This window comes from Sandaracinobacteroides hominis (assembly GCF_016464365.1).
Lineage (GTDB): Bacteria > Pseudomonadota > Alphaproteobacteria > Sphingomonadales > Sphingomonadaceae > Sandaracinobacteroides > Sandaracinobacteroides hominis.
Map to the genome: position 1 here is coordinate 1 of NZ_JADCUC010000007.1, position 55,943 is coordinate 55,943.

A 55,943-nucleotide genomic window follows, 5' to 3' on the forward strand; every position below is an offset into this window, starting at 1 on the left:
AGGGCCAGCAAGCGGATGCCATCCTCGCCGATAAAGCCTATGACAGTAATGGCTTACGCGAGACGATCGCTCAGATGGAGGCGCAGGCGGTGATACCGTCCAAGCGCAATCGCAAAGTCTTCATCCCGCATGACATCGAACTCTACAAGCAGCGCAATCGAATCGAGCGATGCCTCGGCCGCCTCAAGCATTTCCGCCGTTTCGCTACCCGCTACGATCGACGAACCATCCACTTCACCGGCTTCATTCACCTCGCCGCAGCAATGATCTGGTTACGATGAATGTCGATCCGGCCTAGCTTCGACACTACCAGCACCGCCCCCGTCACCTTCGCCCTTTGCAGCGCCGCGGTGAGCTGCTGCCTGTCATTCCGCTTCCCGCTCTCCACCTCCACAAACTCCCCGAGGATGGTGAAGTCTCTCGACTGGCAGAGGGAGCGGACAGCCGCCTGCTGCGCCTCCAGCCCCAAGCCGGACTTTCCTTGGGCGGCTGTCGAGACGCGATAGTAGGCAATGACACGACACATGGGTGAGCTCCTACAAGATGTCGTAACGTTCGTTTGGACATTTTGTAGGGGCTGCGGGAAGTCTCTGAGAAGCCCCTCAGGACTCGGCTGGACTCAGCCGGGACTCGGTTCATCGCATTGGCACGATGGACCAATTGAAGGTTCCGTTAACGAGATATTTAGGCTGCAAAATCCGTAGCATAGGCTGGAAACCGCAATGGAGCGGCATAGGAGCCAGTGCATGTTGAATAGCGATTGCGTCACAGTCGACGAAGATGAAGCCATCCTTGCCGAGGCACGCGCCGGATGGGCTCGCAGACATCCCGAGGAGTCCGCAAGGAAAGCCGCAAGGGAGGCTGAACGGGCCGCCCAAGCCGAAGCAGACCGCCTCAAGACCCCGGAGCAACGTCGACAGGAAGTTGCCGGGAAGCGGGCGGAGGCAACGGCGGCCCTAGCGAATGGGATTGCAGCGTGCATTGCACTCGGTATGCCGGCCGACTGCCCCGACCCGCTGGGATGGATATGGGGCCACGAGGAGGCGGCGTATCAGGCGAAAGAGATGATGCTCGAAGCCGACCACTTCGACGATGAAGCTGCCGCATGGGAGGCATGGGCAGCGGAGGTCGCGTAGGACCGCGCGAAGGCTGATCGATGGGCCTCGGCTGGCATCTGGCCGGGGCCTTCCTCCTCAACCACAGCCAAGGAAAACGGGGCCTCAATCATTCACGGACTCAGGCGCGACCCCCGGTATGGGGGTAGCAGGCGTGACCGCCCCCTCGTATACCCGCCCGCGGAAATCTGCGACAAATCTGATGGCCTGCCCCGTGGACCATTGCACAGCGCGGAATGCCTATGTTCGTGTTTTGTTCTCCAAGAGTGAGCCCTAATCGACGTTCGGTTTCCGGCATTAGAAATGGGGCTGAGCGAGAGGTCGGAACGTGGCTAGAGCAACCCGTTTGAGGATGACCTGCGGCCCTTACGCTTCTGAGTAATGGCGTAGGGTGCCCGGCAGGCCACCGGAGGGCATCCTCCTCCTTGATGTCCTGCATGGAAGTATGTGCTTCATGGCGGCGGCAGTCCGTCCATCACTTCTGCTTCCACCTTGGGGGAAGACCATCCCGCCAGCACTGGATAGGGGCCGGGGCGTCCCAGCCTCTCCAAGGCGACGGAATAGGTGAGGAGCATAGCCCATCCAAGCAGCCGTTCGGCAGAACGTGGAACTATGAAGCTGTCATGCACCGGCAGGCAGCAAATCCCCGCTTTTCGGAAGTGCCTGAGGATAGTTTCGGCGATGACGCTATCGATATGCTGAAGCTCAACTTCTCGCGCGCTGCGGAACCAGTTGCCGATGGGCGCGTGGGCAAGCTCGATCTGCGCCAGCAGCTCCTTAAAGCTGAGGCCCTGCGGTAGCGCCTTGGCGGCCCCTGCCGGGGTCTTCAGGTGCATGCCGGGGGTGATGTTGATGAGCTGATTGAGCGCGGTCTTGACCAAGTTCCGTTGGGCAACCCCTTTCATCCCCGGAAAGGCGTATGGGTCGTCCATCGGCCCCAAGGGCTGGCCGGACATCTGGTAGCAAAGTCGGGGATGGAGAGCACGGAAATCCAGCTCGATGACCGCCTCCCCGTCAATCAGCAGGTGGCGGCGCTTTGCCTTTGGCAACTCCTGCCACCAACCGCCGTAGAAGCGTCCAACGTGCGTCCAACAGGCATTGTTGAACACGCGATAGAGGCGGACGGGGTCCGCGACGGCTGACAATCCCTTCGACTTTCCGAGCCCCTTACGCCCTGCCGGGGCCAGTTCGACGCGGAAGGAGTTGAGGAAGGTGTTCAGCTCTCGAACTTCGCGCTCCATCCGTCGGGTGGCATCGGTGGGCGGATAGTCCAGGAGCGGCTTTGAACCGCCCCGACTCTCTGCCGGCCCTTTCAGGCGTATCAGCGGGGTCCAGTCGGCATGGCCGAGGTTCTCGGGACGAACACCGCCACGGCCCTCCAAGAGCCGCTGAAGGGCCGCTGTGGCCTTAATGCGGGGCTGCTTGCCTCTGCCCTTGCCAAACGTCTTCACCCGGCGGTCAAGGAAGCCGTCCACCTGTTCGGCCAACCCCTGTGCCACCAGCCAGTCCGCCACGGTTCGCGCGGTATGCGCGGTGACGAGGGCATGGGCGTAAGCCTCCGAAGGCCCATAGCTGTTGTTGTCGCGCGAGTAATAACCCCACCGGCCCTTATCGGCCCTGCGGAGGGCGTAGAGTCCCAACAGCATCGACCCGAGGGTTTCCCGCAGGCGTTCCCGGTCGGCGCTCCTGAGGGCTCTCTGGCGGCCCTGTGAGGCCTCAATCTGGCCGGTCAGCTCATCGAGTGCAGCGGGCCATCCCGCAGCCTTGCTGGCGCGGTCCCAAGGGAGCGGAAAGGCGTTCTCGATGAGCGAACGATCGGGCGTGGACGTTACTTCCCCTTCCTCCTCACTCATCGTTCGCCACCTTCAGGTGGGATAGGTCGAGACCGGCGAACCGGACCCTCGCCAGCGGCTCGGCAAAGTCGGACATGACATAACCGCTCCCATAACTGGCGGCGCTGCCACCATCATCTCGCCCGGCCAACCCCAGGCCAATAGGTGTTTTGTGAAGACCTGCACGGCGCAGCGCATCCTCAAAGTTATGCCTGAAGGAATGCAGCGATAGGTTCCGTCCCTGCATCTGGTAGGCGTTGATTTTCTTTCCGAACCAGACGCCCAGGTTATAGCCGATCTGCCCGCGCGCCTTGTCCTTCTGGTCGGGAAACAGAAGGGCGTCGGCAGGAGCATGTTGTCGGCGATGCTCGACATATTGCCCGAAGCCCAGTTCCAGAACCGACGGATGGACAGGCACCACGCGGCGGCTAGCCCTGTTCTTCAGGTTGCGAATATCATTGTCGCGGATGTGGAGGGAAAGGATGCCTTCAATCTCCACCACATCCCGCATCTGAAGGCCCACAAGCTCGCCCCGCCTAGCACCCTGAAAGAGCCCCAGAAGGGGAACCCAGAAACGCCCCGGCAGGGCCATGTCAGGCGTTGCGGGGGCAGTCCAAGGCTCAGAAGTGAATAGGTGTTGCAGTTGCTCCGTAGTGAAGGGGTCTCGCCTGTCCTCGTCCGCCACGTCGTCCGCGACCGCCAGCTTCAGGAACAAGTTGGTCGGGGTCCATCCCTCCTGCATCGCCCATGCGAACACCGCCATGATGTGCACGAGATAGCCGCCGTTCATGGTCTTTGCCGTCACAGTCGGCAGCTCCAGTCGCTCAGCCTTCTCGACGGCTTGCGGGACGGGCAAGCCCTCCAGTGCCTTGAGCTTTCCCAGGTTGCGAGGAAGCCGCTTTACCAGCCCCTGAACCTTGCGGGCGTCGTCGCGCGTGAGGGTCGCAACCTCGCGGTCCCCGAGGCTATCCCGCAAGAGCCTTCGGACGGGCGAGAAGGCCGACTTCGACGACTCGCTCCATCCGCCGGTCTTGGCCGCCTCATAGGCATCCAGCAGGTCTGTTACGGTCTTCTTGGGCTTCCCTGAGGCCGCGACGATCTCGCCGATCTCCTCGGCCTTGAAGGGCGGCGCTGGCTGGCCCTGAAGGCGCGCTATGGTCTGCCGCAGGGCCTCCATCCGGGCCAGCATCGCCAGCCTCTCCAGCTCCGTCCTGCTGGGGCTGTCCTCGGGGACCGGCAGCCCCTCCCGCTCTATCAAGCCGTTCACCGACTGCCGGACAGTCTGATAGTCCTCCCTGCCGAACGCGGCTTCTCGATAGGCGAGGTCGTCGCTGAGGCCGGTTATCGTCTTTCGCTGGCTCTCGACCCCATCCACCTTGTTGGCGGCGTAGAATGCCAGGACATCGGCATAGTGGGCCGCTGCCAGCCGCAGGATTTCAGCCCTGCTCATGTCGCGCTGGGTGCTGTCCGCTAGCCTGTCGCGGGCCTGCTGCACCAATCGCTCATATTCACCGGCAATGACGGGTATCAGCGCCTGAGCTTTGCGCTTGTCACCTTCCCCGGTGGAGCGGGTGAACTCACCCTTCAGCAGTTCCGCAACGTCTTGCGGCCAACGCTTCCGCACCTGCCACAGAGTCGAGCCCTTGCGCTGGCTGAGTTTGAACACCTCTTTGCCCTTCTTGTGGTGCACGGTTGTGTAGCAATCCACTCGATAACGCGTTGAGGTGTAACGATTTCTGGACGTTAGGGGAAAATGGTGCCCAGGGACGGGATCGAACCGCCGACACTGCGATTTTCAATCGCATGCTCTACCAACTGAGCTACCTAGGCACGGGAGCGGCGCTATGGCGCAAGCCGCGGGGCGGGTCAACCGTCTTCGCCTTCTTCCGCTGCAGGTCGGCCCGGAACGACATAGCGTTCGTCCAGCCAGGCGATCAGGTCGCGGTCGCGGCAGGCGGCCGAGCAGAAAGGCGCGTGGGCCTTCACGCTGGGCTTGCGGCAGATGGGGCAGCGCGGATCGGCGGGGCTTCGGGCTTCAGGCATCGCCCGCCTCTGCACCGGAATCGGGCGTCAGCTCAACCGCGCGGTGCGTCCGGGCGGCCAGTTCCGCGATCAGGTGCGGCCGGGCGCTAAGCCATTTTTCCGCCGCCGCAGGCGCTCGCAGCAGCAGCGGCCCGGTTGCCCTGTCACCCAGCGCCGCGGCCAGGATCGCCACCGCCTGCGTCCCGGCGCGGTCGATTCGGGCCCGCTCCAGGATCGACGGCCCGATTCGCGGCCGAACCACCTGCATCAGCCCGAAGCCGTTGATCGCCGTGCGTTCAAAGCTGAGCTTGCCCATGGCCTTGTCGAACCCGTCCGCCGCGGCCGCGCGTTCGTCCTTGTCGGCGGCCGGCACATCGATGACGATGCTGCCGCCCAGCCCCCACAGCCGGATCGCGCGCGCCAGCTGCGCCAGCGCCGGCCGGGCGAGCGAAATGCCATGTCCGTCCACATCCACGGCCGTAAAGGCCGGCGTCGCCTCGAACAGCAGGCTGCCGGTGTCAAAACGCAGAAGCCCCAGTTGCGCCGCCTCAAACGCATCGTCCCACTGGCCGGCAACATCGGCGGGCCAGCCGGGCAGGCGCCGCGCCCCCCGCGCCGCCAGCGCCGATTCCAGCCCGGGCGCCGGCCATGGCGCCAGTTGCGTGGGCCGCGCCTTCGCCAGCCGGTCGCGGCCCGTCTCCCGCCAGGCGGCCCGAACCACCTCCACCGTCACGGTCGCCCCCTCAGTGGCGCCCGCCGGCCACGGCTGCACGAGCAGTTCCTGCCCGTCCGCTTCCGCGATGCCGCGCGTCCCCAGCTTCTTCACCAGTCGCGCTTGCACGCGGGCACCGGCTGCCAACCCGTCGCCGTCGCGGGCGATGTGCATTTCCACCAGCCGCCCGCCTTCGAACAGCGCGGCCCGGGTCTCGCCGATCAGCTCGGCCAGATAGAGGTCAGCCAAGGAGACCCGCCGTCGCCAGCATCGCCCGCGTTTCCGCCAGCGGCAGGCCCATGATCCCGGAAAAGCTGCCCTGCATCCACAGCACATGCGCTTCGAAACGACCCTGGATGGCATAGCCGCCCGCCTTGCCGCGCCATTCGTCGCTGGCGATATAGGCATGGATGTCGGCCGCGCTCAGCCGATCGACGCGGACGATGGAGATGCTGGTGCGGTGGCGGGCAACACCCCGCGCATCCACCACGGTGACGGCGGTCAGCACGCGATGCCGCCGCCCGGACATCAGCTGCAAACACTCCCGCGCCGTCAGCTCATCCTCGGCCTTGGGCAGGATGCGCAGCCCCACCGCCACCAGCGTATCGGCGGCCAGCACGATGCGGCCGGGATGGCGGGCTGCAACCACCGCGGCCTTCTCCGCAGCCAGCCGCGCTACATGCGGCTCGGGCCGCTCGCCCTTTCGCACCGATTCGTCGATGTCGGCCGGGTCTATCCCTGCCGGCAGCACGCCGATCCGGCCCAGCAATTCCTGCCGCCGTGGCGAGGCAGACGCGAGAACCAGCCCCTCTACAGCCAAGAAATGATGCCCCCATGCGGATGCCCGATGGCGAGCAGCCGGTCCTCGCCGCCGGGCCACAGCGTCAGCCGCAGCGTCGGCGGCTCGCCGGCGCCCGGGTGTTCCTGCTCGAAGCGCAGCCAGGCGAGCGGCGCCTCGTCCGTCGCCACCTCCCCCATCCGCTGCAGGTGCCCGGCGATACGCTGCTGATCGGCGGCAGAGAAATACTGCAGCGCAATCGAGTGGAACACGGTGGTCACAACGCCCTTGCGCGGCGTCGCCCGCTCCTCGCAGAAATCCGCCGCATTGCCGGCCACAATCTCCGCCGGTTCCTCTGAAAAGATCGTCATCGCCAGCGCCATCCGCTCCAGCCGCTGCAGCTGGTCGGGCCAGACATAGGCGAGCATGCGCGAGCGCCCCATCCAATCGGAGATATCGGGCGGGTTGAGATCGACGCCGATCCTGCTTTCGATCTCCACCTGTGCAACCGGCGGATCGCCGCCCATCCACTCCGGCGCCAGCAGCAGCAGGCTGTCGGTGTCGCCGGCGGAAACATTACCCAGCCGATAATTGTAGCGGTCCGGAATGAGGTTCAACCCGGCGCTGCAGCCCAGCTCCAGCAGCGCCAGCGGCAGGCCGGTCTCGGCCGCAATGGTCAGGAAACCGCACATCAGCACTGCCGAGCGCGCGACTTCATTGGTCTGCGGCGGGCTCTCCAGCCAGCGCAGCAGGCCCGGCTGCGCCAGTTCCCGTTCCAGCACCGGCCAGAGCGTCTCCGGGTTCGGATCGGCGGGGGGATAGAGGGCTGCAAGCTCCGGCGCATCGGCGCCGCGCACCCGGCCATGTAGGGCGCCGGTAACGCGCAGCGAAAGCGCGTCGTCGTTCATGTTGCCCGGCCAATGCTCCAGCCGCTGGCCCAGCGGCGACGCGGAATCCAGCCGGTCGGCCATCAGGTCCAGCAGCATCGCCGTAAAGGGCGAGCCGAGCGCACGGCACCATCCCGCCTGCCAGCGGAAATGGGCGCGGAAGGGAGAAGCAGCCGAAGCATCCTCCCCCTGCGCCATCACTTGAATCGGTAGGTGATCCGACCCTTGGTAAGGTCGTAAGGGGTCAGTTCGACCAGCACTTCGTCGCCGGTCAGCACGCGGATGCGGTTCTTGCGCATCTTGCCGGCCGTGTGGCCGAGGATTTCGTGGTCGTTTTCAAGCCGGACCCGGAACATGGCGTTGGGCAACAGCTCCACCACCGTTCCGCGCATTTCGAGCAGTTCTTCTTTCGGCATAGGCGAACAGGCAGACCTTGAACGGAGAGAGCCCCACGAAAGGGGCGGAAATCGGGCGGGGAAATGCCCAAAATATCGGAACTTTGCAAGTCGGCACCGATTCTGTCGGATTTGTGCAAGCCCGTCGGCGGCGTCTAGCCTAGATCGGCGCCGTCGGAATAGCGAAGGGTGTGCAGGGTGTTGAAGCCGGTGCTGATCGGATTTCTGTTGGGGCTGATGCTGGTGGGCTATGCCCGGCTGTCATCGCCGGCGGACGACTCAGGACCGCAGCTGACGGGCACCAATGCCGAGGACATGCGGCGCGGTGCGGCCTTCCGGCATGTGTCCGCCGATCCGGATTGCGGCAGCTGGCTGCGGCCGCCCCATATCCTCGCCTAGGATTTCAGCCCGAAGATATCGGCCATCCGGTAGCGGCCCGGTTTCTGCGACGAGAGCCATCGGGCCGCCTTTACCGCCCCGCGCGCGAAGATCTCCCGGCTTTCCGCGACATGGCCCAGCTCCAGCCGCTCGCCCTCGCCCGCCAGGATCACCTTGTGCTCGCCCGCCGCCGAGCCGCCACGCAGCGAGGCGAAGCCGATGCCGCCGGCACGCCGTGCCCCGCTGGTGGATGTGTGCGGCGGGATCATCAGTTCGTCCAGCCGCTTGCCGCGCCCGCGTGCGGCGGCTTCGCCCAGATAGAGCGCCGTGCCGGAGGGGGCATCGACCTTGTGCTTGTGGTGCAGCTCGACGATCTCGATGTCCCAGCCCGTGTCCAGTGCTCGCGCCGCCTGCTCCACCAGCTCGGCAAGCAGGGTAACGCCCAGCGCCGTGTTGGCGGCCTGCAACACCGGGATGGAGCGCGCCGCCTTGTCGATGGCGGCCTGGTTGTCGGGGCCGAGCCCGGTGGTGCCGATGACGATCGCCGCCTTGCCATCCATCGCCGCGCGCAGATTCTCGTCGAGCGCGGACGGGCTGGTGAAATCGATCAGCACATCGGCCTTGTGGGCAACGGGTGCCGCATTGGCGCACACCACCAGCCCCTCGCCGATGACGCTGCCGCAGATCGGATGGCCAGGGCGCTCCACGCCGCCCGCCAGCCGGGTATCCGGCTCTGCCTGCACCTCGGAAATGATGGCCTGACCCATGCGGCCCCCCGCCCCCAGCACGCCTATCTTGATCATGTCCTGCGCTCCTTGAAGGGAAACAGGTGCGACAAGTGCGAGGGCTTGGCAAGCTGAGCTTGCGAGTGATTTCCGGCCATGCTCAATAGCCGGCCATGAAAAATCTGCTTGGCTGCGCCGCCCTTCTCGCCCTCGCCATTCCCGCACATGCCGCAGAGGAGCGCTATTCGATCCTCTTCAGCGGCCGAAACACCGGCTCGCTGGTGGCGGACGACGCGAACGGCACGACGAAAATCGCCTATGACTACAAGAACAACGGGCGCGGCCCCACCATCAATGAAACGGTAACGGTCGATGCCGCCGGTCTTCCCACCGCATGGCGTGTCACCGGCAGCACCACCTTCGGCAGCAAGGTAGACGAGAGCTTTGCGAAGACTGGCAATACCGCCGCCTGGACCGACGCCACCGGCCCCGGCAAGGCGACGCTGACCGGCCCCGCCCTGTACGTGGCGCAGAGCGCCAGCCCCTGGGCGTTGGGCCTTTATGCCCGCGCACTGGACAAGGCCGGCGGCAAGCTGGCGGCGCTGCCCGGCGGCGAGCTGAAGCTGGACAGCCTTGGCCCGGTCAGCCTGAAGTCGGCGGCGGGCACGGTGGATACCACAGCCTACACGCTCTCCGGAATTGATCTCGATCGGCAGACCATCTTCCTCGATGGGAACAAGCGCCTCGTCGCCTTCGCGACGCCCGAGTTCATCGTGGTGCAGCAGGGGCTGGAGGGCGAGGAGGCCCGGCTGCGCGGCATGGTAGCCGAGTGGGACACGAAGCGGCTGACCGACACCGTGCAGAAGATCGCCCACAAGCCTGCAGGCAATTTGCGCATCACCAACGTCCGCGTCTTCGATCCGGCAAAGCTGGCGCTTTCCGCACCCGCCTCGGTGCTGGTGAAGGGCAACCGCATCGCCTCCATCGACGCGCCGGGGGCGACGGCTGCCGGCGAAACGGTTATCGACGGCAAGGGCGGCACCATCGTCGCCGGCTTCAACGAGATGCACGCCCACCTCGGCCAGTCCGACGCGCTCCTGAACCTTGTCGCGGGCATCACCACCGTGCGCGACATGGGCAATGATGACCCCGTGCTGGACAAGCTGGTGGCCCGCATCGAATCCGGCGAACTGGCCGGCCCGCGCGTGGTGCGCTCCGCCTTCATCGAGGGCAAGAGCAAGACCAACGCGCAGGCGACCGTGGTGGTGGACAATGAGGCCGACGCGGTGAAGGCGGTGCAGAACGCCGCAAAGCAGGGCGTTTTCCAGATCAAGATCTACACCAGCATCAATCCGGCCTGGGTGCCGGCGATGGTGAAGGAAGCGCACGCTCATGGTCTGCGTGTCGCCGGCCATGTGCCGGCCTTCACCACCACCGACGACATGATCCTGGCCGGCTATGACGAGATCACCCATTCCAACCAGCTGATGCTGAACTGGGTGCTGCAACCCGGAGACGACACCCGCACGCTGCTGCGCATCACGGCGCTGAAGCGCTTTGCCGATTATGATCTGGACAGCCCGGCGGCGCAGAAGACGCTGGGCCTGATGGCGTCGAAACATATCGCGCATGATCCGACGCTGGTGATCATGGAGCACGCCACGCGCGGCCGAAAGGGCAGCTTTGCCCCCGGCACCGTCGACTGGGCGCCGCACATGCCCACCGGCACCCAGCGAGACCTGAAGCAGCCAATGCTGGATATCGCCACGCCCGAGGACGATCGCGCCTATTTCAAGGCTTTCGACACCACGCTGGAAACGATGAAGCGCCTGAACAAGTCGGGCGTGCTGATCGTGCCCGGCACCGACATGGGCGGCAGTTTCTGGTATCACCGCGAGCTGGAGCTCTACACGGCCTTCCTCAGCAACGCCGAAGTGCTGAAGCGCGCGACGCTGGACAGCTCGAAGCATCTGAAGCGCGACGCCGACTATGGCTCGGTAACGCCGGGCAAGGTCGCCGATTTCATGCTGCTGCCCGGCGATCCGGTGCAGGACATCAAGGCGATCAAGTCCATCGCCATGGTCGTGAAGGACGGCACCGTCTATTTCCCGACCGAAGCCTATGAAGCGATGGGCATCAAGCCGTTTGCGGCAGCGCCGAGTGTCGCGGGGGCCGGGTTCAAGACAGCGATGTAGGGCATCGACAATTCTTGCCAAATTTTGCCAAATCTGGCATCGTATGGCCGATGACAACCATGAACATCTCGCTTCCGGACACGCTCAAGGCCTATGTCGACGAGCAGGTCGGGGCACGCGGGTTCGGCACGAGCAGCGAATATGTGCGCGACCTGATCCGCAAGGATCAGGATGTGCAGCGCCTTCGGGAGATGCTGCTGGCAGGCGCCGCTTCGGCTTCCACCTCTCCGGTTGATGCAGCCTATTTCCGGGGTCTTCGGGATCGCACGACACAAGACGCATGAAACAGGGCGCATGAAACAGGGCGCATGAAACAGGGCGCATGAAGCCGGTCAGACCGCGCGCCGCGGCGCGGACAGATATCGACCTTGCGGTTGACCATTACCGGGACGAAGCAGGCGCCGAAATCGCCCTCCGCTTCGTCGATGCGCTGGAGCAGGCCTATACACGCATCGGCGAAACGCCGGCGGCGGGATCCCCCCGCTGGTCGCACGAGCTCAACCTGCCGGGACTGCGCAGTGCCCCGATCAACGGGTTTCCATGGCGTATCTTCTATATGGAGCTGGAAGCCTATGTGGATGTCTGGCGCGTGCTGCACGCCCGGCGGGATATCCCCGGTTGGCTGTCCGACGCGGATGGCCTCTGACGATTGAAGGCGATAACGGCAGGCCAATGAGGGAAATCCGCAACATCGTCATCCTCACCGGCGCAGGCGTTTCCGCTGAATCCGGCGTCCCAACCTTCCGCGGCCCCGACGGCCTGTGGGAAGGCCACCGCGTCGAAGACGTCGCCACCCCGCAAGTCTTCCGCCGCGATCCGGAACTGGTGCAGAGCTTCTACGACCAGCGCCGCGCCGCCCTCGCCCGCGTCCAGCCCAACGCCGCGCACCACGCCCTCGCCAAGCTCGACGCCGAGTGGCCGCACGACCTCCTCCTCGTCACCCAGAACGTCGACGATCTCCACGACCGCGCCGGCTCCAAACGCCTCCTCCACATGCACGGCGAGCTGAAATCCGCCTGGTGCCTCTCCTGCGACCGCCGCACCCCCTGGGATGGCGCCCTCTCCAACGATCCGGCCTGCCCCGCCTGCGGCGCCCGCGGCCACCTCCGCCCCGACATCGTCTGGTTCGGCGAAATGCCCTACGACATGGACCGGATAGACCGCGCCCTCTCCCGCGCCGACCTGTTCGTCTCCATCGGCACCTCCGGCAACGTCTACCCCGCCGCCGGCTTCGTCGATCTCGCCAGCCACGCTGGCGCCCGCACCCTCGAACTCAACCTCGATCCCTCCATGACCAGCCCCCGCTTCGACGAAAGCCGCCTCGGCCCCGCCGGCACGCTGGTGCCGGCGCTGGTGGAGGAACTGCTCAACCCCTGACCATCCGCCGCACCTGCTCCTGCGTTGACAAGCCCGCTCCAAGCCCCTGAAATACCGTGCATCCTCGCGAAAGGCCCCAGATGCGCATCACCCTCGCCCTGCTTCTCGTATCCGCGCCCGCGATGGCGGCCCCCGCTTACGACACGGTCATCAGCGGCGGCACCATCTACGACGGCACCGGCGCCCCGGGCTTCCCCGGCTGGGTGGCGCTGAAAGGCGACAAGGTCGCCGCCGTCGGCAAAGGCAAGGCGCCAGCCGGCACCACGACCATCGACGCCACCGGCAAGGCCGTCGCGCCCGGCTTCATCAACATGCTCAGCTGGGCAACCGAAAGCCTGATGTACGACGGCCGCGGCATGTCCGACCTGAAGCAGGGCGTCACGCTGCAGGTGATGGGCGAGGGCTGGTCCATGGGCCCCTATTCCGAGGCGATGAAAACCACGCTCACCAGGGAGCAGCAGGACTTCAAATATAACATCGACTGGACGACGCTCGGCCAATATCTCGCCAAGCTCGAGAAGATGGGCATTTCCCCCAATGTCGCCAGCTTTGTCGGCGCCACCACCGTGCGCATCCACGAACTCGGCGCCGGAGACGTCGACCCCACCCCCGAGCAGCTCGGCCGCATGGTGAAGCTGGTGAAGCAGGCCATGAACGAAGGCGCCATGGGCGTCGGCTCCAGCCTGATCTATGCGCCGGCAAGCTACGCCGAAACGCCCGAACTCGTCGCCCTGGCCAAGGCGTCGGCCGATTGCGGCGGCAGCTACATCAGCCACATGCGCTCCGAAGGCACCAACATCGAAAAGGCCATCGACGAGCTCATCACCATCTCCCGCGAAAGCGGCGGCCCGGCCGAAATCTACCACCTGAAAATCTCCGGAAAGGAGAATTGGGGCAAGCGCGACGCGATCCTGAAGCAGATCGCCGATGCCAAGGCACAAGGCCTCGATATCCGCGCCAACATGTACATGTATCCGGCAGGCGCCACCGGGCTGGACGCCTCCATGCCCACATGGGTGCAGGCCGGCGGCGACGAGGAATGGGTGAAGCGCCTGAAAGACCCAGCCATCCGCGCCCGAGTCATCGCCGAAATGCGCGGCAAGCCCGTCGGCTGGGAAAATCTGGCGCAAGGCTCCGGCGGTCCGGAAAACGTCCTCTTCATCGGCTTCCGCAACGAGAAGCTGCGTCCCCTCATCGGCAAGACGCTGGCCGAAGTCATGAAAATGCGCGGCACCAGCGCCGAAGACACGATCATCGACCTCGTCATCGAAGACGAAAGCCGGGTCGACACCGTCTATTTCATGATGTCCGAGGACAATGTGAAGGCCTTCGCCGGCACCCCCTGGGTAACGCTCGGCTCAGACGCCGAGGCCTCCGCCCCCGAAGGCCTGTTCCTGAAAAGCAGCACCCATCCGCGCGCCTACGGCAATGTCGCCCGCTTCCTCGGCAAATATGTGCGCGACGAAAAGGTCGACACCCTCGAAAGCGCCATCCACCGCCTCTCCGGCCTCCCCGCCCAACGCCTGAAACTGGCCGATCGCGGCACACTCGCACCCGGCATGGCAGCCGACGTCGTCGTCTTCGATCCGGCCACCATCGCCGACCGCAACAGCTTCGAAAAACCCATGGTCTATTCCGTCGGCGTCAGCGACGTGCTGGTGAACGGCGTGCAGGTGCTGAAAGGCGGCGAGCCCACGGGTGCCAGGCCGGGCCGGTTCGTGAAGGGACCGGGTTATGGGAAATGCCCGGCCTAGGAAGCGAGAAACCAGAGGCTCTGCCTCTCCGTCGCCATCAGGCGCGGATTAAACAAGAAACCAAGGGCTCCGCCCTTGGAACCCGGAAGGGGCTTTGGCCCCTTCACCCCATCAGATATTCGTCATCCCAGCGAAAGCTGGGATCTCAGGGCGCAGCCGTCACCGCCGTTCGAGCAAGCGAAAGCTGGCGCCGCAGGCAGTTGATTCATTGCCTGCGGCGCGACGGTCTGCGTGCTTGGATGGTGGCGGGAAATCCGGCCAGGAAACTCACCCTGCGCTCGATTCACTTGAAAAATTAACGAGGGTGCAGGGAAATCATTTGGCGATAGCATCCTTTGCAAACCAGTGACGTGTTCCGCTCTTGGTTCCCGCCCCAAGCCCCGCTCAGGCTGAGCTTGTCGAAGCCCTTGGTTCAAGCCACCCGCTCGGCGAATATCCCGTCGCGTCCCAGGCTTCGACAAGCTCAGCCTGAGCGGGGTCCGGGCGTGATTTCAAGGCCGATAGGTTTGCAAAGACCATGATCGCCAATCATTTCCCTGCTGGGTGCAGGGCAAAGCCCTGCCCGCCGGAGGCCTCTACCTTGCTCCGGCCTGCAAGAAACCCGTGGAACATGTCCAACAAAAATTCGCGCAACATATTAAAACAAAAACACGATTCCAAAATTTGTAGGAATTGTTCCACGTGGAACAACCAATCCGGTCCTCACAGGCCAGCGCGGTCTGCGGCTTCCAGGGCATAGGCTTGCGTGCCCCGTGCAATGACCTTGTCTTCCGCCAGAATGTCGACCGGCCCGATATCCGCCAGATCTTCCAGTTCGGCGTAGAGCGGCGCGAAATCGGTCTCCAGCGTCGTCTTCAGCAGGGCTTCGAAGCTGGGGATGACGAAATAGGCCTGTTGATAGTCGTCGATCCGGTAGCGGGTGCGCAGCACGCGTCTCAGGTCGAAGCCGATGCGGTTCGGGCTGGGATCGTCGAGGGCAAACAGGCTTTCGCCCTTCGAGGAGACGATGCCGGCGCCATAGATGCGCAGCCCCTCCGGGGTGTCGATCAGGCCGAACTCCACCGTGTACCAGTAGAGCCGGGCAAGCTTGTGCAGCGCCCCGAACTGCATGGAGCGCAACCCGCCTTCGCCATAGGCCTGCATATAGTCGGCGAAAACGGGGTTCGCGAGCAGCGGGACATGGCCAAAGACATCGTGGAAGACGTCCGGCTCCTCCAGATAGTCGATCTGCTCGGGCCGGCGCAGAAAATTGCCGGCGACGAAGCGGCGGTTGGCGAGGTGTTCGAAGAACACGTCTTCCGGCACCAGCCCCGGCACGGCGACGACTTCCCAGCCGGTCAGCCGCATCAGCCGTTCGGAGAGGCGGCGGAAATCGGGAATGCCGCCGTCCCCCAGCCCCAGCGAAGTGAGACCGGCCAGGAATTCCGGCGCGGCGCGGCCGGGCAGCAGCTTCGTCTGCCGGGCATAGAGCCGGTCCCACAGCGCATGTTCCGCGGCTGTGAACTGCTCCCAGCGTTGCGGCACCGTCCAGTCGGAAGCGGCGCCTTCAGGTGGTGTGTCTCCCATCTCGCAGAGGATAGCAGATCGTAACCGTTGAGACTATCGTGCCGAACATGATTCGTGCCCTGATCGCCGCTGCAGCGCTTGTCGTTGCCCTTCCCGCTCTCGCGCAAGAGGCGCCCGCCGCTCCGCCCGCGCCTGCACCCGTCGCGCCGGCTGCCACGGCGCCGAAGCCGGCGACGGTGAAAGTGAAGCTGACCACGGCCGAAGGCCCGATCGTGCTGGAGCTGGAAAAGGAACGGGCGCCGATCACCACGGCGAACTTCCTGAAATATGTCGACAGCAAGAAGCTGGACGGCGTCACCTTCTATCGGGCGATGAACTTTCCCGGCCGCCCCGACCTGGGGCTGATCCAGGGCGGCGTGAAGTCTGACCCGAAGCGGGTTTTTCCGCCGATAGCGCATGAACCGACCAGCAAGACCGGCCTCACCCACGACAATGGTGCGATCTCGATGGCGCGCGCCGGGGTTGGCACGGCCAATGCGGACTTCTTCATCATTGTCGGCGGCCTGCCCGGGCTGGACGCGCAGCCGGGCGGCGATCCGGGCTATGCCGTGTTCGGCCATGTCGTCGAGGGAATGGACGTGGTGATGAAAATCCTCGCCGCGCCGACTTCCGCGACCGAGGGCGTCGGCGTGATGAAGGGGCAGATGATCGCCAAGCCCATCCCGATCACGACGGCGCGCCGCACCGATTGATGCAGAACGACCCCGGCGCAGTCTGGGAAGCGGGCGTTCTGCGCTCCGCCCGCTTCGGCGATGTCTATGCGTCGCGGCAGGGGGCTCTGGCGCAGAGCCGGGCAGTGTTTCTGGGCGGCTGCGGCCTGCCGCAACGCTGGGCCGGACGGCGGCGCTTTACCGTGGGCGAGCTGGGCTTTGGCACCGGCCTAAACATGCTGGCGCTGCTGCAGCTGTGGCAGCAGCATCGGCCTGAAGGTGCCACGCTGCACCTGTTCAGCATCGATGGGTTTCCGCTGGCAGCCGCAGACGCCCGGCGGGCGCTGGAGCCTTTCCCGGAACTGGCACAGATCGCCACACCACTGCTGGCCGGCTGGCCGAAGGGCGCGCGCGGCCTGCACCGCATCCGCTGGCCGGAACTCGGCGCCACGCTGGACCTGATGGTCGGCGACGTCGGCGAAGCGCTCGCTGGCTGGGACGGCAAGGCCGACGCGTGGTTCCTCGACGGCTTCTCCCCCGCGAAAAACCCGGAGATGTGGAGCGAGGCCCTGCTGGCGCAGGTGGCAGCCCATACCGCCCCCGGCGGCCGCGCTGCCACATGGAGCGTGGCTGGTGCCGTGCGGCGCGGGCTGGAAGCCGGCGGCTTCGACGTCAGCCGCCAACCTGGCTTCGGGCACAAGTCGGAACGGCTGGAAGCGCGTTTTCCCGGTGTTGCGGCGGAACCCCCGCAGCCGCGCGTTGCCATCATCGGCGCCGGAATCGCCGGTGCGTCGCTCGCCCGCGCCTTCGCCGATTTCGGACTCACAGCTCACATCTTCGCGCAAGGCCCGATGGCATCGGGCAACCCCGCCGCCCTCGTCACCCCCCGCCTCGCAGCCGGCAGCGGCGACGGCGCGGCGCTGCACGCACTGGCCTTCCGCCGCGCCGTGCAACGCATCCGCGAATCCGCGCCCGAAGCGATCATCGCGCAGGGCGTCCGACGCCTGCTCTCCGAAAGTGAAACGGCGCGGGCCGTGGCAACGGTGGAATCCGGCCTTTTCGACGCGGGCAGCCTGACGCTCGATGGCGACGGCATGCGGATGGCGGAGGCGCTGGTCGTCAGCCCGGATCGGTTGCGCGCGGCCTGGTTGCCGGCTGTCGAGGAACGTCGCGTCGAAGCGCTGCCCGAAGGCTTCGATATCCTCGTCGTCGCCGCCGGGATCGAAAGCGCCGCGCTGGCGGGGGTGCACCTGCGCGCCGTGCGCGGGCAGGCGAGTTTTGCCGACCTGCCGATGGAAGCCCCGCCGACCAGCTGGGGCGGCTATCTGATCCCCACCGACACAGGCCTGCTGTTCGGCGCGACCCACGACCGGGGCGATACCGGCTGGGAGGTGCGCGACGCCGACAATGCCCGTAACCTTGAAGGACTGGCGCGCCGCTTCCCCAGGCTCGCCGCCCGCCTTGCCGAAACCCCGCTGTCAGCCGCTGCAGGCGTTCGTGCCGCCACCGGCGATCACCAGCCGCTTGCCGGCGAAGTGCGCGCCGGGCTGTTTGTCCTCACCGGACTTGGAGGTCGCGGCTTCACGCTGGCGCCGCTGCTGGCCGAACATGTCGCAGCGCAGGCGCTCAGCCTTCCGTCACCGCTTTCCCTGCCGATGCAGCGGCTGGTTTCGCCTGCCAGGGCGGGCGTTGCAGGCGCTGCGCTATCCAGTCCATCAGCAGCCGCACCCGCTGCGGCCTGAGCGGGCTGGGCGGGGTCACCAGGAACAGCGCCATTTCCGGCCGCGTCCAATCCGGCAGCAGCGCTTCCAGCCGGCCCGCCGCCAGCTCTTCCCAGACGAGGAAATCCGGCAGCATGGCGATCCCCTCCCCGGCGAGCAGCGCCGGCAGCAGCGCCCCGCCGTTGGTCGTCGCCAGCGGCCCGGAAACCGTGACGCTATAGTCCGAACCGCCCGGCCCCTCGAACTGCCAGACCGACGGGTTCGGCGCGTTCAGATAGCGCATGCACTGGTGCCGCCCAAGGTCTGCGGGATGCGCCGGCCGCCCGGCGCGGTCCAGATAGGCAGGCGCCGCCACCGTCAGCACCTGCACCGCGCACAGCCGCCGCGCGATCAGGCTGGAATCGGCCAGCTTGCCGATCCGCAGCACCAGATCATGGCCGGAAGCGACGATGTCGATGCGGGCATCGTCCAGATAGAGCTCGATCGACAGCCCCGGCCATTTCGCCATGAACTCCGGCAGCAGCGGGGCGATATAGGCCCGCCCGAAATCCAGCGGCGCCGCCACGCGGATGGTCCCCGCCGGCACCTGCGTCGCCTCGCCCAGCCGCTCCTCCATGCGCTGCGCCGCCAGCACCAGCGCCTGCGCCTCGCCCAGCGCCTCCTGCCCCAGCGCCGACAGCGACAGCCGCCGCGAGGTGCGGTGGAACAGCGCCGCCCCCAGCCGTTCCTCCAGTCGGGCTATCGCGCGCGAGACCGTCGGCACCGAAAGCCCCCTTGCGCGGGCGGCTCCGGCGAAGCTCCCGGCCTCGGCTACGGCGACGAACAGAGACCAGGCCTCAAAGTCGGGATCAGTCATTTTCTGAAACGATGCATTACTATCATTGCACTTTTCTAACCCAACCGGTCGCCTATTTGAAGGGACGTTCCCGCAACATGCGGTGACAGGAGAAAGACGATGATCGAAGTTCGCCCCTTTTACACCCTGGGCGCTGCCAACCATGGCTGGCTCGATGCCCGCCATCACTTCAGCTTCGCCAACTATCACAATCCCGGCCGCATGGGCTGGGGCGCGATCCGCGTCTGGAACGACGATACCATCGCCGCCAACTCCGGCTTTCCGCCCCACCCGCACAAGGACATGGAAATCATCACCTATGTCCGCACCGGGGCGATCACCCACGAGGACAGCATGGGCAACCGTGGCCGCACCGCCGCGGGCGACGTGCAGGTGATGAGCGCCGGCACCGGCGTGCGCCACGCGGAGTATAACCTGGAGGATGAAGCCACCACGCTGTTCCAGATCTGGATCATGCCGGAAACGCAGAACGCCGCCCCCGCCTGGGGCGCACGGCCCTTCCCCAAGGGTGATCGCGCCGGGCAGTTCGTGCCGCTTGCCAGCGGCATGGGAGACGCCGACGCGCTGCCGATCCAGACACCCGCCCGGGTGCTGGGCGCAACGCTGAAGGCAGGCACCTCCACCACCTACCGGTTCGAACCGGGCCGCGTGGGCTATATGGTGCCGGCCGAAGGCAAGATCCGCGTCAACGGCGAGGTGGCAAATGCCCGCGACGGCATCGCCATCCGCGACGTGACCGAGCTGACCGTCGAGGCGCTGGAAGACGCCGAGCTGGTGCTGGTGGACGCCCTGAACTGACTGAGTGACGCCGAACTCCGGGCGCGCAGCGCCCGCAAGCGCGACTGCACGCCCGGAGCGAAGCGGAGGAACGTGGGCGGATGCCCACAAGGAAAAAGGAAATGAAATGACCAAGGTTCTGGTTCTCTATTACTCGTCCTACGGCCACCTCGAAACGATGGCCGAAGCCGTGGCCGAAGGCGCTCGCGCCGGCGGCGCCGAAGCAGTCGTGAAGCGCGTTCCCGAACTCGTGCCCGCCGAAGTCGCCAGGGCCAGCCACTTCCAGACCGACCAATCCGCCCCCATCGCCACCGTAGACGAACTGGCAGACTATGACGCCATCATCGTCGGCAGCCCCACCCGCTTCGGCCGCGTCGCCAGCCAGATGGCAAACTTCTGGGACCAGACCGGCGGCCTGTGGTTCCAGGGGAAGCTGATCGGCAAGGTCGGCGCCGCCTTCACCTCCACCGCCAGCCAGCACGGCGGACAGGAAACCACGCTGTTCTCCATCCTCACCACGCTGATGCACCACGGCATGATCATCTCCGGCCTGCCCTACAGCTTCCAGGGCCAGATGCGGAACGACGAAGTCACCGGCGGCTCGCCCTATGGCGCGACGACCATCGCGAATGGGGATGGCAGCCGCCAACCCAGCGCCAACGAGCTGGATGGGGCGCTGTATCTGGGCAAGCATGTGGCCGAGATCGCGGCCAGGCTGAAGGGGTGAAGGTTAAAGCAGGGGGCTCTGCCCCCTGCACCCCCGGCAGGGAAATGATTTCCCTGCACCCTCGAAGTTGGAGTTTGGTCGGGAAGGGTTGGTTTTGCCGTGTGGTCGATTGCCTGCGGCGCCGGGTCGAGTCTGCGCGACCTTTCAGCCATAAACGCCGACCAAACCCGACCTCAGAACCCGCTCAGGCTGAGCTTGTCGAAGCCCGACCCTAGTTAAGTATACTGTCCCCGGAATTCATGTTTGGAATTGACTATGAAACGTGATATTGTTCAGGACAAAATTCGTCAATATTTTGTTTCAATTGGATGGAATAGCGTTGATAACGTGGAGAAGAATCTAATGTATTCTCCAGATATCGGAGAAATAAAGAGATTTTTTTGCCCGCACATTCATCGGCGAAAAGGGCTATTTCAAATATCTGGAAAAATCGGGGTCTACATTCCAAATTTTGAAATGTACTGGGAAAGGGATAATTCCGATCCATCTCAAAAATATCTTCCGATTTTCATGATAATAGGAAATAATAAAACCTATGGAATCCCCCATATTTCAATATTAATGATGAAAACATAGACCATTGGCTATCAAAAATTGCGGTAGAGGTTAATAAAATACCATCTGAATACAGAGGACTTCAATTACAAATTATGGAAGGTAGAATATCTGAAAATCTACTTCATAATTATTACATATCCAATAAGAAAAGTGAAAAAATTATAGACTGGATATTACATAACGGTACAATTTCCTAGTTATATTTATAGTATTCCACTAAATAATTTCGGAATTTGGGTATGAAATATTGCATCTCTGCCACGTCTTTTACCTCATAAATCCAGTCATTGTCCAACTGCCGTTACGACTCCTCATTGGGGTAGCGGCCGGTCCTCGTAATGGCGTCTCGCCGGCCCCTTGAGAGGTTAAAAATATGGATCTTTGGTAACCGTGGTCTGGTGGCCGCCTTGCGCGGTTGTGTGCTGACGGGTTGATGGCTGCTTCTGATGGGAGCGGCGATGGGCGTTGATATCGGTGTCGAGCGGGCGAGTAGTCGTATGAGCAGTCATATGAGTGCTCGGATTGAGGTTGTGGCTGGCCGTCGTCGGTGGACGGTGGAGCAGAAGCTGTCGATGCTGCGGGAATTCCGGGGACAGGGAATTCCGGGGACAGTATACTTAATTCGGGTCGGGCTTCGACAAGCTCAGCCTGAGCGGGCTTTCAGGTGGGTTTGAGGTGGGGTTTGGTCGGCGTTGATGGCTGAAAGGTCGCGCGAAGCAGACTCAGCGCCGCAGGCAATCCAAAAGTCCCCCTCGCCCCAACCCATCCGATCTGCCACTAAACACAGAGGGTGCAGGGAAATCATTTCCCTGCTGGGTGCAGGGCAAAGCCCTGCCCGCCGGAGGCGCCTCTCCGCGCAACTCCTGCTTGCCGCGAGCACCCCGCACGGGCAGACAAGGCAAGGGCTGCAACGGAGGGGCGGTGAAGGCGCGGGCTGAGGCGCAGAGGATCGGGCATCCTGAACGGGTGGTGCCGGTTGCCTTCCTGATCGGGATGGCGATTGGCACCTTGTTGCTGATGCTGCCGGTTTCGCGGGCCGGGGGGATGGCCGGCGAGGGCGGGGCTTCGTTTGTCGTGGCCTTGTTCACGGCGACTTCGGCGATCTGCGTTACCGGGCTTACCGTTGTCGACACGCCCGGTTTCTGGTCGCCTTTCGGGCATGTGGTGATCCTGCTGCTGGCGCAGGCGGGTGGGCTGGGGATCATGACCGGCGCTACCTTGCTGGGGCTGTTGGTGACGCGGCGGATGAAGCTGTCGGGGCAGTTGCTGGCTTCGGCGGAGATGCGCAGCCTGGATCTGGGCGATGTGCGGCATGTGCTGCGGCTGGTGGTGATCACCACCTTCGCGACGGAGGCGGTTTTGGCCTTGTGGCTGGCGCTGCGCTTCTGGGCGCTGGGGCATGGGATTGCGGATGCCCTGTGGCAGGGGCTGTTTCATGCGGTGATGGCGTTTGTGAACGCCGGGTTCAGCACCTTGCCCGAGGGGCTGGCGAGCCATCCGACCGATTTCCTGCTGCTGACGCCGTTGATGATCGGGGTGATTCTGGGCGGCATCGGCTTTCCGGTGCTGTATGAGCTGCATCGCGAGTGGCGGCGGCCGGACGGCTGGTCGATCCACACCAAGCTCACGCTGTGGGGCAGTGTTGCGCTGATCCTGGTCGGCTTTTTCGCTGTTCTGCTGTTTGAGTTCAACAACGCCGCCACGATTGCCGCGCATGGCTGGGGGGAGCGGCTGCTGGGGGCGCTGTTCCATTCGGTGATGACGCGTTCGGGTGGGTTCAACAGCTCTGATACGGCGGCGCTGGGGCCGGATTCGATCCTGATCTCGTCGGGGCTGATGTTCATCGGCGGCGGCAGTGCCTCGACGGCGGGCGGCATTCGGGTGACGACGTTCCTGCTGCTGGGCTTTGTGGTCTGGTCGGAGATTCGCGGCCATCCCGACAGTGTCGCCTTTCGCCGCCGGATCAGCCCGGATGCGCAGCGGCAGGCGCTGGCGATCGTCCTGATGTCGGTGGGGGTCTGTTCGATCGCGATGCTGGCGATTGTCGCCTTTGTGGATGCCCCGGTGGAGCGGGTGATGTTCGAGGTGATTTCGGGCTTTGCGACGGTGGGGCTTTCGACCGGACTTTCCGCCTCCATGCCGCCGGCCGGGCAGCTGATCCTTGTGCTTGTGATGTATATCGGCCGTGTGGGCACCGTCAGCCTTGGCACCGCCATTGCGCTGAAGGTGCGCAACATGCCCTATCGCTACCCGGAGGAGAGACCCATTGTCGGATAAGCAGGGCAGCGCGCCGCCCGTGATGGTGATCGGCCTTGGCCGCTTTGGCAGCTCGGTCGCCCGATCCCTGCAGCGCATGGGGCATGAAGTGCTGGGCATCGACCAGGACATGGAGAATGTGCAGTCACTTTCGGAGGAGCTGACGCATGTGGTGCAGGCCGATGCCAGCAATCCGGTGGCGCTGCGCAAGCTGGGCGCGGGCGACATGGCGCATGCGGTGGTGGGCATTGGGTCCGACATCGAAGCGAGCGTGCTGACGGTGGTGGCGCTGCTGGATGCCGGCTGCAAGGATATCTGGGCGAAGGCGGTGAACGCCAACCATGGCCGCATCCTGGAGCGGGTGGGCGCCAACCATATCATCTATCCCGAGGCGGAGATGGGCGAGCGGGTGGCGCATATGGTGACGGGCAAGATGATCGACTTCATCGAGTTCGACGACGGGTTTGCCATCGTGAAGACGCGGACGCCGCGGATGCTGGCGGGGAAGACGCTGGCAGAGACGGACGTGCGCAAGACGCATGGCATCACCATCGTGGGGGTGAAGCGGCCGCGGGAGCCGTTCATCCAGGCGCTGCCGGAAACGGTGGTCTATATGTCGGATATCCTGATCGTTTCCGGGCCAACGGATGCGGTCGAGGGTTTCGCGAAGCTTAGCTGAGCCGAAACAACCCAACGGCCGCAGGCCGCAAGCGCGACTGCGCGCCCGCGCCAATGCGCGGAACCCGCGCGGAGCGCCCAACAATACCGGCCGAAGGCCGCAAGGCCGACCGGCCGCCCGCGCCAATGCGCGGAACCGGCCGAAGGCCGGCCGCCCGTCAGGGCGTAAAAGACGTAAACAGGAAGAAGGCGAAGATCACGAGGTGGACGGCGCCCTGAAGCACCGTCGTGCGGCCGGTGGAGAGCGACATCGACGACACCAGCAGCATCAGCGCGAGGAGCGTGATGCCCTTGGCGTCGAGGCCGAGTTCGAGCCGCCAGCCGAAGAAGACGGAAAGCGCGGCGATGATCGGCACCGTGAGGCCGATGGTGGCGAGCGCCGAGCCGAGCGCGAGGTTGAGGCTGGTCTGCAGCCGGTCGGCCTTGGCGGCACGGACGGCGGCGACGCCCTCGGGCAGGAGGACCACGCCGGCGATGACCACGCCCACCGCAGAAAGCGGGGCGCCGCTTTCGACGATCAGCAGGGCCAGCGGATCGGACAGCGTCTTGGCCAGCAGTACCACCGCGCCGAGGCAGGCCAGCAGCAGCGCCAGCGCCAGCCAGGCCTGCCGGGTGGTGCAGCTTTCGGTGCCGTGGTGGGAATCCTGGTCTTCGCCGGCGGGCAGGAAATAGTCGCGGTGGCGGACGGTCTGCACGATCACGAACAGCAGCCAGAGCGTCAGGCTGGCGATGCCCACGAGGATCAGCTGGCCGCTGGAATAGGTGGGCCCGGGCGTGGTGGTGGTGAAGTTCGGAAGCACCAGCACCAGCACCGAAAGCGCCGCCAGCGTGGTGCCGGCGGCCGAGACGCCATAGAGGCCGAAGCGCTGCACATGGTGGCGCGCGGCGCCGGACAGGATGCAGAGGCCCACGACTCCGCCCAGGATGATCATCACCGCCGAATAGACGGTGTCGCGCATCAGGGGTGCCGACGCCTCGGGCTTGGCCAGCATCAGCGTGACGATGAGCGCGCATTCGATGACGGTGACGGCGAGCGCCAGCACCAGCGTTCCGAACGGCTCGCCCACCTTTACCGCGATCACCTCGGCGTGGTGCACGGCTGCCAGCACCGCCGGCATCAGCAGTGCCGCCAGCATCAAGGCGATCGTGGGTTCGGAGGCGCGGTCGTGAAAGACGAAATAGGCAAGCCACGCCGCCAGCGGTGCCAGCCAGCTCCAGAAGGGGGCGCTTCTGGAGATGTTGAGCGGGCTGACGATGGCGTCTGCGATCGTGCGGAGGCGCGTTTCAGAGTCGCTGCGAAGGCGCGTTTCAGAGTCGCTGCGGATGCGGTCCTGCGTGTCGGGCAGCTGGTCTGAACTCATGCGGCGGCCCGCGCCTCTGCGAGGAGCGGGGATGTGGACGCGAGCAGCCAATCCAGCTGTGCGCCTTCCAGATGGCTTTGGTGCGCGGCGCGGACGCGGGCGTGATAGGAATCCAGCCAGTCGATTTCGGGCTGCGTCATCAGCGCCGGTTCGATCAGCCGCTTGTCGATGGGGGCAAGCGTGACGGTTTCGAACGCCAGCATCGGCTCCAGGTCTCCGGGGCGCTTGTCCTCGACAACGATCACGAGGTTCTCGGTGCGGATGCCATATTCGCCGGCCTTGTAGAAGCCCGGCTCGTTGGACAGCACCATGCCCGGCTCCAGCACTTCCTCTATGCCGGGCGCGCCGGCGGCGGCCGCGATGCGCTGCGGACCTTCGTGCACGCCCAGATAATGGCCGACGCCGTGGCCGGTGCCGTGGGCATAGTCGAGCCCGGCCGACCAGAGGAACTGGCGGGCGAGGATGTCGAGCTGGCCGCCGCGGGTGCCGCGCGGGAAGCGGGCCGTCGCCAGGGCGATATGGCCCTTCAGCACGCGGGTGAAGCGGTCGCGCATTTCCGCGCTGGGGGTGCCGATGGCGACGGTGCGGGTGATATCGGTGGTGCCATCCGGATATTGGCCGCCGGAGTCGATCAGGTAGAGGCTGTCGCCCTCCAGCTTGCGGTTGGTGGCCGGTTCCGAGCGGTAGTGCGGGCTGGCGCCGTTGGGACCAAAGGCGGAGATGCTGTCGAAGCTCAGATCCTTCAGCAGGTTGGATTCGCGGCGGAAGGCTTCCAGCCGGGCTTCGGCGGCGAGTTCGTCGGCCGGGCGGTCGGCGTCGATCGATTGGAGGAACTTCGAGACGGCAAGGCCATCACGGACGTGGGCGGCGCGGACTCCGTCCAGCTCGACGCCGTTCTTGGCGGCCTTGGGCAGGATGCAGGGGTCGCGGGCCTCGACGATTTCGGCGCTTCCACGCGCCAGCGCCTCGAAGATGGCGGCGACCGACCAGGCCGGATCGAGCATCAGCTTGCCGGTGAGCGTTTCAAGTGTCGGGCCGAAGGCTTCGTAGGGCTCGACTGACACCTGCGCGCCGAGATGCGCCTGTACCTCGGGCGGGATCTTGGCCGGGTCGGTGAAGAGCGTGGCAGTCGCATCCTCGCGCACGATGGCAAAGGCGCGGACGACTGGTGTGCGCGAGACATCGTTGCCGCGGATGTTGAACAACCAGGCTATGCTGTCGAGCGCGGAGAGCAGCACCGTCTTCGCGCCGGCCTTCTGCAGGGTGGCGGCGATGGTGGCGCGCTTGTCGGCGGAGCTTACGCCGGCAAATTCGAGCGCCAGCACTTCGGCGGGCGCGAGCGACGGCTGCGGCTTGCCCGCCCAGATGGTATCGACCGGGTTCGTATCCACCGGCACCAGCGTCAGCCCGGCGGCGGCCGCACTGCGGAGGAAGCCGCGCGTCGTCAGCCACGGATCATAGCCGATCCGCGCACCAGCCGGCGCCGTGGCGGCGATCCACGCGATCAGCGGTTCGGCGGGCACCGAGCGATATTCGTAGAGCGCGCCTTCGACCTGCTGACGGACCTGCAGCGTGTAGCGGCCATCGACGAACATGGCGGCGGCATTGGAGAGAACCACCGCATTGCCGGCGCTGCCCTGGAATCCGGTCAGCCACTCCAGCCGTCGGGCGTAGCTGCCGACATATTCCGACATATGCTCGTCGGTCAGGGGGATGATGAAGCCGTCAAGGCCGCGGTTGGTCAGCTCGGCGCGAAGGGCGGCGAGTCGGTCTGCATGGATGCTCATGCGGGCAGGGTAGGAAATCCTGCCGGCGCTGGCCAGTCCGAAGCGGAAATTGCCATCGCCTGGAACAGCCGGCCCATGGCGCCGATACTGGAAAGCCGCACGCGGGCAGCCTCGATTTCGGCGCGCCGTGCGTTGCTGGCCATCGCCTTCAGCCGCTCGGCGCGCTCGGGCAGGCCCAGCGAATCGAGGAACATCCCCTGCGGCTGCGGCCCCTGCACCCGCGCATGCGGATCGGCGGCGCGGGCAATGGCGCCGAAATCGACATGGGCAGAGATGTCGGCCTCGCCCAGCGTTTCCAGCGCGTCGGCATATTGCCCGCCCTTCAACGCCTGCAGCGTGTCGCCCAGCGCCGGGCCGGCATAGCCATAATCGATGAACAGCGCTGCCCCGCCCTGCGCGGCGACACGCTTCGCCACGGCCGCCCCCACCTGCTCGGCGGCAAAGCTGCGCTCGTGGATGCTGCCCCTGGGCGCATCGCGCAGGCTGGCGGGGATGAAGGCGAGGTTGGCGCCCACCGAACGATCCCAGCGCGGGCCGCTGCTCCCCGCCACCTCCACGCGGCGCAGCACCCAGCCGTCCTCCAGCTTCTCGAACTGGGCGATGGGCAGGGCATCCAGAAACTCGTTGGCGACCAGCAGCAGCGGTGCATCCTCGGGCAATGTGCCGAGATCGTCGTGCCATGTGGCACCCGGCAGCACCTTTGCCTGAATGGCGCGCAGGCGGGGGCTTCTCTCCACCAGATGCAGCTCTGCCGCCTGTGCCAGCGCGGGCGCCGCCCGCTGAATCGCGCGCAGGGCATCGACCATCAGCGTGCCGCGCCCCGGCCCCAACTCTGCCAGAAGCACGCGCTTCGGCGCGCCGGCGCGCTGCCAGATATCCGCCAGCCACAGGCCGATCAGCTCGCCGAACATCTGCGAGATTTCCGGTGCCGTCACGAAATCGCCCGCCGTGCCGAACGGCTCCTTCGTGGCGTAATACTGATCCGCCGCCAGCGCCATCACGCGGGCCAGCGGCAGCGGACCTTGCCGCTTCAGCAGCTCGGCGAGTTCGGGGTTCACGCGGCCGGGTTCAGGGCTGTCAGCGGCTCGCGCCGGCTGGAAGTCGCCAGCAGGTAGAGCCCCAGCAGGATCATCGGCAGGCTCAGCAGCTGCCCCATCGTCAGCCCGATCGACAGTACGCCCAGCTGCGCGTCCGGCTCGCGGAAGAATTCGATGACAAAGCGCGAAAGCCCGTAGCCGGCGATGAACAGCCCGCCCAGCAGACCGGGCTTCATCCGCGCCGAAGTCGCCCAGAACAGGATGTTGAGGACGAGGAACAACAGGGCCCCTTCCAGCGCCGCTTCATAGAGCTGGCTCGGGTGGCGCGGCTCCGGCCCGGCGTCGGGGAAGATCACCCCCCAGCTGCCATCGGTCGCCCGGCCCCACAGCTCGCCGTTCACGAAATTGGCGAAGCGGCCCAGCAGCAGCCCCACCGGCGTGACCACCGCGAGATAATCGAGGATGCGCAGCGCCGACAGCCCCTTGGAACGGGCATAGAGAAGGATGGCGACGATCACCCCCGTAAGCCCGCCATGGAACGACATGCCGCCCTCCCACAGCTTCAGGATGGCGAGCGGGTCGCTGAGATACTGGGCCGGATTATAGAAGATCACATAGCCAAGCCGGCCGCCCAGAATCACCCCCAGCGTGCACCAGGTGACGAGATCGTCGACATGCTTCGCCGTCATCGGGCTGCCCGGGCGCTTCACCATCCTGAGCAGCATCCACCAGCCGGCCAGGATGCCGCCGATATAGGCGAGGCTGTACCAGCGCAGCGCCAGCGGCCCGATGGAGAAAAGCACGGGATCGAGCCCTAGGCTCCCCCATTCGACAGGTGGGTGGAAAAACGGCATGCGTGGCTTCATATCGGCTGCGAGGAACAAGCGCCACAGGTGCTTGATGGGAGATTTGAGGATGGACGAGACGCCCGAACTGCAGGCGTTCCGCGCCGAGACGCGCGAATGGCTGGAAGCCAATTGCCCCGAGGAAATGCGCCAGCCCGTTGCCGGCGACAGCGACGTCTGCTGGGGCGGCCGCAAGTGGCGCTTCAAGAGCGAGGCGCAGAAACAGTGGCTGGAGCGCTGCGCCGCCAAAGGCTGGACCGTGCCGGAATGGCCGAAGGCCTATGGCGGCGGCGGGCTTTCCAAGGAAGAGGCGAAGATTCTGGCGCAGGAGATGCGCAGGATCAGCGCCCGGCCACCGCTTTCCAGCTTCGGCATCTGGATGCTTGGTCCGGCGCTGTTGAAATATGGCAATGAAGCGCAGAAGCTGGAGCATCTGCCGAAAATCGCCCGCGGCGAAATCCGCTGGTGCCAGGGGTATTCGGAACCGGGCGCCGGTTCCGATCTTGCCTCGCTGCGCACTTCGGCAATCCTGGATGGCGACGAATATGTGGTGAACGGTTCCAAGGTCTGGACCAGCTATGCCGACCGCGCCGACTGGATCTTCTGCCTTGTGCGCACCGATCCCGAGGCCTCCAAGCACCTCGGCATCAGCTTCCTGTTGTTCGACATGGAAAGCCCCGGCGTCACTGCCAGCCCGATCAAGCTGATCTCCGGCTACAGCCCCTTCTGCCAGACCTTCTTCGACAATGTGCGGGTGCCAAAGGAAAATCTGGTCGGCACGCCGGGCAAGGGCTGGGACATCGCCAAATATCTGCTCACGCACGAGCGCGAGATGATCGCCGGCATGGACATGGCATCGGCGGGCCGCGATTCGATGCACCAGCTGGCGAAAAAGCAGATCGGCACCAGCAAGTCGGGCAAGCTGAAGGACAATCTGCTGCGTGCCGATATCGTCCGCCACGAGATCGACGCCATGGCCTTTGGCCTGACGATGGAGCGGGTGAAGGACGAAGCGAAGGCCGGCCAGGGCGTCGGCGCACTGTCCTCCATGCTGAAATATTACGGCACCGAGCTGAACAAGCAGCGGCAGGAGCTGCTGATGAGCATTGGAGGCACCGACAGCCTGACCTGGGAGGGCCCGGACAAGCATGACGGCGACCCGGCCAAGACCTGGCTGCGCAGCCGAGCCAACAGCATCGAGGGCGGCACCAGCGAAGTGCAGCTGAACATCATCGCCAAGCGCGTACTCCAGCTTCCGGGAGCCTGATCACATGGCATTGGCATTGAACGACGAGCAGCGGATGGTGAAGGATTCGGCGGACGGCTTCTTCGCCGAACATGCCCCTGTCGCCCAGCTGCGCAAGCTGCGCGACGACAAGGACGCGACCGGTTTTGACCGGGGGCTGTGGGCGAAGATGGCGGAGATGGGCTTTGCCGGGGTCGCCATCCCGGAGCAATTCGGCGGGGCCGGGCTGGGCATGGTCGCCGCCGGGCTGATCCAGGAGGCGATCGGTCGCAACCTGTCGCTGTCGCCCTTCCTTTCCTCGGCGATCCTCTCGGCCAAGGCGATCCTCGCCGGCGGCTCCGAGGAGCAGAAGGCGGCGATGCTGCCGAAGATCGCGGCGGGCGAGCTGATCGTGGCGCTGGCCGCCGACGAGAAATCCCGCCACCAGCCGCATGCGATCTCGACCCGGGCCGAACCTTCGGGCAACGGCTTCAGACTTACGGGGAGCAAATCCTTCGTGCTGGACGGCCATGTCGCCGACAGGCTGATCGTCGCCGCGCGAACCGCTGGCGACGACGAGGACACGACGGGCATCACCCTGTTCCTCGTCGATCCCAAATCGGCCGGTGTCGAGACCGAGCGCCGCTCCATGGTGGACAGCCGCAACGCAGCAGCCATCACGCTGGATGGCGTTCAGGTCGATGGCGCCGACGTGCTGGGCGGGATCGGCACCGGCTTTGCCATTCTGGAGGCGGCGCTGGATGCAGGCCGCGCCTGTCTTGCCGCCGAGATGCTGGGCGTTTCGGCGCAGAGCTTCGACACCACTGTCGACTATCTGAAGCAGCGCGAGCAGTTCGGGCAGAAGATCGGCAGCTTTCAGGCGCTGCAGCATCGTGCCGCGCACCTGTTCTGCGAAGTGGAGCTGGCCCGCTCGGCGACGCTGAAGGCGCTGACGGCGCTGGACGAAGGCGACAACCGCGCGCCCTTTTTCGTGGCACTGGCCAAGGCGAAGTCGGGCGATGTGGCGAAGCTTGCCACCAACGAAGCGGTGCAGATGCACGGCGGCATCGGCATGACCGACGAGTTTGACATAGGTTTCTTCATGAAACGCGCCCGCGCGGCTGGCGAAACCTTTGGCGATGGCGCCTTTCAGGGCGACCGGCTCGCCCGCATGATGAACTATTAGAGGGGAAGTCGCATGGCTCTCACCGAACTCGACAAGGCGATCGACGCTGCCACTGCGGCCATCACCGCGCCCGGCGGCCAGCTCGCCATCGGCAAGGCGACCATCCGCGGCCTGGAGCTGCCGGTATTCGAGAATGCGCCGCCGTCCCTGCGGGAATATCTGGGCTTCTTCCTGCCGGCGCATGCCGACAAGGAGTTCCTGGTTTACGAGGGCGACCGGCTGACCTTTGCCGATGTGCAGGCGCAATCGGTGAAGATCGCCGCCATGCTGCAGCACCGCTATGGCATCGCGAAGGGCGACCGCGTCACCATCGCCATGCGCAACTATCCCGAATGGGTGACGGCCTTCATCGGCGCCATCATGATCGGCGCCATCGTCGTGCCGATGAACGCCTGGTGGAAGACCGACGAGCTGGCATATGGCCTGAAGGATTCGGGCAGCCGGCTCGCCATCGTCGACGAGGAGCGGCTGCGGCGGGTTGCGGACATACATGACCTGAAGATCCCGCTGGTCACGGTGCGCACCAGCCATGCGGTTGCGGCGCAGCTGGGGGCCGAAACGCTGGAGGATGCGCTGGCGGCCTCTCCCGCGACGCCCTGGTATCTGCCGCCGATCTACCCCGAAGACGACGCCACCATCATGTACACCTCCGGTTCCACCGGGGCGCCGAAGGGGGCCGTCGCCACGCATCGCGCGGTGGTCGGCGGTGCGCTGAATTATCTGGTGCAGGGCCTGGCCATGCTGCAGCTGGCGCAGGCGCAGGGCACCGAGCTGCCGGAACAGCAGGTGATGCTGCTGAACGTGCCGCTGTTCCATATCACCGGCAGTGTGCCGGTGATGCTGGTGTCGGTCGCCATTGGCCGCAAGCTGGTGATCATGCACAAATGGGATGCCGGCGACGCGCTGCGCCTGATCGAGAAGGAGCGCGCCACCTATTTCGTCGGCGTGCCCACCATGTCGCTGGAGCTGATGCAGCACCCCGACCGCGAGAAATATGATCTCTCCACCCTGCTCGACATCGCCGCCGGCGGTGCGCCGCGCCCGGCGGAGCATGTCGGCCGCATCGCCGATGCCTTTCCGGGCAAGAACCCGGCGATCGGCTATGGCCTGACCGAGACCAATGGTGTCGGCGCCGGGAACATCCGCGACAATTATCGCCTGCGACCTGGCTCCACCGGGCGGCCGACGAAGCCTCTGGTGGAAATGATGGCCGCGGACGACAATATGGAGCCGGTGCCCGTGGGCGAAGTCGGCGAGATCTGCATCCGCTCCTCGGCCAATGTCCGCGGATACTGGAACAAGCCCGAGCAGACTGCCGCCGCCTTTACCGCCAATGGCTGGTTCAAGACCGGCGACCTCGGCGTTTTCGACGAGGACAATTACCTCACCATCGTCGACCGCAAGAAGGACATCATCATCCGCGGCGGCGAGAATATCTCCGCCGTCGAGGTGGAGGATGCGATCTATGGCCATCCGGCCGTCGCCGAAGCCTCGGTCTTCGGGCTCCCCGACGAGCGGCTGGGCGAGATCGTCGGCGCCGTCGTCTATCTGAAGCCCGGCGAGCCGGTGGAGGCCGATGCGCTGGTCGATTTCGTCCGCCGCGACCTCGCCGCCTTCAAGGTGCCCGCGCGGCTGTGGCTGCACAGCGAGCCGCTGCCGAAACTGGGATCGGGCAAGATCGACAAGGTGACGCTGCGCAAGCATTTCCGCGAACTGCACGGCAGCCGTGCGGCCTGAGCCCTCTTACACCTTGCGGCGGGCGGGGGCGGCCGATGCCGCCGCCGTGCGCGACATGTTCCACAAGAGCTTCACCGCGACCTTCGGGCATCTCTATCCTGCGCAAGAATTGGCCGAGTTCCTGGCGGGCTGCAGCGAGGAGCGGTTCCGCCACGAATGCACCGATGCCGACCACGCCGTGATGCTGGGCGAGGACGCGGACGGACTGTTGCTCGGCTATTGCACGCTGGGGCCGTATGACCTCGAAACCAACTCCAGCCGCCGCTGGTGGGTGCTTCGGCAACTCTATCTGGATGAAGCGGCCAAGGGCACCGGCCTTGCGCAAACGCTGATGGACTGGGCCATCGGCGAAGCGCGGGCGCAGGGCTACGAGGAGCTGTACCTGACAGTCTGGGTGGAAAACCACCGGGCGCGCCGCTTCTACGACAAGCAGGGCTTCATCGAAGTCGGCAAGTACGAATACCGGGTCGGCAACACGGTCGATGACGACCGGATCCTGAGGCTCGATTTGTGATCACCCGCCTGACTGCGCGCACGCTTTCCTCTCCACACGGATTTCTGGGCCGCACGGGCGGGGTTTCCGAAGGCATCTTCACCAGCCTCAACGTCGGCCTCGGCTCCTGCGACCGCGTAGAGGCCGTTCGGGAAAACCGCCGCCGCGCCGTGGAGGCAGTCGCGCCGGGCGCGCGGCTGGTGACGCTGCATCAGGTGCACAGCGCACTGGCCGTCGAAGCCGGCGACTGGCCCGACGATGCCCGCCCGCACGCCGATGCCGTCGTCACCAACCGCCCCGGCCTCGCGCTCGGCATCCTCACCGCCGATTGCGGACCTTTGCTGTTCGAGGACGCCGAGGCCGGCGTGATCGCCGCCGCCCACGCCGGCTGGAAAGGCGCCTTCACCGGCGTCATCGGCGCGACGGTAGACCTGATGGAAAAGCTCGGCGCCCGCCGCGACCGCATCGCCGCAGCAGTCGGCCCCTGCATCGCCCGACGTTCCTACGAAGTGGATGTCGCCTTCCGCACCCGCTTCGAGGATGCGGATGCGGAAAACGCCCTATTCTTCGCCGAAGGCCGCCCCGGCCACGCCCATTTCGATCTCGAAGCCTATTGCCTCCACCGCCTCCGCGAAGCCGGCGTCGAACGCGCCGAAGCGCTGGGGGCCGATACGAAATCCGATCCGGGGCGGTTTTTCAGTTATCGGCGGACGACGCTGGCCGGAGAGCCGGATTATGGGCGGCAGATCAGTTTGATCGCGCTTTAGGGTGTCAGCCGGCCTCCGGCGGGCCGGGCTCTGCCCGGCACCCGGCAGGGAAATGATTTCCCTGCACCCTCTATGTTCGCGCACCACCGCCAGGTCTTTGAGGAGGCATTCAAGGTTGGTTGCCTGCGGCGATCTTCGGCTTTGTAGCGGGTCGCGAACGCTAAAGCTGATGGAACGAGACACCGAAGTCATAGCCGCTCATCGTGAAAGTCTCGAAATGCAGCCCCGGAAAATCGCAAGCCAGCTTCGCAGCAAGCATGTCCGCCATGATTTCTGCCAGGCGCTCGCACTGCTTCTCCTTCAACTCGCTTTCAGCTTTGTCGGTCGGAAAAGCGCCTTCCAGCAGAAAGGCATTCATGGCCGTTTCGATCTGCTGGCGAGTATGCTCCCCGCTTCTCTCCCATCCCCGCAGCCGCTCAACATCAAGCGGTGAGCGAAGCACATAGCCTTCAAACTTCACGAACTCAGGCCATAGGAATGAGCAGAAGCCAAGGGCATGGTCTGCCCGCCCCTCAACAAATATCCAGGAATCCGGCGCAATACCCTTGCCATTGTTCCAGCGCGCAAGCTCGGGGATCAGGGGAGAGACGCTGGTCATACATTCCTTCTACCGGTGTGGCTGGCGCGTGCAATGACATCGATAGCGCTGACCGCCGCTCGCAGCCCATCATTTCGGCAAATCCTCGCGAAACCGATCAAGCTGGTGCATCCGTTCATGCAGCACGGTCACGATCCCCACCGCTCCATCTGACAGCAATCGCCAGTAGATGTAGTGATTCGAATAGCGACAATGGAAGCCGTCCACTCCGAACTCGGCTGGAATGGCGCGCCAGGGAATCCTGCGGGATGCAATCTCGTCAAATCGTTCGAACAGGCCCTGTATATATCTGGCTGCCTGCTCCTCGCCCCACGTATCGCGCGTATAGACGTAGATTTCGTCCAGCCGGCGACCGGCTCCGGCCTGAACCCGAAAAGCGACCATGCGTCGGTCCCGTCAGTGTCGCGCGTTGCGGCGGATGATCGTTTCGGCGTCCAGAGCCTCATAGGCCACTTCGGGCGCGGCGAAGGCGACGGTCAACTCTGCTTTCAGGCGCGCGAATGCCTCGGACTCCACCCGCTCCTTGTCGCGGCGGATCAGGTCGCGCACATACTCGCTGACATTTTCATACGCTCCGTTGTCCCCGACATTGGCCTCGACAAACTCACCCAGTGTCCCGCTCACCCGAACATTCAGCGTCATCGTGTTGGCCATCACAAGTCCTTGCTCAACGTGTCCTCAACATAATCAATATTGTGGACAGCGGCAACTTCCGATGGAGCCGGATACATCCTAAAAACGAAAAGCCCCTCCCCCGGCATCCGGGAGAGGGGCTTTTCAAACCCTAAAGCAAGCCGATCAGCCCTTGGTGGAGGCGAACAGCTGCCACAGGCCGGCGATTTCGGAGACATTGCCGGCGGGAACTGCGCTGAAGGTTGCCTTGGCGGCCGCGAAGTTGCCGGCGCGCGCCTGGGCGATGCCCTTGAACAGCGCCGCTTCGCCCGGGTTCGGGCCCTTTTGCGCGGTGGTGAAGGCGGCGATCGCCTGCGGATACTGGCCGGCGCCCAGATAGGCGTTGCCGGCGGCCAGCGCCGTGTTCGGGGACTTGGCGGCGGCCGGGGCCGCTGCCAGCGCCTGCGCCTGCCGCTTGGTGGCGGCCTGCACCAGCTTGCTGGTCATCGGATCGCCGGCGGGAAGCACGCCGCTGGCGGATGCCGCGTTCACGGCATCGGCCGCAACGCCCGGCTGGCCGCCGACGATGGCGAGCTTGGCGAATTCCTGCACGTCTGCGGGCGTCGTCAGGTTCCCCGTTTCGCGCATCAGGTGGTACATTGCCAGCTTCGAGTCGCGCGACATCGGCGCGGCCTTCATGTCGATCAGCAGCGCGCGCCAGCGATTCGGGGTCGGGTCGACGCGGATCAGCTTCTGGATGGTGGCGAGATAGGCCTTGCGATCGCCCATTTTGAACTGGGCGCCGGCCAGGTTCTGCAGCAGCGCCGGGTTGTTCGGGCTCTTCGCCAGCATCTGCTGATAGATCTTGGCGGCTTCGGCCGACTTGCCCTGCTGCAGATAGGATTGGGCGACGATGGTCGTCTGGCCCGAACGCTGGGCGGCGGCGATCGCCTTGTCATATTGGCGGGCCTGATAATAGAGCGGAGCCAGCTGGCTCGGCGGAGCGCCGATGCGCTCCAGCTCGGCGGCGGCCTGCCCATATTGCCCGCTGCGGGTATAAACATAGGCAGCCATCTGGGCGACCTTGGTCCGCTCGGTGGAGGTGCTCGCAGCCGAACGTGCCTGGTTCACATAATTCTGCGCGGCGGCGGTGTTGCCGGCCTTGGCAGCGTTGGAGGCCTGTTGCAGCGGCTTGCCGACGGCGGGGGAAATCGCCTGCGCCATGGCGGCGCCGGAGATAAGGGGTACACCGGCCAGCGGCAGCGCGGTGGCAAGTCCAAGACCAAGAGCAAGCTTCGAAACCAGCTTCATCGACGACCTTTCTTGTCGCTAGCAATCCTTTGGCAGGGAAGGACACAACATATGTTCACCTTGCCATGCCGAGTCTGGCGTGCAGGTGAACAGCTGGTCGGAGCCCCCTCTCCCAGTGTGGCGGACTGCATAGGCGAAGCATCCGCCCAAGAAAAGCGCAACATGTTGCCACAACCCCTGTGAAGTCCGTGCGTGAGACGGAACGTGTCTCAAGCGCGATTGGACAGCGCCGCCGGATGGGCTAGTCAGCCGCCATTCAGTCAAAAAACAGAGCGAGTATGGCCGTGACGATAGCATTTCTGTTTCCGGGGCAAGGTTCCCAATCGGTGGGCATGGGCCGCGCCATGGCTGATGCCAGCCCCGCCGCCCGCGCCGTGCTGCAGGAGGTGGACGAGGCATTGGGCGAGCATCTGTCGCGGCTGATGTTCGATGGGCCCGAGGACAGGCTGACGCTGACCGCCAATGCCCAGCCGGCGATCATGGCGGCGAGCCTTGCGGCGCTGGCGGTGCTGGAAGGCGAGGGCGGCTTCCGCCTGTCGGAGAAGGCGAATTTCGTCGCCGGGCATAGCCTGGGCGAATACAGCGCGTTGTCGGCGGCGGGATCGCTGAAGCTTGCCGATACCGCCCGCCTGCTGCGCAAGCGCGGCGACGCGATGCAGGCGGCGGTCGCTCCCGGTGTCGGCGGGATGGCGGCGCTGCTGGGAATGTCGATGCCCGATGTGCAGGCGATTGCGGCCGAGGCGGCCGAAGGCCAGGTGTGCGCTGTCGCCAACGACAATGCCGCCGGGCAGGTGGTGGTTTCCGGCAATGCCGAGGCGGTCGGGCGCGCCGTGGCGCTGGCGAAGGCAAAGGGCGGCAAGGCGATCCTGCTGCCGGTTTCCGCGCCGTTCCACTGCCCGCTGATGGCACCTGCGGCAGAGGTGATGGCCGAGACGCTGGCCGCTGCCGACATCGCCGCGCCGCTGGTGCCGGTCTATGCGAATGTGACGGCGGCGGCTGTGAGCGACCCGGCGCAGATTCGCACGCTGCTGGTGGAGCAGGTGACGGGAACGGTGCGCTGGCGCGAATCGGTGGAGGCGATGGCGGCTGCCGGCGTGACGCATATGGTGGAGCTGGGCGGCAAGGTGCTGGGGCCGATGATCAAGCGAATCGCACCCGATGTGACCAACCTTTCCGTGATGAAGCCTGACGATATCGACGCCGTGCTGAAGGCGCTCTGAGGGAATGCGGAGCCCGGCGCGGAGCGCCGCAAGCGCGACTGCGCGCCCGAGCTAGTGCGAGGAAGGAAAACAACGAATGTTTGATCTGACTGGACAGACGGCGCTTGTAACGGGCGCCAGCGGCGGAATCGGCGGGGCGATTGCCCGCGCGCTGAAGGCGCAGGGCGCGACCGTGGCGCTTTCCGGCACGCGCGCCGACGCGCTGAACGCGCTCGCCGCGGAAATCGGCGGCGCGGAAGTGCTGCCCTGCCGGCTGGACGATGCCGCCGAAGTGGAGGCGCTGGTGCCTGCTGCCGTCGGGAAGCTGGGCAAGCTGGATATCCTCGTCAACAACGCCGGCATCACCCGCGACGGGCTGGCGATGCGCATGAAGGACGAGGATTGGGCGGCGGTGCTGACGGTCAACCTGGAGGCCGCTTTCCGCCTCTCGCGTGCGGCGATGCGGCCGATGATGAAGCAGCGGCACGGGCGAATCCTCTCGATCAGCTCGGTCGTCGGCTCGATGGGCAATCCGGGGCAGGCGAACTATGCCGCGGCCAAGGCCGGGCTGGAGGGGATGACCCGCAGCCTTGCCGCCGAGGTCGCTTCGCGCGGGGTAACGGTGAATTGCGTGGCCCCCGGCTTCATCAGCTCGGCGATGACGGATGCGCTGAACGACGAGCAGAAGGCGAAGATGTTCGAGCGGATTCCCGCCGGACGTTTCGGCGAGGGTTCGGATGTGGCGGCCGCCATCGTCTGGCTGGCAAGTGCCGAGGGCGCTTATGTGACCGGGCAGACCATTCATGTGAATGGCGGGATGCTGATGGCGTAAGCGCAGCTTGCAAGGCGGTTCAGCCACGGCTAGTGCAGACAGGCAATTAACGGGGCCTCGTGAACAACAGGCGGCGCCCTGACAGGAAGGGTTTCATATGAGCGACGTCGCAGAGCGAGTGAAGAAGATCGTTGTCGAGCATCTGGGCGTGGAAGCTGAGAAGGTGACCGAGGACGCCAGCTTCATCGACGATCTCGGCGCCGACAGCCTCGACACCGTCGAGCTGGTGATGGCGTTCGAGGATGAATTCGGCGTGGAAATCCCCGACGATGCCGCCGAAAAGATCCTGACCGTGAAGGACGCGATCGCGTTCATCGCCGCCAACGGGAAATAAGCGGCGTCCGGCCGGCAACGGCAAGTAAGCAGCTTGTTCCGGCGCCGCTGCACGCGGTCGGCAGGGACAGTTTGAATGGATTCGGCCCTGCGGCTCACGCTGCGGGGCCGATTCCGTTCCGGACATTTCCATTTTCCGGCCTCCTCGCTATGGCGACAGGAGGGACTGGCTGGCAAAGACCGGCGAACAGCATGACCGGCAGAAGCCGAAGCGAATGAGGAGAGGCGAATGCGCCGCGTTGTCGTGACCGGACTTGGGCTTGTGACCCCATTGGGCGCAAGCGTGCAGCAGACGTGGGACCGCCTGATCGCCGGGAAATCCGGCGCCGGCCCGATCACGCGCTTTGACGCCACCGATTACAGCTGCCGCATCGCCTGCGAGGTGAAGCCGGAGGATTTCGATCCCAATCTGCGCGTCGATCACAAGATCCAGCGGCAGGTCGATCCGTTCATCATCTATGGCATCGATGCCGCCGGACAGGCGCTGGAAGATGCCGGGCTGACCAGCATGTCCGAGGAAGAGCGCTATCGCGCCGGCACGCTGATCGGATCGGGGATCGGCGGGCTTCCGGGCATTGCCGAGGAAGCCATCGTGCTGCACGAACGTGGCCCGAAGCGGGTGAGCCCGCACTTCGTGCACGGGCGCCTGATCAATCTCGTTTCCGGGCAGGTTTCGATCAAATATGGCCTGATGGGGCCGAACCATGCCGTCGTCACGGCATGCTCGACCGGGGCGCACGCCATCGGCGACGCGGCGCGGCTGATCGCGCTGGATGACGCCGACGTGATGGTGGCGGGCGGCACCGAAGCCACCATCTGCCCGATCGGCATCGCCGGATTTGCGCAGGCCCGCGCCCTTTCCACCGGCTTCAACGACGAGCCGCACCGCGCCAGCCGCCCCTGGGACCAGGCCCGCGACGGCTTCGTGATGGGCGAAGGCGCCGGCATCGTCGTGCTGGAGGAATATGAGCGCGCGAAGAAGCGCGGCGCCAAGATCTATGGCGAAGTCGTGGGCTATGGCCTGACGGGCGACGCCTATCACGTCACCGCGCCGCAGCCGGAAGGGTCGGGCGGCTTCCGGGCGATGCAGAATGCGCTGAAGCGGGCCGGGCTGAACCCTTCGGACATCGATTATGTGAACGCGCACGGCACGTCGACGCCGATGGGCGACGAGATCGAGCTGGGCGCGGTGAAGCGGCTGTTCGGCAACGCCATCGGCAAGATTTCGATGAGCAGCACCAAATCGGCCATCGGCCATTTGCTGGGCGGCGCAGGCGCCGTGGAAAGCATCTTCTGCCTGCTCGCCATGCGCGATCAGGTGGTGCCGCCGACGCTGAATCTGGAAAACCCCTGCGAGGGTGCCGAGGGCGTCGACCTGGTTCCTTGGGTCGCCAGGGAGCGCAAGGTGGAAGCCGTGCTCAACAACAGCTTCGGCTTTGGCGGGACGAACGCAACGCTGGTCATGCGCAAGGCGGCCTGACGCTTGGCAAACGGGGGCAAGACTGCGGGGGGCAAGCAGCTGGCGGGGCAGCCGCGCTGGATTGTCTGGGGGGCGGCGTTGTCGCTGCTGGCGCTGCTGACGATGAGCGTCTGGACGGCGACAATGTGGCGGCGTGCGCCGATGCCCGGCGCGCAGCGCATCGAGGTGACGATTCCGCAGGGCGCGTCCATCGGGCAGGCAGCCGATATCCTGGAAAAGGCCGGCGTCATCGAGAGCTCGGAGGCGTTCGAGCTGCTGGCCCGCACCATCGGCGACAAGCGCGACATCCAGTATGGCACCTACGGCTTCTTCGAGGGCGAGGGGTGGGGCAGCATCCTGGAGCGGATGAAGCGCGGCGACACGCTGATCGTGCGCATCCCCATTCCCGAGGGCATGCCCAGCATCCAGGTGGCGGAGCGGCTGAACGGTGTCGGCCGGCTGGAAGGCCGGGTGGAGGCGCCGGCCGAAGGCACGGTGCTGCCGGCCACCTATGAAGCGAAGATCGGCGAGAAGCGCGCCGACGTGCTGAAGCGCATGCAGGCGGCGATGACCAAGGAGCTGGACGGCCTGTGGGAGCGCCGCAGCGAGAACATCGCCGTGAAATCCAGGGACGAAGCGGTGATCCTGGCCGCCATCGTCGAGAAGGAAACCGGCGACCCGTCCGAACGGCGGCGCATCGCCGGGCTCTATACCAACCGGCTGAAGGCGGGGATGCGGCTGCAGGCCGACCCGACGGTCATCTATCCGGTCACCAAAGGCAAGCCGCTGCGGCGGGGCATCCGCCAGTCGGAACTGCGGGCCGACAATGGCTATAACACCTATGTCCGCGATGGGCTGCCGCAGGGTCCGATTACCAATCCGGGGCGGGAAAGCCTTGCCGCAGTGCTCGACCCCGAGGTGCACGACTATCTCTATATGGTGGCCGACGGCACCGGCGGCCATGCGTTCGCGCGCACCTATGAGGAGCATCAGGAGAATGTTCGCAAGTGGCGCGCCTATCGGCGCGAGAAGGGTATTTAGGCGGGGTTTCCGACCTGCGATCAGGCCTTACTTGACCGACATTGCAGCAGGGGCCTAACCGGAACGCCTTATGACTGGCCCCCGCACCCTTCCCCCAGGAACCTTGTACGACAAGATCTGGGACGACCATGTGGTCGAATCCCGGCCCGATGGCACCTCGCTGATCTTCATCGACCGCCATCTTATCCATGAAGTGACGACGCCGCAGGCGTTTGACGGGCTGCGCGCGGCCGGCCGCCGGCTGCGCCGCCCTGACCTGACGCTGGCGGTGCCGGACCATAATGTGCCGACGACCGACCGCAGCCTGCCGATCCTCGATCCGGAATCCGCCGCCCAGCTGGCGGCGTTGAAGACGAACTGCGCGGAGTTCGGAGTCGAATATTTCGACATCACCTCCCCCGATCAGGGCATCGTCCATGTGATCGGCCCGGAGCAGGGCTTCACGCTTCCGGGCGTCACCATGGTCTGCGGCGACAGCCACACCTCTACCCACGGCGCCTTCGGGGCGCTGGCCTTCGGCATCGGCACGTCGGAGGTGGAGCATGTGTTTGCGACGCAGACGCTGCTGCTGAAGAAGTCGAAGAACCTCGCCATCACCGTGACCGGCAGCCTTGGGCTTTCGATCACCGCGAAGGACGTCGCGCTCGCCATCATCGGCGAGATCGGCACCGCCGGCGGCACGGGGTATGTCGCCGAGTATCGCGGAGAGGTGATCGAGGCGCTGACGATGGAAGGGCGGATGACGCTCTGCAACATGTCGATCGAGGGCGGCGCCCGCGCCGGCCTGATCGCGCCCGACCAGAAGACCTTCGATTATGTCGCCCGCACCCCACGCGCGCCGAAGGGCGCCGAGCTGGAGCAGGCCATCGCCTGGTGGCGGCAGCTGGCAACCGATCCGGGCGCGCGGTTCGACCGGGAAGTGGTGATTGACGGCACGAAGATCGCCCCGCTCGTCACCTGGGGCACGTCGCCCGAGGATGTGGTCGCGGTGACCGGCGTGGTGCCTTCGCCCGACAGTTTCGCCGATGCCTTCAAGCGCGAGGCGGCCGCCAAATCGCTCGCCTATATGGGCCTGACGCCGGGCGAGCGGATCGAGGATGTGACAGTCGAGAACATCTTCATCGGCAGCTGCACCAACAGCCGCATCGAGGATCTGCGCGCCGCCGCCGCGATCGTGAAGGGGCGGCATGTGGCCAGCAACATCCGGCAGGCGCTGGTGGTGCCCGGCTCGGGCCTCGTGAAGCTGCAGGCCGAGCAGGAAGGGCTGGACCGCATCTTTACCGAGGCGGGCTTCCAGTGGCGCGAGCCCGGCTGCTCGATGTGCCTGGGGATGAACCCCGACAAGGTGCCGGCCGGCGAACGCTGTGCCTCCACCTCCAACCGCAATTTCGTGGGCCGGCAGGGGCCGGGCGCCCGCACGCACCTGATGTCGCCAGCGATGGCAGCGGCGGCTGCGATCACCGGTCACCTGACTGACGTGAGGCAATTTGCATGACGTCATCTGATTTCCGCCCTCCGGCGGAGGCAGCGATCCGCCTGCAGGCGCTGGAAAAGGTCTATGCCGGTGGGAAGCGGGCGCTCGATCGCGTGTCGCTCGAGATCCCGCGCGGCTCCATGTTCGGCCTGCTGGGGCCGAACGGCGCCGGGAAATCGACGCTGATCAACATCCTTGCCGGGCTGGTGACGAAGACCTCGGGTACGGCCGAGGTGTGGGGCTTCGACATCGACCAGCACCCGCGCAACGCCAAGGCGTCGCTGGGGGTGGTGCCGCAGGAGCTGCTGTTCGACGCCTTCTTTACCCCGTTCGAGACGCTGGAGCTGCAGGCGGGCCTCTATGGCGTGCCGCAGGCCAGCCGCCGCACGATGGAATTGCTGAAGAAGGTGCGGCTGGACGACAAGGCGCATGTCTATTCGCGGACGCTGTCCGGCGGCATGAAACGGCGTCTGCTGATCGCCAAGGCGCTGGTGCACAACCCGCCGGTCATCATCCTCGACGAGCCGACTGCCGGCGTCGACATCGAGCTCCGGCAGATGCTGTGGGCCTATGTGCGCGAGCTGCATGCGGCGGGAACCACGGTGGTGCTGACGACGCACTATCTGGAGGAAGCCGAGGAGCTGTGCGACCGCATCGCCATCGTCAACCATGGCCGCATCGTTGCCGACACCGACAAGAAGAGCCTGCTGGGGCAGGCGCGGGAAAAGCGCGTGGTGGTGACGCTGGAAAGCGACATTGTCGCCATTCCCGCCATCGAGGGCGTGACGCGAGTGGAGAAGCTGGACGAGCGCCGGCTGGATATCCTCTACGACAAGGGCAGCACGCAGGCGGGCGCCGTGCTTGCGCGGCTGCAGGCGGCCGGGCTTTCGGTGGTCGATGTCAGCACGCGCGAAGCCGACCTTGAGGATGTGTTCCTGGAGCTGACCGGAGCGCCGATCGGAGCCGCGGCCGGAGCTGTGGTTTGAGCGAACTGATCGAGACCGACGTCATTGTCATCGGTTCGGGTGCCGCGGGGCTTACCGCAGCGCTCAACCTGGCCGGCGGCGGGCGGCAGGTGCTGGTGCTGTCGAAGGGGGATATCTCCGCCGGCTCCACCAGCTGGGCGCAGGGCGGGATCGCCGCCGTGTTGGACGAGGGCGACACCTTCGAGAGCCATATCGAGGATACGATGGTGGCGGGCGCAGGGCTGAACGACCGGCGCACGGTGGAATATGTGGTGGAGCACGCCGCCCCGGCCATCGAGCGGCTGGCGAAGCTGGGCGTGCCGTTCAATCCGGGTGAAACCGTCTCCGAACGCTGGCACCTGACGCGCGAGGGCGGGCATAGTGCCCGGCGGATCGTGCATGTGGACGATGCCACCGGCTGGGCCGTACAAAAGGCGCTGGAGCGCGCGGCGCTGGCAACGCCGGGCATCCGCTTCCTGGCCGATCAGGTGGCGATCGACATCATCACCGAGCGGCATGCGCAGGATCGGGGCTTCTCCCCGCGGCGGGCGATGGGCCTGTATGCGCTGGACCGGACCAGCGGGCGGGTGCGGCGGCTGCTGGCGCGGGCGGTGGTACTGGCGACGGGCGGCGCTTCGCGGGTGTATCGCTTTTCCACCAATCCCGATGGTTCGACGGGCGACGGCATGGCCATGGCGTGGCGCGCCGGCTGCCGGGTTTCCAACATGGAATTCAACCAGTTCCATCCCACCTGCCTGTATCATCCGCAGGTGAAGAACTTCCTGATTACCGAGGCGATGCGGGGCGAGGGCGGCATTTTGCGGCTGCCGGATGGCACGGCGTTCATGGCGAACTATGACAGCCGGCTGGAACTCGCGCCGCGCGACGTGGTCGCCCGCGCGATCGACGCCGAGATGAAGCGGCTGGGCATTCCGCACGTCTTGCTGGACATGACGCACAAGCCCGACGGCTTTGTGGAGGAGCATTTCCCCACAATCGTGAAGCGGCTGCGCGAGCTGGGCATCGATCCCGTCACCCAGCCGATCCCGGTAGTGCCCGCCGCGCACTATAGCTGCGGCGGGGTGCTGGTGGATCTGCAGGGCCGCACCGATCTGCCCGGCCTCTATGCCGTGGGCGAGGTCACGCAATCCGGCCTGCACGGGGCCAATCGCCTCGCCTCCAACAGCCTGCTGGAATGCCTGGTGTTCGGGGCGTCCGCCGCCGACGAGATCCTGGCCCGGTTCGACGACACCGCGCCGCCGATCGACATCCGCCCATGGGACGAAAGCCGCGTGACATCCTCCGACGAGGAAGTGGTGGTGACGCACAACTGGGACGAACTCCGCCGCTTCATGTGGGACTATGTCGGCATCGTCCGCACCGACCGGCGGCTGGAGCGGGCAGCGCACCGCGTGGCGCTGTTGCGGTCGGAAATCCACGATTATTACGGCAATTTCCGCGTCACGCCCGATCTGCTGGAGCTGCGCAACCTGGTGGAGGTGGCCGACCTGATCGTCCGCTCGGCACAGGCGCGCAAGGAATCGCGCGGGCTGCACTATACCACCGATTATCCGGGCCTTGCGGAACCGCCGCGCGACACCATCCTCTATCCAAGCCTCGCGGGTTAGGACGTGAATCTAGTTCGCCGGAATCGGATTGACCCGTTCACCATGTTATAATATCACATCGCCAACAGCACAGCGGGCGAGCCAGGTGAGCAGCAAGGATTTCAAGCAGGACGTGGAGGGCGAACCCCTTCTGGATGGTGCGGCTGCCGCGCTTTCCAGCCTGTGCCTGCTGCACTGCCTGCTGTTGCCGCTTGGCCTGGTGCTGGCGCCTGCCGTGAACGGGGTGGCGGATGGGCTGATGCACGGCCCGGTCTGGGTGCACTGGCTGCTGCTTGCGGCTGCCGCGCCGGTTTCGGTTTATGCCTTGCGCCGCGGATATTTCGCGCATGGCGATGCGATGCCCTGGAAGATCGCGCTGGGCGGCTTCCTGCTGATGGCGCTGGGGGCGCTCGCACACGACTATTCGCTGCTGGAACCCGCGCTGACAGTGGGCGGCGGGCTGGTGGTCGCCTTTGCGCATTGGCGCAACTGGAGCGCGCGCAAGGCCTGATCAGCCGCCGGCAGCGTGCGGCGAATGGACCGGCACTGCCGTCCTCAGCTTCAAGCCGACGGACGGGCTGATGGTCTATGCAAGCTGGGCACGCGGCTACAAGTCGGGCGGGTTCAACCTCGACAGCTCCGCCGTCGACATTGCCTGCAGCCCGACCGTCGGCTCGCCCCCGCAACAGGCGGCCTGTCCGGTTTTTCGCCGGTCAGGCCGCAAACGTGGCAGCCTATTCGCAGTTGCGGCAAAGCTTCACTTGACCCGAGGGCAGCTTGGAGCGAATGGGCTGCCGCATGGACATCACCAAGATCCCCACCGGGGAAAACGCGCCCAAGGACCTCTACGCCATCATCGAAATTCCGATGGGCGGCGTGCCGGTCAAATATGAACTGGACAAGGCCTCGGGGGCGATGTTCGTCGACCGCTTCCTGCACACGGCGATGTACTATCCCGGCAATTACGGCTTCGTGCCGCACACCCTGTCGGAAGATGGCGACCCGATCGACGTGATCGTCGTCGGCCCGCACGCCGTCGTGCCTGGCGCGGTGATCCGCGTCCGCCCGGTCGGCGCGCTGCTGATGGAAGACGAAGCCGGCGGCGACGAGAAGATCATTGCCGTGCCGGTGGACAAGCTCCACCCCTTCTATTCGAACGTGAAGACCTACACCGACCTGCCGCCGGTGCTGATCGAGCAGATCGGCCACTTCTTCCAGCACTACAAGGATCTGGAAAAGGGCAAGTGGGCGAAGCTTTCGCGGCTGGTGGATGTCGATGGCGCCGAAGCGATGGTGAACGCCGCGATCAACCGCTACAAGACGAAGCTGGCCGCAGCGGCCTGAGCTTCCAATGCGCCGGCCCCTCCCCTATCGCTGAAGCGACAGGGGAGGCCGGAATGCACGTGGAATAATGCTGGTAGAAACTGCCGACGCGGTGCCGCCGGGCCGCAGGCGGCGGCTGCCAAGCGCAACCGCCAGCTTCCCGATTCGCCGCTGGCCAAGCGCGCCGCCAATCGCGTGCTCGATCTGCTGGCGGCCAATGCGCGCTTTCGCGGCACAGCGCTGCCGCTGCGAATCCTGCCGCCGCTCTTCAACCGCTATGAAGTGGGCGACGGCTTTGGCACCCACATCGACAACAACATCCGCACCGTGCCCGGCACTGGCGAACGGCTGCGCACCGATCTGTCGGCCACGCTCTTCCTGTCGGACCCGGACAGCTACGACGGCGGCGAGCTGGTGATCGAGGACAGCTATGGCCGGCAATCGGTGAAGCTGCCCGCCGGGCACATGATCCTCTATCCGGCGAAAAGCCTGCACCATGTCGCCCCGGTTACGCGGGGCAGCCGCATCGCCGGCTTCTTCTGGATTCAGAGCATGATCCGCGACGACGGCGAACGCGGCATCCTGTTCGATCTCGACCAGTCCATCCAGTCGCTGGCGGCAGCGCAGGGCATCCAGCATCCGGAAGTGCTGCGGCTGACGGGCGTCTATCACAACCTGATCCGACGCTTCGCGGACTGCTGAGGCCCCTGCCGACTCTTCACCTGTCATCCGAATCAGCACTGGCGCAACCCGCCCGGCTTCGCCTATGCCGCTCGCCATGCAAGCGATCGACACCATCTCCGGACGGGCCGTTCCGTTCGGCGCCGCCAACGTCGACACCGACGTCATCATCCCCGCGCGCTTTCTGAAGTCGGTAACCCGCGACGGATTGGGCAAGGGCGCCTTCGCCGCCATCCGCGAGAATCCGGACAATCTGTTCGATGCGCCGGAGAACAGGGGCGCGCCGATCCTGATCGCCGGCGACAATTTCGGCTGCGGCTCCAGCCGCGAGCATGCGCCGTGGGCGTTGATGGACCTCGGCTTCCGATCGGTGATCGCGCCGAGCTTTGCCGACATCTTCTCGGGCAACAGCTTCAAGAACGGGCTGCTGCTGGTGCAATTGCCGCAGGCACAGGTAGACCGGCTGATGGAAGTGGCCGAACAGGGCCAGCCCATCACCATCGATCTGGAGAATCAGGTGGTGACGACGCCGTTTCAGGACCGCTTCGAATTTCCGATCGATGCTTTTCGCAAGCATTGCCTGCTGAACGGGCTGGATGAAATCTCGCTGACGCTGGAAATGGGGAAGGCGATCACTTCGCACGAGGCGCGCCTCGCCAAGGAACAGCCCTGGATCGCCGGAGCGGCACACAGATGACGAAACTCCTCCTCCTCCCCGGCGACGGCATCGGCCCCGAAGTCTCCGCCGTCAGCCGCCGTATCCTGGATGTGCTGGCGATTCCCGGCCTGGAAGTCACCGAAGCGCTTTTTGGCGGCGCTTCGATCGACAGACATGGCGTGCCGCTGGCGGACGACGTGCTGGCGCAGGCGCTCGCCTCCGACGCCGTGTTGATGGGCGCCGTCGGCGGCCCGCAATGGGCGGCTGTCGCCTATGACAAGCGCCCCGAAGCCGGGCTGCTGAAGCTGCGCGCGGCGATGAACGTTTATGCCAATCTGCGCCCGGCACGCTGCTTTGCGGCGCTGGCGGATGCCTCCAGTTTAAAGCGCGAACTGGTGGAGGGGCTGGATATCCTGTTCGTCCGCGAGCTCGTCGGCGGCGTCTATTTTGGCGAGCCGCGCGGCATCGAAAGGCTGCCCAACGGCGAACGGCGCGGCTTCAACACGCAGAGCTATACCACGCACGAAATCCGTCGGGTCGCCACCACAGCCTTCGAACTGGCGAGAGGGCGGGGCCGCAAGGTCTGCTCGGTGGAGAAAGCCAATGTGATGGAATCCGGCGTGCTGTGGCGCGAGGAAGTGCAGAAGCTCCGCGACGAGAGCTATCCGGACATTGAGCTGAGCCACATGTATGCCGACAATTGCGCAATGCAGCTGGTGAAGGCGCCGCTGCAGTTCGACATCATCCTGACCGACAATCTGTTTGGCGATCTGCTTTCCGATCTGGCCGCCATGTCCACCGGGTCGCTCGGCATGCTGCCGTCGGCCGCCATCGGCGTGGCGGGGACGCCCGGCCTCTACGAGCCGATCCACGGCTCTGCGCCGGACATTGCCGGCAAAGGCTTTGCCAACCCATGCGCCTCCATCCTGTCGCTGGCGATGGCGCTGCGCCATTCGCTGGGCGCGCCGCAGGCTGCCGACCGGGTGGAAGCCGCTGTCGAGGCGGCGCTCGACGCCGGAGCCCGCACGCGCGATCTGGGCGGCATGCTGGGCACCGCCGAAATGGGCGAGGCCATCCTCGCAAAGCTCGCCGGTTGAGCGACGCGCCTCCCGCCAGGCGTAACCGCTACAGCCCGCGGGCGCTGCTGACGGCCTTTGTCACCGGCCTCGCCTTCCTCGCCCCGATCCTGCTGACGGCGATCGTGCTTAGCTGGGTGTTCGTGCAGCTGGTTGCCTTTGTGGGGCCGGATTCGGTGGTCGGCCAGATCCTGACGGCCGGCGGACGGCTGGTGGTGGATGATGGCGGCAATCCGTTGATCTCGTTCGCGCTGGGCGTTGCGCTGCTCTTCACCTTCATCACTGCGCTCGGCTTCCTCGTCCGCGACAAGTTCCGTGAAGTGCTGGAGGATTGGGTGGACGGCTGGATCGGCCGCATTCCGTTGCTGGGCAACGTCTATCGACCGGTGGCGCAACTGGTGCGCAGCGTATCCGGCCACAAGCAGGCGGAAATGTCGGCGATGGCGGTTTGCCGGGTGGAATTCGGCGGTGGCATCGAAACGATCGCCTTTCTTGCCTCGCCCGAAACGCTGGATGTGGGCGGCGGGCCGGCGCGGCTGGTGATGATTCCGACGGCGCCGGTGCCGGTGGGCGGCGCCCTGCTGCTGGTGGCGGCAGAAAAGGTGCATGTCCTCCACGACATGAAGTTCGACGATGTCGCCAAACTGTATCTGACGATGGGGATGACCCCGCCCCCCGGACTTCGCCGCCTGCCGCACTGAACTCCAAACGCCGCCCACCCGGGCGAAGCCCGCAAGGCCGACCGGCCGCCCGCGCTTATGCGCGGAACCGGCGCGAAGCGCCAAACCAAGACCGCGCGAAGCGCCGCAACCAAGAATGCTTGCGCTCCAGCGCAAGCATCGCTATGGCCGCCCATCCCGAGTGGGCGCGTAGCTCAGTGGTAGAGCACTGTGTTGACATCGCAGTGGTCGCAAGTTCAATCCTTGCCGCGCCCACCATTTTCCCTTCGCCGCTGATTTTTCCGCTTCACTGCGGGTGGAAAGATATTATTGTTCCGATAGATGCCCGGCGGCCGAGGGGTGGCCATGGCTGGACTTCGGGGAGATTCGGGGATGGATGTCCAGACGCTTTTGCCACTCGCGGTCCAGGCCAGCCTTGTCCTCGTTGTGGTGGTGGTCGGCCTGCAGGCGCGGTTCGAGGATCTCTTCTATGTGCTGAAGCGGCCGACGCTGCTGGTGCGTGGCCTGCTTTCGGTGAATGTGATCTTCCCCATCGTCGCCATCCTGGTGCTGCTGATGCTGCCCATCCACCCAATCGTGAAGCTGGGGCTGGCGCTGATGTCGATCTCGCCGATGGCGCCGTTCCTGCCCGGCAAGCTGCTGAAGGCGGGGGTGGATCATGCCTATGTCGTCGGCCTTTATGCCGCCCTCATGCTGTTTGCCGTGTTCGTGGTGCCGCTTACCGCCAGCATTCTTTCCGCCCTCTTCCCCGGCGATATTTCGCTGCCGGTGATGCCGATCGCCACGCTGGTTTTCCAGTCGGTGCTGCTGCCGCTGGTTGCCGGCCTTGCCATCGCCAGCCTGTGGCCGGCGTTTGCGGCGCGCGCTGCCCCCATCGTCAATGGCATTGCCTATGCGATCCTGGGCGTGGTCGTGCTGTTGGTGCTGTGGAAGCAGGGGATGCACATCCTGGGCCTGCTGGGCGACGGCACGCTGGCGGCAATCGCGGCCATGATCGCCATCGGGCTGGCCGCCGGTCACTTTCTGGGCGGGCCCAAGCCGACCTATCGCATCGCGCTGGCGCAGGCGACGGTCACCCGCCATCCCGGCATCGCTATGCTGATCGCCAAGATGCATTTCGACGAGCCGCGCATCATGCTCGCGGTGCTTCTCTACCTGCTGTCCAGCGTGATCTTCACCGGCCTCTACATGAAATGGATTCACAGCCGGCGTCCCGCGGCCTGACCGCTCCTTCACATCCGGGAGACAAAGCTTGCGCCAGATTTCTACCCCGTTCCGCTTGGCCCTGGCCCTTGTCCTCGCTTCCGGCGCCTCCCCCGGCCTCGCCACCGAAGGCGGCTCCAGCTTCTACCTGCTCGGCTCCGGCGGTCCCGGCGCCGCCGTGCTTCCGCCGCTGCAGGGCACTTTCTTCGACAGCACATTCTATCTCTATGGCGGCGACGCCAAGGCCGAACGCGAGTTCACCGTCGGCGGCAATGTCGTCGCCGGGCTGGAAGCGCTGATCCCGGCCGAGTTCCTGACCATGTTGTTCGTGCCGACCACCAACTTCCTCGGCGGAACGCTGGCCGTGGGGGCAACCCTGCCGATCGGCTTCCCGACTGTCCGTGCCGATGCCATTCTCACCGGCCCGCTGGGCAACCAGCGCAGCCTTGCGCGAAGCGATTCCGCGCTGGTGCTGGGCGATCCGGTGCTGAACGCCAATGTGGGCTGGAAGGCGGGCGCCAATTCGCACATCGCGGCGATGACGCAGGTCAGCGTGCCCATCGGCCAGTATCGCAAGGATCAGCTCGCCAATCTCGCCTTCCACCGCTGGATCGTCGACACCTCGCTTGCCTACAGCTGGAACGATCCGAAGGCCGGGTGGGATATCTCGGCCAAGGCCGGCGTTACCTTCAACGGCACCAATAGCTACACCGACTATAACAGCGGCAACGAGTTCCACATCGAAGGCGCCATCGAGAAGAGCTTTTCCAAGGCGATATCCGCCGGCATCCAGGCCTACCATTTCGAGCAGATCTCGGGCGACAGCGGCGACGGCGCCGTGCTGGGCGACTTCAAGGGGCGGGTATCCGCCGTGGGCGTCACCGCTGCCAACAATTTCGTCATCGGCCATATGCCGGCCACCGTCCGCGCCCGGCTCTTCCGCGAGTTCGGCGCGAAGAACCGGATGGAGGGCACCTCCTTCTTCCTGTCGCTGTCTGTGCCGCTCCGCATCCGGATGCCGTCAGCTCCGCCGCCTGCTCCATAGCGCATCCACCGCTTTCATTCCGGCGACGATCGTTCCACGCTGATGCACATGGACAGCAGTGAGCAGATCGATTCCCCGGCCCCTCTGTCCATTCCGGTGTTTCGCGCGGTGTGGCTGGCCAGCATGGCGTCCAACTTCGGCGGTGTGATCCAGTCTGTGGGGGCGGCGTGGATGATGACCTCGCTCACCAGCTCGCCGGAAACGGTGGCGCTGGTGCAGGCCTCCACCGCGATGCCGATCATGCTCTTTTCGCTGCTGGCCGGGGCCGTTGCCGATAATCGCGACCGGCGGCGGGTGATGATGGCCTCGCAGGCGGCGATGCTGGCGGTTTCGGCGGGGCTGGCCGCGGCAGCGCTGGCCGGCATCCTCACGCCCGCACTGCTGCTTACCTTCACCTTCCTGCTCGGCTGCGGACTGGCGTTCAATGGCCCTGCCTGGCAGGCGTCTGTGGGCGAAATGGTGCCGCGCGGATCGCTGCCGGGGGCGGTGGCGCTGAATGCCATGGGCTTCAACATCGCCCGCAGCCTTGGCCCGGCGCTGGGCGGCGCCATCGTTGCGGCACTGGGGGCCGCTGCCGCCTTCATCCTCAACGCGGTCAGCTATGTGCCGCTGATCTGGGTGCTGTCTTGCTGGCGTCCGAAACTTCCCGAGCGCCTGCTCCCGCCCGAACCGTTGCTGGACGCCATGGCCGCCGGGGTCCGCTATGTGGCGCTGTCGCCGGGCATCCGCATCGTGCTGGCGCGCGCGCTGCTGTTCGGCTTTTCCGCCGCGGCCGTGCCGGCGCTGATGCCGCTGGTGGCACGGCATATCGTTGCCGGCGGGCCGCTCACCTATGGCCTGCTGCTTGGAGCTTTTGGTGTTGGAGCGGTGGTTTCAGCGATCCTGATCCGTCGCATCCGCAGCCGCCTGCCCACCGAACAGATCGTGCGCATAGCCTCCGCGCTGCTGGCGACGGGGGCCGCGATCACCGCCATCAGCCGGATGATGCCGGTCACCATGGCGGCGTTGACGCTGTGCGGCGCCGGCTGGGTGCTGGCGCTCGCCACCTTCAATGTCACCGTGCAGATGTCGGCGCCGCGCTGGGTGGTCGCCCGCGCATTGGCGCTTTACCAGATGTTCGCCTTCGGCGGCATGGCTGTCGGCGCCTGGGTCTTTGGCCGGCTGGCCGAGGGGAAGTCCGTCGAAACTGCCCTGCTCTGGGCGGCAGGCGCGCAGGTGCTGACCCTGGCGATGGGCCTGTGGCGGCCGCTTCCCACTATCGAGAATCTGAACCTCGATCCGCTGGCGCGCTGGAAGGCGCCCGACACTGCCGTCGACGTGCAGCCGCGCAGCGGCCCCATCGTCATCTCCGTCGAATACCGCATCCACGAGGAAGACTTTCCCGCCTTCCTCGATGCCATGGCCGAACGTCGGCGCATCCGTCGTCGCGACGGCGCCCGCAGATGGACCCTGCTGCGGGACCTGCACGAGGCCGATTTGTGGATCGAGCGGTTCGAGCTGCCCACTTGGCTGGACTATGTCCGCCATAATGAACGGCGCACGCAGGCAGATGTCGAGAATTACGAACGTCTCCGCGCCCTGCATCGCGGCTCCTATCCGCTGGTGGTGCACCGCATGATCGAGCGGGAGACAAGTTCTCTTCCCGATGCCGCGCAACCGCCGCGCGAGATCGGCGCGCAGCTCAACGATCCGATGCTGCCCGGGCAGTAAGCCGCCGCCGCTCGCGAAAGGCCTCGACCTGGCCGGCGCGTTCGGCTTGCAAAGAGCCATCTACATGGGCCTCCACATCCAGACCCACCGGCTCGCCGCATTCGGAACAGCAAAGGACTGGCGTGAAGTCCGCGCCGCAAGCGGTGTGGCGATGGCGGATTGCCGGCTCCGGGCCCACCCGCCAGCGGTTGCCCCAGGCCGCCATCGTCAGGATCACCGGCTGCAGCGCGCGGCCCTGCTCGGTCAGCCTGTACAGCGGTCGCGTCGTCCCTTCGCGGCGCAGGATGCCCTCGGCCACCAGCCGCTTCAGCCTGAGCGACAGCAGATGTGGCGAAAGCCCGATGGCCGCCTCGAACTCGTCGAAACGGCGCGCGCCCAGGAACAACTCGCGCAGGATCAGCAGCGTCCAGCGGTCTCCCAGCAGGCTCGCCGCCTGTCCCACGGGGCAATGGGTATCCCCCAGCTGCTGCCACTTCATCTTGACTCTCTCGCCTCGCGGGACAATGCTTCAAATATTGAAGCAAAATAGCGAGGCAGGCAATGGCGGCGTTCAAATTCCTTTTCGACTATGGCAGCCCGGCCTCCTACCTCGCCTGGAAGCGCCTGCCCGCGATGGTCGCGCGCACCGGCGCCAGCGTCGAAGTCGTGCCGATCCTGCTGGGCGGCGTGTTCAAGGCGACCGGCAACGTGATGCCGGCAAGCGTGCCCGCCAAGGGCCGCTGGATGAACGGCGACCTGGCGATCTGGGCGAAGCGCGACGGCACGCCACTGACCATGAACCCGCACTTTCCGATTAACACCGTGGCGCTGATGCGCGGGGCGGTCGCGGCGGAAATGCGGGGTGAACTGACCGCCTATAGCGACGCCGTTTTCAATGCGATGTGGCGCGATGGCCGCAACACCGGCGATCTGGCGGTGCTGGCAGACGTGCTGACCGAAGCGGGCCTGGACGCCGCCGCCTATGCGGCCGCCATCGACTCGGCAGAGGTGAAGGACAAGCTGCGCGCCAACACCGAGGCGGCGGTTGCGGCGGGAGCGTTCGGCGCCCCCAGCTTCCTGGTCGGCGACCGGCTGTTCTTCGGGCAGGACCGCACCGCCTTTGTCGAGCTGGCGCTGAAGGGCGAGCTGTGAGTGCAGCCCTGATAATCGGCGCCGGCGACGCGCTGGGCGGCGCCATCGCCCGCCGCTTCGCCCGCGAGGGCCTTACCGCCTGCGTCGTCCGCCGCAACGGCGATCAGCTCGTGCCGCTCGTGGAGGCCATCGAAGCCGCTGGAGGCCGCGCCGTCCCGTTCGGTGCAGACGCCCGCGTGGAAGAGGTGATGGTCGATCTGGTCGACCGCATCGAAGCCGACATCGGCCCGATCCGCGTCGCCGTCCACAATATCGGCGCCAACGTCCGCTTCGGCATCCGCGAGACGACCGCGCGCGTCTATCGCAAGGTGTGGGAAATGTGCGCCTTTTCCGCCTTTCTGACCGGCCGCGAAGCCGCCCGGGTGATGGCGCCACGCAGCGAAGGCACCATCCTCTTCACCGGCGCCACCGCCAGCGTCCGGGGCGGGGCTGGCTTCGCTGCCTTCGCCGGCGGCAAACACGCCGTCCGTGCACTGGCGCAATCCATGGCCCGCGAACTGGGGCCGGAGGGTTTGCACGTCGCCCACTCCATTATCGACGGCCCCATCGACACCGCCTTCATCCGCGACAACTTCCCCGAAGCCTACGCGCTGAAAGACCAGCAAGGC

General features: G+C 65.6%; 58 protein-coding genes, 2 tRNA genes and 1 pseudogene (1 of these 61 running past the window's edge). 40 read left to right on the top strand and 21 right to left on the bottom strand.

What is annotated here, in order from left to right:
• A partial coding sequence (locus IM784_RS13960; protein ID WP_199555966.1) for a transposase occupies positions 1-281 on the top strand: 281 nt, incomplete at its 5' end.
• On the opposite strand, the gene IM784_RS13965 is transcribed toward IM784_RS13960, so the two are convergent.
• Positions 248-526: a recombinase family protein gene (locus IM784_RS13965; RefSeq protein ID WP_199555967.1), complete on the bottom strand. Its 279-nt coding sequence runs from the start codon at positions 524-526 to the stop codon at positions 248-250. The genes IM784_RS13960 and IM784_RS13965 overlap by 34 nt on opposite strands.
• A gap of 220 nt (positions 527-746) precedes the next feature.
• On the opposite strand from IM784_RS13965, the gene IM784_RS13970 reads away from it, so the two are divergent.
• A complete protein-coding gene (locus tag IM784_RS13970; RefSeq protein ID WP_199555968.1) occupies positions 747-1,136 on the top strand; it encodes a hypothetical protein in 390 nt (129 codons plus the stop codon).
• A gap of 431 nt (positions 1,137-1,567) precedes the next feature.
• On the opposite strand, the gene IM784_RS13975 is transcribed toward IM784_RS13970, so the two are convergent.
• From IM784_RS13975 to infA, 8 genes are all read right to left on the bottom strand, one after another.
• Complete coding sequence (locus tag IM784_RS13975) at positions 1,568-2,968, bottom strand: hypothetical protein (protein ID WP_199555969.1); 1,401 nt, start codon at positions 2,966-2,968, stop codon at positions 1,568-1,570.
• Positions 2,961-4,637 carry a site-specific integrase gene (locus IM784_RS13980; RefSeq protein WP_199555970.1) on the bottom strand — a complete coding sequence of 559 codons (1,677 nt, stop codon included), beginning with the start codon at positions 4,635-4,637 and terminating at the stop codon, positions 2,961-2,963. Before IM784_RS13980 ends, IM784_RS13975 begins: the two co-directional genes overlap by 8 nt.
• Before the next feature lie 64 nt (positions 4,638-4,701).
• Positions 4,702-4,777, bottom strand: a tRNA-Phe gene (locus IM784_RS13985).
• Positions 4,778-4,813: 36 nt separating this feature from the next.
• The gene (locus IM784_RS13990) at positions 4,814-4,990 is read right to left on the bottom strand and encodes a DNA gyrase inhibitor YacG (protein ID WP_199555971.1); all 177 of its coding nucleotides are present in this window, start codon (positions 4,988-4,990) and stop codon (positions 4,814-4,816) included.
• Positions 4,983-5,930 (bottom strand): ribonuclease E/G family protein, encoded by a 948-nt coding sequence (locus IM784_RS13995; protein WP_199555972.1) that lies wholly within the window; start codon positions 5,928-5,930, stop codon positions 4,983-4,985. Before IM784_RS13995 ends, IM784_RS13990 begins: the two co-directional genes overlap by 8 nt.
• A complete protein-coding gene (locus IM784_RS14000; protein WP_199555973.1) occupies positions 5,923-6,501 on the bottom strand; it encodes a Maf family protein in 579 nt (192 codons plus the stop codon). Before IM784_RS14000 ends, IM784_RS13995 begins: the two co-directional genes overlap by 8 nt.
• Entirely contained in the window at positions 6,492-7,544 is a 1,053-nt protein-coding gene (locus IM784_RS14005) for a DUF2332 domain-containing protein (protein WP_199555974.1), read from the bottom strand. The genes IM784_RS14000 and IM784_RS14005 overlap by 10 nt, the downstream gene beginning before the upstream one ends.
• A complete protein-coding gene (infA, locus tag IM784_RS14010; RefSeq protein WP_194744413.1) occupies positions 7,544-7,762 on the bottom strand; it encodes a translation initiation factor IF-1 in 219 nt (72 codons plus the stop codon). Before infA ends, IM784_RS14005 begins: the two co-directional genes overlap by 1 nt.
• A gap of 177 nt (positions 7,763-7,939) precedes the next feature.
• Between infA and IM784_RS14015 the strand changes: the two genes are divergently transcribed.
• Entirely contained in the window at positions 7,940-8,140 is a 201-nt protein-coding gene (locus tag IM784_RS14015; RefSeq protein ID WP_199555975.1) for a hypothetical protein, read from the top strand.
• On the opposite strand, the gene dapB is transcribed toward IM784_RS14015, so the two are convergent.
• Positions 8,137-8,922 (bottom strand): 4-hydroxy-tetrahydrodipicolinate reductase, encoded by a 786-nt coding sequence (dapB, locus tag IM784_RS14020; protein WP_199555976.1) that lies wholly within the window; start codon positions 8,920-8,922, stop codon positions 8,137-8,139. The genes IM784_RS14015 and dapB overlap by 4 nt on opposite strands.
• Positions 8,923-9,017: 95 nt before the next feature.
• On the opposite strand from dapB, the gene IM784_RS14025 reads away from it, so the two are divergent.
• From IM784_RS14025 to IM784_RS14045, 5 genes are all read left to right on the top strand, one after another.
• Complete coding sequence (locus IM784_RS14025; protein ID WP_199555977.1) at positions 9,018-11,039, top strand: amidohydrolase family protein; 2,022 nt, start codon at positions 9,018-9,020, stop codon at positions 11,037-11,039.
• Between the two features lie 59 nt (positions 11,040-11,098).
• Positions 11,099-11,323, top strand: a complete 225-nt coding sequence (locus IM784_RS14030; protein ID WP_328799546.1) for a ribbon-helix-helix domain-containing protein — start codon at positions 11,099-11,101, stop codon at positions 11,321-11,323.
• A 38-nt stretch (positions 11,324-11,361) separates the two neighbouring features.
• Entirely contained in the window at positions 11,362-11,685 is a 324-nt protein-coding gene (locus IM784_RS14035; RefSeq protein WP_199555979.1) for a type II toxin-antitoxin system RelE/ParE family toxin, read from the top strand.
• Between the two features lie 26 nt (positions 11,686-11,711).
• Positions 11,712-12,416 (top strand): NAD-dependent deacylase, encoded by a 705-nt coding sequence (locus tag IM784_RS14040; RefSeq protein ID WP_199555980.1) that lies wholly within the window; start codon positions 11,712-11,714, stop codon positions 12,414-12,416.
• A gap of 80 nt (positions 12,417-12,496) precedes the next feature.
• On the top strand, positions 12,497-14,170 hold the full coding sequence (locus tag IM784_RS14045; protein ID WP_199555981.1) for an N-acyl-D-amino-acid deacylase family protein: 1,674 nt from the start codon (positions 12,497-12,499) through the stop codon (positions 14,168-14,170).
• 702 nt (positions 14,171-14,872) lie between these two features.
• On the opposite strand, the gene phhA is transcribed toward IM784_RS14045, so the two are convergent.
• The gene (gene phhA / locus IM784_RS14050; protein WP_199555982.1) at positions 14,873-15,736 is read right to left on the bottom strand and encodes a phenylalanine 4-monooxygenase; all 864 of its coding nucleotides are present in this window, start codon (positions 15,734-15,736) and stop codon (positions 14,873-14,875) included.
• Positions 15,737-15,783: 47 nt separating this feature from the next.
• On the opposite strand from phhA, the gene IM784_RS14055 reads away from it, so the two are divergent.
• Together IM784_RS14055 and mnmD are read left to right on the top strand one after the other, a co-directional pair.
• A complete protein-coding gene (locus tag IM784_RS14055; protein WP_199555983.1) occupies positions 15,784-16,428 on the top strand; it encodes a peptidylprolyl isomerase in 645 nt (214 codons plus the stop codon).
• Complete coding sequence (mnmD, locus tag IM784_RS14060) at positions 16,428-18,128, top strand: tRNA (5-methylaminomethyl-2-thiouridine)(34)-methyltransferase MnmD (RefSeq protein ID WP_199555984.1); 1,701 nt, start codon at positions 16,428-16,430, stop codon at positions 18,126-18,128. The genes IM784_RS14055 and mnmD overlap by 1 nt, the downstream gene beginning before the upstream one ends.
• Here the strand turns inward: mnmD and IM784_RS14065 are convergent.
• Positions 18,013-18,963 carry a LysR family transcriptional regulator gene (locus IM784_RS14065; protein WP_199555985.1) on the bottom strand — a complete coding sequence of 317 codons (951 nt, stop codon included), beginning with the start codon at positions 18,961-18,963 and terminating at the stop codon, positions 18,013-18,015. The genes mnmD and IM784_RS14065 overlap by 116 nt on opposite strands.
• A gap of 99 nt (positions 18,964-19,062) precedes the next feature.
• Between IM784_RS14065 and IM784_RS14070 the strand changes: the two genes are divergently transcribed.
• From IM784_RS14070 to IM784_RS14090, 5 genes are all read left to right on the top strand, one after another.
• Complete coding sequence (locus IM784_RS14070) at positions 19,063-19,761, top strand: pirin family protein (protein ID WP_199555986.1); 699 nt, start codon at positions 19,063-19,065, stop codon at positions 19,759-19,761.
• A gap of 106 nt (positions 19,762-19,867) precedes the next feature.
• Positions 19,868-20,467: an NAD(P)H:quinone oxidoreductase gene (gene wrbA / locus IM784_RS14075; protein WP_199555987.1), complete on the top strand. Its 600-nt coding sequence runs from the start codon at positions 19,868-19,870 to the stop codon at positions 20,465-20,467.
• 255 nt (positions 20,468-20,722) lie between these two features.
• Complete coding sequence (locus tag IM784_RS14080) at positions 20,723-21,043, top strand: hypothetical protein (RefSeq protein WP_199555988.1); 321 nt, start codon at positions 20,723-20,725, stop codon at positions 21,041-21,043.
• A 903-nt stretch (positions 21,044-21,946) separates the two neighbouring features.
• A complete protein-coding gene (locus IM784_RS14085; RefSeq protein WP_328799548.1) occupies positions 21,947-23,302 on the top strand; it encodes a TrkH family potassium uptake protein in 1,356 nt (451 codons plus the stop codon).
• On the top strand, positions 23,292-23,960 hold the full coding sequence (locus tag IM784_RS14090) for a potassium channel family protein (protein ID WP_235977389.1): 669 nt from the start codon (positions 23,292-23,294) through the stop codon (positions 23,958-23,960). Before IM784_RS14085 ends, IM784_RS14090 begins: the two co-directional genes overlap by 11 nt.
• 157 nt (positions 23,961-24,117) lie before the next feature.
• On the opposite strand, the gene IM784_RS14095 is transcribed toward IM784_RS14090, so the two are convergent.
• From IM784_RS14095 to lgt, 4 genes are read right to left on the bottom strand one after another with little or no spacing between them, the layout of a single operon-like run.
• Entirely contained in the window at positions 24,118-25,320 is a 1,203-nt protein-coding gene (locus tag IM784_RS14095; protein WP_235977390.1) for a calcium:proton antiporter, read from the bottom strand.
• Positions 25,317-27,107 (bottom strand): aminopeptidase P family protein, encoded by a 1,791-nt coding sequence (locus tag IM784_RS14100; RefSeq protein WP_199555989.1) that lies wholly within the window; start codon positions 27,105-27,107, stop codon positions 25,317-25,319. The genes IM784_RS14095 and IM784_RS14100 overlap by 4 nt, the downstream gene beginning before the upstream one ends.
• The gene (locus IM784_RS14105) at positions 27,104-28,165 is read right to left on the bottom strand and encodes a class I SAM-dependent methyltransferase (RefSeq protein ID WP_328799550.1); all 1,062 of its coding nucleotides are present in this window, start codon (positions 28,163-28,165) and stop codon (positions 27,104-27,106) included. Before IM784_RS14105 ends, IM784_RS14100 begins: the two co-directional genes overlap by 4 nt.
• Positions 28,162-28,998, bottom strand: coding sequence for a prolipoprotein diacylglyceryl transferase (lgt, locus tag IM784_RS14110; protein WP_235977391.1), 837 nt, complete (start codon positions 28,996-28,998; stop codon positions 28,162-28,164). The genes IM784_RS14105 and lgt overlap by 4 nt, the downstream gene beginning before the upstream one ends.
• A gap of 61 nt (positions 28,999-29,059) precedes the next feature.
• On the opposite strand from lgt, the gene IM784_RS14115 reads away from it, so the two are divergent.
• From IM784_RS14115 to pgeF, 5 genes are read left to right on the top strand one after another with little or no spacing between them, the layout of a single operon-like run.
• Positions 29,060-30,256: an acyl-CoA dehydrogenase family protein gene (locus IM784_RS14115; RefSeq protein WP_199555991.1), complete on the top strand. Its 1,197-nt coding sequence runs from the start codon at positions 29,060-29,062 to the stop codon at positions 30,254-30,256.
• Between the two features lie 4 nt (positions 30,257-30,260).
• Positions 30,261-31,400: an acyl-CoA dehydrogenase family protein gene (locus IM784_RS14120; RefSeq protein ID WP_199555992.1), complete on the top strand. Its 1,140-nt coding sequence runs from the start codon at positions 30,261-30,263 to the stop codon at positions 31,398-31,400.
• A gap of 12 nt (positions 31,401-31,412) precedes the next feature.
• Positions 31,413-33,137 carry a class I adenylate-forming enzyme family protein gene (locus IM784_RS14125; RefSeq protein WP_199555993.1) on the top strand — a complete coding sequence of 575 codons (1,725 nt, stop codon included), beginning with the start codon at positions 31,413-31,415 and terminating at the stop codon, positions 33,135-33,137.
• Positions 33,127-33,651, top strand: coding sequence for a GNAT family N-acetyltransferase (locus IM784_RS14130; protein ID WP_199555994.1), 525 nt, complete (start codon positions 33,127-33,129; stop codon positions 33,649-33,651). Before IM784_RS14125 ends, IM784_RS14130 begins: the two co-directional genes overlap by 11 nt.
• Entirely contained in the window at positions 33,648-34,397 is a 750-nt protein-coding gene (gene pgeF / locus IM784_RS14135) for a peptidoglycan editing factor PgeF (RefSeq protein WP_199555995.1), read from the top strand. Before IM784_RS14130 ends, pgeF begins: the two co-directional genes overlap by 4 nt.
• A 160-nt stretch (positions 34,398-34,557) precedes the next feature.
• Here the strand turns inward: pgeF and IM784_RS14140 are convergent, their stop codons facing one another.
• The 4 genes from IM784_RS14140 to IM784_RS14155 form a co-directional block, all read right to left on the bottom strand.
• Positions 34,558-34,995 carry a hypothetical protein gene (locus IM784_RS14140; RefSeq protein WP_199555996.1) on the bottom strand — a complete coding sequence of 146 codons (438 nt, stop codon included), beginning with the start codon at positions 34,993-34,995 and terminating at the stop codon, positions 34,558-34,560.
• Between the two features lie 69 nt (positions 34,996-35,064).
• Positions 35,065-35,379, bottom strand: a complete 315-nt coding sequence (locus IM784_RS14145) for a type II toxin-antitoxin system RelE/ParE family toxin (RefSeq protein WP_199555997.1) — start codon at positions 35,377-35,379, stop codon at positions 35,065-35,067.
• Positions 35,380-35,391: 12 nt separating this feature from the next.
• Positions 35,392-35,649 (bottom strand): ribbon-helix-helix domain-containing protein, encoded by a 258-nt coding sequence (locus tag IM784_RS14150; protein WP_235977392.1) that lies wholly within the window; start codon positions 35,647-35,649, stop codon positions 35,392-35,394.
• Between the two features lie 144 nt (positions 35,650-35,793).
• Positions 35,794-36,918, bottom strand: coding sequence for a tetratricopeptide repeat protein (locus IM784_RS14155; protein WP_199555998.1), 1,125 nt, complete (start codon positions 36,916-36,918; stop codon positions 35,794-35,796).
• Positions 36,919-37,196: 278 nt separating this feature from the next.
• Between IM784_RS14155 and fabD the strand changes: the two genes are divergently transcribed.
• From fabD to IM784_RS14245, 18 genes and pseudogenes are all read left to right on the top strand, one after another.
• Complete coding sequence (gene fabD / locus IM784_RS14160; protein ID WP_199555999.1) at positions 37,197-38,138, top strand: ACP S-malonyltransferase; 942 nt, start codon at positions 37,197-37,199, stop codon at positions 38,136-38,138.
• A gap of 76 nt (positions 38,139-38,214) precedes the next feature.
• Entirely contained in the window at positions 38,215-38,949 is a 735-nt protein-coding gene (gene fabG / locus IM784_RS14165) for a 3-oxoacyl-[acyl-carrier-protein] reductase (RefSeq protein WP_199556000.1), read from the top strand.
• Positions 38,950-39,046: 97 nt separating this feature from the next.
• Entirely contained in the window at positions 39,047-39,283 is a 237-nt protein-coding gene (locus IM784_RS14170; protein WP_199556001.1) for an acyl carrier protein, read from the top strand.
• A gap of 228 nt (positions 39,284-39,511) precedes the next feature.
• Positions 39,512-40,762, top strand: a complete 1,251-nt coding sequence (gene fabF / locus IM784_RS14175) for a beta-ketoacyl-ACP synthase II (RefSeq protein WP_199556002.1) — start codon at positions 39,512-39,514, stop codon at positions 40,760-40,762.
• A 3-nt stretch (positions 40,763-40,765) separates the two neighbouring features.
• On the top strand, positions 40,766-41,782 hold the full coding sequence (gene mltG, locus IM784_RS14180; protein ID WP_235977394.1) for an endolytic transglycosylase MltG: 1,017 nt from the start codon (positions 40,766-40,768) through the stop codon (positions 41,780-41,782).
• Between the two features lie 70 nt (positions 41,783-41,852).
• Positions 41,853-43,277, top strand: a complete 1,425-nt coding sequence (gene leuC, locus IM784_RS14185; protein ID WP_199556003.1) for a 3-isopropylmalate dehydratase large subunit — start codon at positions 41,853-41,855, stop codon at positions 43,275-43,277.
• The gene (locus IM784_RS14190) at positions 43,274-44,242 is read left to right on the top strand and encodes an ABC transporter ATP-binding protein (protein ID WP_199556004.1); all 969 of its coding nucleotides are present in this window, start codon (positions 43,274-43,276) and stop codon (positions 44,240-44,242) included. The genes leuC and IM784_RS14190 overlap by 4 nt, the downstream gene beginning before the upstream one ends.
• On the top strand, positions 44,239-45,849 hold the full coding sequence (gene nadB / locus IM784_RS14195; protein ID WP_235977395.1) for an L-aspartate oxidase: 1,611 nt from the start codon (positions 44,239-44,241) through the stop codon (positions 45,847-45,849). Before IM784_RS14190 ends, nadB begins: the two co-directional genes overlap by 4 nt.
• A gap of 85 nt (positions 45,850-45,934) precedes the next feature.
• On the top strand, positions 45,935-46,339 hold the full coding sequence (locus tag IM784_RS14200) for a MerC domain-containing protein (RefSeq protein ID WP_199556005.1): 405 nt from the start codon (positions 45,935-45,937) through the stop codon (positions 46,337-46,339).
• Between the two features lie 287 nt (positions 46,340-46,626).
• The gene (ppa, locus tag IM784_RS14205) at positions 46,627-47,172 is read left to right on the top strand and encodes an inorganic diphosphatase (protein WP_199556006.1); all 546 of its coding nucleotides are present in this window, start codon (positions 46,627-46,629) and stop codon (positions 47,170-47,172) included.
• A 96-nt stretch (positions 47,173-47,268) separates the two neighbouring features.
• Positions 47,269-47,853 (top strand): annotated as a pseudogene (locus tag IM784_RS14210) (Fe2+-dependent dioxygenase); the annotation flags it as partial.
• 76 nt (positions 47,854-47,929) lie between these two features.
• Positions 47,930-48,529 carry a 3-isopropylmalate dehydratase small subunit gene (gene leuD, locus IM784_RS14215; RefSeq protein WP_199556007.1) on the top strand — a complete coding sequence of 200 codons (600 nt, stop codon included), beginning with the start codon at positions 47,930-47,932 and terminating at the stop codon, positions 48,527-48,529.
• Positions 48,526-49,587, top strand: coding sequence for a 3-isopropylmalate dehydrogenase (leuB, locus tag IM784_RS14220; RefSeq protein ID WP_199556008.1), 1,062 nt, complete (start codon positions 48,526-48,528; stop codon positions 49,585-49,587). Before leuD ends, leuB begins: the two co-directional genes overlap by 4 nt.
• Positions 49,584-50,267: a DUF502 domain-containing protein gene (locus IM784_RS14225; RefSeq protein WP_199556009.1), complete on the top strand. Its 684-nt coding sequence runs from the start codon at positions 49,584-49,586 to the stop codon at positions 50,265-50,267. Before leuB ends, IM784_RS14225 begins: the two co-directional genes overlap by 4 nt.
• 162 nt (positions 50,268-50,429) lie before the next feature.
• Positions 50,430-50,504, top strand: a tRNA-Val gene (locus IM784_RS14230).
• 87 nt (positions 50,505-50,591) lie between these two features.
• Positions 50,592-51,470, top strand: coding sequence for a bile acid:sodium symporter family protein (locus tag IM784_RS14235; protein ID WP_199556010.1), 879 nt, complete (start codon positions 50,592-50,594; stop codon positions 51,468-51,470).
• Positions 51,471-51,525: 55 nt separating this feature from the next.
• A complete protein-coding gene (locus IM784_RS14240) occupies positions 51,526-52,494 on the top strand; it encodes a SphA family protein (RefSeq protein WP_235977396.1) in 969 nt (322 codons plus the stop codon).
• A gap of 48 nt (positions 52,495-52,542) precedes the next feature.
• Positions 52,543-54,204 carry an MFS transporter gene (locus tag IM784_RS14245; RefSeq protein ID WP_199556012.1) on the top strand — a complete coding sequence of 554 codons (1,662 nt, stop codon included), beginning with the start codon at positions 52,543-52,545 and terminating at the stop codon, positions 54,202-54,204.
• On the opposite strand, the gene IM784_RS14250 is transcribed toward IM784_RS14245, so the two are convergent.
• A complete protein-coding gene (locus IM784_RS14250; protein ID WP_199556013.1) occupies positions 54,176-54,682 on the bottom strand; it encodes a winged helix-turn-helix transcriptional regulator in 507 nt (168 codons plus the stop codon). The genes IM784_RS14245 and IM784_RS14250 overlap by 29 nt on opposite strands.
• Before the next feature lie 62 nt (positions 54,683-54,744).
• On the opposite strand from IM784_RS14250, the gene IM784_RS14255 reads away from it, so the two are divergent.
• Positions 54,745-55,335: a 2-hydroxychromene-2-carboxylate isomerase gene (locus IM784_RS14255; protein WP_199556014.1), complete on the top strand. Its 591-nt coding sequence runs from the start codon at positions 54,745-54,747 to the stop codon at positions 55,333-55,335.
• On the top strand, positions 55,332-55,943 hold the 5' portion of the coding sequence (locus IM784_RS14260; protein WP_199556015.1) for an SDR family NAD(P)-dependent oxidoreductase. It continues 108 nt past the right edge of the window; the window shows 612 of its 720 coding nt (coding positions 1-612); it begins with the start codon at positions 55,332-55,334; the stop codon falls past the right edge of the window. The genes IM784_RS14255 and IM784_RS14260 overlap by 4 nt, the downstream gene beginning before the upstream one ends.

Excerpts from the sequence above, each read along its gene's own strand:
- IM784_RS14005 (WP_199555974.1), bottom strand. The coding sequence starts at position 7,544 with ATGGCGCAGGGGGAGGATGCTTCGGCTGCTTCTCCCTTCCGCGCCCAT.
- IM784_RS14170 (WP_199556001.1), top strand. The coding sequence starts at position 39,047 with ATGAGCGACGTCGCAGAGCGAGTGAAGAAGATCGTTGTCGAGCATCTG.
- fabF (WP_199556002.1), top strand. The coding sequence starts at position 39,512 with ATGCGCCGCGTTGTCGTGACCGGACTTGGGCTTGTGACCCCATTGGGC.
- lgt (WP_235977391.1), bottom strand. The coding sequence starts at position 28,998 with ATGCCGTTTTTCCACCCACCTGTCGAATGGGGGAGCCTAGGGCTCGAT.
- IM784_RS14035 (WP_199555979.1), top strand. The coding sequence starts at position 11,362 with ATGAAGCCGGTCAGACCGCGCGCCGCGGCGCGGACAGATATCGACCTT.
- IM784_RS14120 (WP_199555992.1), top strand. The coding sequence starts at position 30,261 with ATGGCATTGGCATTGAACGACGAGCAGCGGATGGTGAAGGATTCGGCG.
- IM784_RS14190 (WP_199556004.1), top strand. The coding sequence starts at position 43,274 with ATGACGTCATCTGATTTCCGCCCTCCGGCGGAGGCAGCGATCCGCCTG.
- IM784_RS14245 (WP_199556012.1), top strand. The coding sequence starts at position 52,543 with ATGGACAGCAGTGAGCAGATCGATTCCCCGGCCCCTCTGTCCATTCCG.
- IM784_RS14065 (WP_199555985.1), bottom strand. The coding sequence starts at position 18,963 with ATGACTGATCCCGACTTTGAGGCCTGGTCTCTGTTCGTCGCCGTAGCC.
- leuC (WP_199556003.1), top strand. The coding sequence starts at position 41,853 with ATGACTGGCCCCCGCACCCTTCCCCCAGGAACCTTGTACGACAAGATC.
- IM784_RS14150 (WP_235977392.1), bottom strand. The coding sequence starts at position 35,649 with ATGGCCAACACGATGACGCTGAATGTTCGGGTGAGCGGGACACTGGGT.
- IM784_RS13965 (WP_199555967.1), bottom strand. The coding sequence starts at position 526 with ATGTGTCGTGTCATTGCCTACTATCGCGTCTCGACAGCCGCCCAAGGA.
- IM784_RS14125 (WP_199555993.1), top strand. The coding sequence starts at position 31,413 with ATGGCTCTCACCGAACTCGACAAGGCGATCGACGCTGCCACTGCGGCC.
- IM784_RS13970 (WP_199555968.1), top strand. The coding sequence starts at position 747 with ATGTTGAATAGCGATTGCGTCACAGTCGACGAAGATGAAGCCATCCTT.
- IM784_RS14255 (WP_199556014.1), top strand. The coding sequence starts at position 54,745 with ATGGCGGCGTTCAAATTCCTTTTCGACTATGGCAGCCCGGCCTCCTAC.
- IM784_RS14140 (WP_199555996.1), bottom strand. The coding sequence starts at position 34,995 with ATGACCAGCGTCTCTCCCCTGATCCCCGAGCTTGCGCGCTGGAACAAT.
- phhA (WP_199555982.1), bottom strand. The coding sequence starts at position 15,736 with ATGGGAGACACACCACCTGAAGGCGCCGCTTCCGACTGGACGGTGCCG.
- IM784_RS14145 (WP_199555997.1), bottom strand. The coding sequence starts at position 35,379 with ATGGTCGCTTTTCGGGTTCAGGCCGGAGCCGGTCGCCGGCTGGACGAA.
- IM784_RS14045 (WP_199555981.1), top strand. The coding sequence starts at position 12,497 with ATGCGCATCACCCTCGCCCTGCTTCTCGTATCCGCGCCCGCGATGGCG.
- leuB (WP_199556008.1), top strand. The coding sequence starts at position 48,526 with ATGACGAAACTCCTCCTCCTCCCCGGCGACGGCATCGGCCCCGAAGTC.
- ppa (WP_199556006.1), top strand. The coding sequence starts at position 46,627 with ATGGACATCACCAAGATCCCCACCGGGGAAAACGCGCCCAAGGACCTC.
- IM784_RS14040 (WP_199555980.1), top strand. The coding sequence starts at position 11,712 with ATGAGGGAAATCCGCAACATCGTCATCCTCACCGGCGCAGGCGTTTCC.
- IM784_RS14030 (WP_328799546.1), top strand. The coding sequence starts at position 11,099 with ATGAACATCTCGCTTCCGGACACGCTCAAGGCCTATGTCGACGAGCAG.
- fabG (WP_199556000.1), top strand. The coding sequence starts at position 38,215 with ATGTTTGATCTGACTGGACAGACGGCGCTTGTAACGGGCGCCAGCGGC.
- IM784_RS14080 (WP_199555988.1), top strand. The coding sequence starts at position 20,723 with ATGAAACGTGATATTGTTCAGGACAAAATTCGTCAATATTTTGTTTCA.
- infA (WP_194744413.1), bottom strand. The coding sequence starts at position 7,762 with ATGCCGAAAGAAGAACTGCTCGAAATGCGCGGAACGGTGGTGGAGCTG.
- IM784_RS14100 (WP_199555989.1), bottom strand. The coding sequence starts at position 27,107 with ATGAGCATCCATGCAGACCGACTCGCCGCCCTTCGCGCCGAGCTGACC.
- IM784_RS14115 (WP_199555991.1), top strand. The coding sequence starts at position 29,060 with ATGGACGAGACGCCCGAACTGCAGGCGTTCCGCGCCGAGACGCGCGAA.
- IM784_RS14025 (WP_199555977.1), top strand. The coding sequence starts at position 9,018 with ATGAAAAATCTGCTTGGCTGCGCCGCCCTTCTCGCCCTCGCCATTCCC.
- IM784_RS14250 (WP_199556013.1), bottom strand. The coding sequence starts at position 54,682 with ATGAAGTGGCAGCAGCTGGGGGATACCCATTGCCCCGTGGGACAGGCG.
- mnmD (WP_199555984.1), top strand. The coding sequence starts at position 16,428 with ATGCAGAACGACCCCGGCGCAGTCTGGGAAGCGGGCGTTCTGCGCTCC.
- IM784_RS14055 (WP_199555983.1), top strand. The coding sequence starts at position 15,784 with ATGATTCGTGCCCTGATCGCCGCTGCAGCGCTTGTCGTTGCCCTTCCC.
- IM784_RS14095 (WP_235977390.1), bottom strand. The coding sequence starts at position 25,320 with ATGAGTTCAGACCAGCTGCCCGACACGCAGGACCGCATCCGCAGCGAC.
- dapB (WP_199555976.1), bottom strand. The coding sequence starts at position 8,922 with ATGATCAAGATAGGCGTGCTGGGGGCGGGGGGCCGCATGGGTCAGGCC.
- wrbA (WP_199555987.1), top strand. The coding sequence starts at position 19,868 with ATGACCAAGGTTCTGGTTCTCTATTACTCGTCCTACGGCCACCTCGAA.
- IM784_RS14235 (WP_199556010.1), top strand. The coding sequence starts at position 50,592 with ATGGCTGGACTTCGGGGAGATTCGGGGATGGATGTCCAGACGCTTTTG.
- leuD (WP_199556007.1), top strand. The coding sequence starts at position 47,930 with ATGCAAGCGATCGACACCATCTCCGGACGGGCCGTTCCGTTCGGCGCC.
- IM784_RS14070 (WP_199555986.1), top strand. The coding sequence starts at position 19,063 with ATGATCGAAGTTCGCCCCTTTTACACCCTGGGCGCTGCCAACCATGGC.
- IM784_RS13990 (WP_199555971.1), bottom strand. The coding sequence starts at position 4,990 with ATGCCTGAAGCCCGAAGCCCCGCCGATCCGCGCTGCCCCATCTGCCGC.
- fabD (WP_199555999.1), top strand. The coding sequence starts at position 37,197 with ATGGCCGTGACGATAGCATTTCTGTTTCCGGGGCAAGGTTCCCAATCG.
- IM784_RS14155 (WP_199555998.1), bottom strand. The coding sequence starts at position 36,918 with ATGAAGCTGGTTTCGAAGCTTGCTCTTGGTCTTGGACTTGCCACCGCG.
- IM784_RS13975 (WP_199555969.1), bottom strand. The coding sequence starts at position 2,968 with ATGAGTGAGGAGGAAGGGGAAGTAACGTCCACGCCCGATCGTTCGCTC.